The organism is Ferruginibacter sp. HRS2-29, assembly GCF_024343615.1.
GTDB lineage: Bacteria > Bacteroidota > Bacteroidia > Chitinophagales > Chitinophagaceae > Ferruginibacter.
This window is the reverse complement of the sequence record NZ_RJUB01000016.1, coordinates 1-57,671: the sequence shown is the minus strand read 5'-3', so window position 1 is coordinate 57,671 and position 57,671 is coordinate 1. Positions and strand designations below refer to the sequence as shown.

The following is a 57,671-nucleotide window of genomic DNA, read 5'->3' as shown; positions in this document are numbered from 1 at the left end:
ATGTGGCAGCATCTTGTAAAAGAAAATGCTTTCCCCGCCGAATATTACTGCCGATGGGCGCCTGTTGATCCAGGTAGCCAGTAATCCACGGAAAAAAAAGTTGATGAAGTGAAATGCTTTGTTGTCGATGTATTTATGAATATCCAATACACGAACCCCTTCAATATCGTACTTCTCCCGGAACTCGTTATTGTTCGGTTTCTTCGAAAAAACGATGAGTGGTTTTTTATCCCTGATACAATTGGTAAGATCGATATTTACCTGTGGGGAACCCCCGATATCGCCATTGGGAAAAAAAAGAAAAACATCGTGTTCCGTATTCAATCTGAAAAAATATCCGGCGATTTTTCCAAGCGCTACAAACGGCCACATAAGCACCGTTTCAATCATCAGTTTATTTTTTGCAGCGTTATAAGTCATGCTATCGGGTAATATTTATTCAGCAGCGATGGAAGGTATTCTCCCGTAAAAGTAATATTTAGTTGCCGGAATATCCTGCTGACAAAGCTGGTATCCACCATGGGGCCATTCCCTTTTTCTACAAAATTATAAATTCCTTTGCGGCCAAAATGGGTTTCCAGCGCCAGTAAAATTTCCGGAACGGAATAATTGGAAGGGTTGGCTATATTGATAATTTGCCCCGCAGTTCCTCCATCCTGCAATATTTTGTCGCAGGCACTATACATGTCGTCCAGGTCGAGGATGTTTCTTGAGGCATTTTGCCACACGGTCAGTTCCTGCTGCCCCATGATATGCCGGATGAAAAAATTCAGCATCGTATAGGGATTGCCGGTATTGCCAATGGGGTTCGATACGCGGAAGATGGTGAAATGACCGGTGAGAGAAATGATCAGTTCTTCCATTTGTTTTTTATGTATCACATAATCACTTTCAACCAACGAAGGATCGTAAATGCTACAGGTACTGAAATACACGAATTGTTTGCCGGGATTTCCGGAGATCGTTTTTTTTATGAGGCCGGCTTCCCGCTCAAAGCCGGAACTGTCTTTGTTGCCGGAATTGGAAACCCCCGATGCGAAGATAACGAACGCGTCATTCGTGCCGTAACTTTCAAACCTTGTCGCTATCATCCCGTTTCCAATGACCATTATTGTTATACTGTTTTATTTTGCAGGATGTCTGCCGCTTTTTTTGCGATAGCTCCCCAATAAAAATGACTGTAAAAACCATCCGGTGTTGATCCTGTTATATCTATCGCCATCGTCTTTTCCGCAAATGCTTTCCAGTCGTTATCTTCTGTTACCTGCATCTTCCCGCCGGTGATGCCGGAAGGTACACCAATGGCCCCACTTTTTGTGCTGATGCAAGAAAGCCCCGCCCCCAGTGCTTCTACAAGCTTAGTCTTGATACCTCCGCCATCCGTTACGGGATTGATGAAGATATCGGCGCCGTTGAAATATAGCGTGATGTCGTCTACAAAACCCGCGTAAATAATATTTTTGTCGCGGTAGTTTTCCAGCCCGTTAAAAGAGGCCGGTAAATTATTCCCGCAGATAATGATCCTGTAACTGAAATTTTCCTGCTGCAGAAGCAATGGGTTGATGAATTTCAAAATGGCCTCCAGCGCTGTTTTATTTGGCTGATAATCCAGCGTACCATTGAACAGGATTATCTTTTCGCCGGGTTGTAACTGGTGCCGGATCTGTAGTTGTCGCTTCGCATCCTGTTTTATGGAGTCAGCCACCGGCCTGCTGCTTTCGAATCCATACGTGATGGTGTGGCAGCGTCTGGCATCAAGCCTGAAATGTTCTATGGCGAATAATTTGTCTTCATCGGTAATAAAAAAATTGTGATCGGCCCTGCGATGAACAAAACGTTCGTAATGCCACAACATCCCCCACCACCATTTGCCAATACTTTTGAACCGTAATGATTCGATGTTGTGCGACCTGACGATAAGGGGTACACGCAGTGAACGCTTCAGCAATAACCCGAGCCACCCCATGTACGGATGCTCTATGAAGAGGTGTGTGATGGATTGCGAACGCATCATACGTTTTAGTTTTCCATACAAAAAAATATTGCCGTAACGTAAAACCGAATTCCCCAATACCGGTTGAAATTCTTCACTGGCGGCTCTTTCATTGTTTCCGGTAGAAAAGATGCTGACAGGGATTATATTGCCCAGGTATTGATAGAAAAGCGCAATAGCTTTTTGTCCACCCATTTTTGCAGGGTAAACTTTATAGGGGACTATCGCGGCTATTTTTGCTTCGGTGGACAATGCTACAATGATATCCGGGCATCACTGTCATGCAATGCCCGGAATGTTTTAGAAGTGATGAATTACTTTTTCTCTGCTTCCTTCCTTTTTTTTCTTACTTCTGCCAATATGCAAACTGCCAGTAACGCGATGATCAGCCAGGAGGCGATATTGCTGATATTCTTACTTAAGAAAAACAGTTTCGGTTCAAATTTGAATGCGATGGTGTGCTTGCCGGCCGGTACTTCAAGGCCACGCAAAACATAATCCGTTTTTATGATCGGAACTTTATTGCCATCGATATAAGCGTTCCAGTCTTTGTAAAAGATCTCGCTGAATACTGCGAAATGAGCCGCATTGGAATTAGACTGGTACGTGATCTCATCGTTGTCAAACTGAGTCATGCTGATGGTAGAGGTACTGTCTGCCGGACGTATGTTGTTGCTCAACGGTGCTTTCAATGCAGTCCTGTCTATCACGGCTGTGTCTTTCGGATTGAAACCTGTGAGGGCTTTCATTTCAGCCACCGGCCCGTCCACATACTGGATAGCTTTCACAAACCATACGTTGCCCAATGCTCCCGGGTTGCGGGATGCCACCACATCATTGCCCTGGCGCTGGATCACGTATTTCGTATTCAGCATGTTCAGCACTCCAAGATTAGGCTGCCCGTTGAGGTGATAACTGGTAAGATCATCATAGATACCCAGTTTGGCCGCATGATAACCGCCGATGGATTTATGGTAATAAGAGGTCTTGGAATTTTCAAATGGATTACCACCACTCAGGTCATATACCCTGAAGTTCGGATCCTTATCTGCCAGGATCTCCCTGTCGGCATTGGTTTCCGGAAATTCCTGCTGCTCGTAGGTTTCTTTGCTGTCGTAACTTTTATCATTGAGGTATTTGGAATCAAAGGTCAACAGGTCGATCAGCATCACGAACGTTACACTGACAGTGGCAATGGTAATGTTGATCTTTTTCTTGAGATAAAGCGCCAGCAAAGCCGCTGCGATCAGTACATAGATCAGCGAGCGCATGATATCCGAAAGGAAATAAGATGCCCTGTCTTTTTCCAGCGCCCGTACAAATTCCCTTGCCATCTTCTGTGCTTCCTGTGGCGGTGCGCCTTTCAGGTTGGCTACCATACCTTCATACACCTGGTTGTCGCGTTGCTGAGCATAGGCATCACCGAGGTCGTATAATTTCTGGTCTATAGCAGGATCCTGCGCAGTATTAAGTTCATTGAATTTTGCAGTACGTGTTTTATTCTCATTATTAAAACTGCTGCTGGCATAAAACCCAAGAGCCATTCCGAATACCAGGATGGTAGCGATCAATGCCGACCTGTATTTTTTCCAGGCATCTTTGATATCGTCGTCCCCGAGTTTGCTCATCAGCAATGCAGCTACGATGGGGAAGAGCATCTGTGGTATCACGAGCGCCATGGTAGGTACCCTGAACTTATTATACAGCGGAAAGTGATCGAACATAAAATAGTTGAAGCCCGCGAAGTTTTGTCCCCAGGCCAGTACAATTCCGAAAATGCTGGCGGCTAATATCCACCATTTGTGCTTGTTATCAAGCAGGAACATACCGGTAATGAACAGGAAACAAACGATGGCCCCGAGATAAACCGGGCCGTTGGTAAATGGTTGTTTACCCCAGTAAAGACTGCTGCTGGCATAAGACGCGGCCTGGTCTCCAAGGTTGAATTTTTCCTGGAGGAATTTGGTGGAGGCGGCATCTTCACCAAGTAATGGGAACTGGTATACTTCGCCATCCCTTTGTGCCGAATGATTACCGTAGCTCATCACCCCCGGAAACATCAGTGTCATGGTTTCGGCCTGGCCATAACTCCATTGAAATGCATAGTCTTTTGAGAGGCCGGTAGTTTTACCGTTTACCACTTTGTCTTTCGGATTGGTTTTGCCATCAATCACCAATTGCCCACCACGCTTGGATTCCTTGGCGTAATCGTAGGTAGGAAATAGTGTGACGGCGTTCATAGCAAAGCCTAGCACTCCTGCGAGCACCATCAGGCCAAGACTTTTTGCCAAAGCAGCTACTTGATTTTCTTTGATGGCTCTCACGATATAACCAACGCTCATGAAGAGCAGTACAAGAAATAAATAATAACTGATCTGCTGGTGGCCTTGCGCTATCTGTAACGAAGTAAACAGGGCAGCGAGCGAAAACCCCGGCAGGTATTTTTTATCGAATATCAACACGCATGCGCCTATCACCGCAGGTGCATAACCTAAAGCCAGCATCTGTGTATTGTGCCCTGCTGTGATAATGATAGGGGAGAAGCTGCAATAGGCATACGCCAGAGCGCCCAATATCGCGGCCAGCGGCCGTATTCGAAGGCAGATGCATAAAAAATAGAAACTGATACAGGCCAGGAAGAAAAAGTTCATCGGCTGAGGTAGCCAAAGCTGGCAAACTCGGTCGAGAAACAATACCGGCGACCACGCCCCTTCAATGTAGACCTGGTAAGCAGGCATTCCGCTGAACATGCTGGCAACCCATAATGGCGGATGACCATGAATTTCCTTATAGGTCATCGACTGGTGGCTCATGCCATGCCAGCCGGTTACGTCAGATTGCTTTAAAATAACGCCGCTTTCCAGTCCCGGTTTGCAAAAGATGGCCGCAACTAAAAGGAATACTGCCACTGCGATCAGGTGCGGAGCCAGTTTTTTAAAACTCATATTTTTCATCGATACCTTTTTAAGTGTGGCAAATTTATGTTTAAAATGTCAATAGTGAATAGTCAATAGTCAATGGTCAAAGCTCGGAGTTTCGTTATAAATAGGTCAGTTCATTGATTTTTGAAATTCTGATATTATAAAATTGAAAAAGTAACAGGCCTCAAAGATTTGGCTATTGACTATTCACTATTGCCTTATTGGTTTGGAAGATTTTGCAGATTGTCCAGATCACTCTTCGAATTTTTTCTCTTCAGCAGCGCCATATCGAATTTCCCGAAGCGCCAGTTGAAGTTGAGGCGGACTACCTGCGGATCGCGGCGACGGCTGTTGTTTTGCACAAAACCCAGTCCATCGGCATACGTACTGTAGAGGCGGGTGCGCAGCAGATCGGAGCATTGCAGCGTGAGGGAGGCGGCGTTGTTTTTGCCGAATTCTTTTTTGATCGCCAGGTCTGTGCCGTAATAAGGTTTGATATACCCTTGTGCGGTGGTTTGTACGCTTCCAAAGCTATATCCGCCCGAACTGCCTCCACGCGGACTTCCCGCAGGCAGGATCGTTTTGCCCTGGTAATCGCCGGAGAGCTGGATGCTGTAATTTGCCGGCAGCCTGAAATTCATGTTTAGCTTGCCAAACCAGCTGAACCTTTTGTTATTGGCAGAATTGGAAAGATTATCCGCCTTGATATTTACATGAAAGAAATTGAGGTTGGAAGTAAGGTCCCACCAGCTGTTGATCCTGTTGCGGCCGGTGATCTCCAGTCCCAGCGTAGTACTGTTGCGGGCATTGGCGTAACTGGTGTACCTCGCCGGTTTCATCGGGTTGATCGTGGCATCGATAAACTGGTAACGGGTAATGAGGTCTTCTGTCAGCTTACCATAAATGCTTACCAGCAGCGAGTTGCCTTTGCCGTATTGGTAGTTATCAGCTATTTCGGCAAGATGGGTAAATTCCGGCCTGAGATTGGGATTGCCTACCGTAAGGTTAAGCGAATCAGAAAAATCTACAAATGGTACCAGCTGGAAAAACCCCGGTCGGCTTATTTTGCGGGAGTAGTTGAACTGCAGGTCCTGGTTTTCGGTGAGTTTGTAACTTACAAAAGCACTGGGGAAAAGGCTGAAAGGGTAACTGTTGGAAAAAGATTGGTTACGGGAAATGTAATTGCCTTTGTATTCGGAACTTTCTATGCGTAACCCAACCTGGTAGCTGATCTTATTGATCTGCTGCGACCAGGATGCATAACCCGCCAATACCATGTCGGTGTAATTATAGCGTACCCCGATAGCCGGCAACAAAACATACATACTGGAATTCACATTCTGGATATAATTGTCGTTCCAGTTATTATAATCCCTGAAAGCCGCACGCAGGCCGAGTTCTATCTTTTTTGTTTCTGTAAAAGGATCTACATAATCCGTTTGCACCGTAAGCAACCTCGAATGGCCGCCACCGGTTGCACGTTGCGCCCCCTGTGCCGGCTTGGGATTGTAAACTGAATCAAACAAAAGGTTGTTATAATCCGAAGTGTTATAGTTATCACTATAATTGAAATTTCCATCAATGGTCAGTTCCCTGTCGGGTCGGGCGAAATTATGCTTGAAACCGAACGCCGTTCCGTAATTGCGGAAGCCGGCTTTTACGGCCAGCGTACGCAGTGCCCGTTCTTTAAAAATGGCGTTGGTAATAGAATCGCGGTAGATGTTGAAGATATCTCTTACCCTGAAAGTACCATCGGCAACATTCCCGCTTATCGATAAAGTGTTCCTGTTGTCTATCAGGTAATCAAGGCCGATGCGGCCAAAGCCAAACCTGGAGCGGTTTACAGGGTTATTGATCTGTGAATAATGAGCCAGCCCGTTATTGAGCGTATCAGTGCGGTCGGTGTTTACATAAGTCACCGATTTGCGGTACGCATAATTACCCCCGGCAAAAAAGTTGATCTTTTGTTGTTTGATGTTGATATCGCCACCGGCGCCGGGTTTGCCCCTGCTGTCGATATTGGCCCGCAGGTTTCCATTGTACCCGTTACGGCGGTTCTTTTTCAAAATGATATTCAATATACCGCTTCCACCGCCGCTGGCGTCAAATTTGGCCGATGGGTTGGTCATGATCTCCACCGAAGCCACCTGGTCGGCCGGTATCTGGTCGAGCGTGAGCGTAGTAGGGCGGCCATCCACAAAAATCTGTGGCGTAGAGTTGCGCATGGTCACATTTCCATCAATGTCCACATTTACCGAAGGAACATTCTTCATGATGTCGATGGCAGTACCCCCGGTGGTGCTGATATCCTTTTCAACATTGTACACTTTTTTGTCGAGGCTCATCTGCAACAGGTTCTTCGATACCAATACCGTCACATTATCAAGCTGTTGTGCATCCTGCGAAAGCTGGATATTCCCGAGATCTTTGATGACGTTCTTGCCAAAAACGACCCTGTCTTCCCGTGTTTTATATCCTACGGCGGAGATGCGCAGGCGCAATTGACCCTGGGAAGGCAGGTTTTCAATATTGAATTCCCCTTTTTTATCAGTGAGTTGGGTAGAAAGGATAACCTCCTTCTTTTTGCGGTTGCTGCTGTCGGCTAAAGCCTGGATGACCTGTACGGAGGCCCCCTCGATGGAACGGGAGGAATTTTTGTCGACCAGTTTGCCATACAATACTCCCGTATTGGCAGCTTGCTGACGGCCTGCAGGTTGCGCCAGGGCGGCAAAACCGCATAGCAGGAGCACAGTTAGTAAAATGGTCGCAACAGGTATCCTCATAATAACAGCGGAACGGCGTAATGTTCCTTTCTCTTTATTTTTTCAACAATAATATAAAAAATACCTGTAATATGCCTGTCAGCAACCCGATAGAGGCCCCTAAAAGCTTAAATTTTATCAATTGTCTGTCGGCTTTTTCCTCAAAAGCCTCCGCAAGTTTTTCAACCGGCAGCTCGTTGATCTTTTTGGCCAGCATTTTTTCGGGCTGCATTTCGCCCAGGGCGATGCCGGCATAACTTCGTATCAACACCGGAAATAACACTTCCACTTCGGTCATGAACGCCGCTTTGAACTTTTCCAACGTCTTCTCGCCCATAAATTTATACAATAGCGGAAAGGCTTCTTTTATCTTTTCCTGTAAAAAATGGTCTACATGTGCCTCAATCTCCGGTTGCAGCTTTTGCATGATCCCCGGGCTTGAAAGGCTCCTGGTAATACTTTCCTGGTTTAAAAATGATCTTGTGATGGAAGATGCTACGGCATCGGCCAGTTGTTCCCGGTGTGCGGGGATGATTCCCTGGATACGGATACCGGCTATTTTTTTTTCTTGAAGCGGGTAAAAAATGGTAGTGATCAAAATTGCTGCGATGAACCATCCACAAGCAGTGGAAAGCACTATAAGCAAGATTATTAGGGTAGCAGGCATTTGAATTTATTGGGGAGCGAAAGTAAACTTTTTTTCAATGATTTTAAATGTAATTTTGTGCGAGACAAGTTTTTATATATTTTTGCAACCCAAGAATAAAAACGGTAGTCGTAGCTCAGTTGGTTAGAGCATCAGATTGTGATTCTGAGGGTCGGGGGTTCGAGCCCCCTCGATTACCCATTTTAAAAGAAAGTCCTCCGGTTTCGGGGGACTTTTTTATTGGGGATGCTGGATGCTGGAGGTTCGATCATGAGAAATTTGATCCAGCATTGATAGTCTCCTCCAATTGTCACACGTCGGTCCTACGGAACGATATTACTTTTGGTTTAGAATGTTACCCATAAAATGTTCCTACGGAACAAGTTTATCCTTATTAGCATTACCATCGTTGTCGTTGTTATCACCGGCAACTGATAATGGTGCAAAGTATTATTAGTCTATTTTTTTATTATCTTCCTCATGCAGAAACTTTTTTATCTCATCCTGCTCATCTCATGTTTATCCTGCCATCATAGCGGGAGAGATGCTGATAATATTTCGAAAAAAACAAGCAAACACCAGCAACTACTTTTAAAGTTCAAGAGCATATCCTTTGATACTTTAAGGGTATTTTCTTTTCCGGAAAAATATGGCGAGTTTCAAGGGGAGTTGCTTGATAGTGCTGACGTGGCATTATTTGCACAAGAAAATTATGGCTACGATGCTTTTGGTCAGGACTCCGCTGTTTTTGCGATATATAAATTCCCAGTAGATAGTAACCGGATTGGACTGATCGTGAGAACTCCATCCGAATTTGAATCGTCTTCCATCAAATTTTTCATTCTGGATAAAGAAAAAGACAAACTTCTTTTTAATATCGAACTGGCAGAAAAATGGGCCGATGCCGGTGATTTCATGAGCAAGGATGCCTGGATTTTCAAAGACAGCACTCACAAACTGAAAACTTTGCTATGGGTTTATGAAGCGCATGACAATTCTGTAAATGATCAAAAAGATACTACCGTTCAACAATGGGATCATTTGTATCTCATCAATCTTTCGGGGCGTAATGCAGATACTGTGAGTAAAGACAAAGCTCTTTTAAAATGGCAGTTCAAAGGAAAGATTGAGCCGTACTGGGGAGATTGATTTCAGTCGCCGTTGTTGGTTATCCCCAACAACAGCGTAAATTTTATTTTTTTTGCGACCGTGCCATCGGTGCATTTTTTTGAGCAACGGCACGGTTATTTAGAATTTTACACCGTGCCATCTACCCGGATTTTTCACGGATGGCACGGTCGGTTTATTTTTACCGTGAACACTTCCATCTGACCCCTTCTCTCACTACTCCTTTTATGAAAGCAAAAAAACTGCGATCTCAGGAATGTGGCCGTTACAGTTGTTACACATAAAATCGTTTGTCACCGTTGTTGGTGTTATCACCAATAACGGTGACAAACGAGAACTTGTTGGTGATACACCAACAACGGCGACAAAATCCAGCATCCGGCATCCCTTTCTCCTATAAAATACCCCCTTCTCATTGAAATCCTGTTAATAAAATACCATTTATCCCTATAATTTCTGTTTAACAAAACATTATTGCGCCGGTTACGTTGTTATCAACTGAAAAGGCCTTTTTTCCGTTATTTTTACAGTATGCAAAAAATTGCAGGTTTTATTATGAGTAAAAAATTCATCCCCGTAATACTGGTGCTAACCGGTGCAAGTTTTTTCATTGCGTTCAAGTCGCAGGGAAAGAACGACAGAGAAGACAACCCCAAGGTACGTTACTCGAAGATCTTGCGCAACGTAGGTGTATTGTTGGAAGAAGGGCATTTCAGTCCGAAGAAGATCGATGATGCTTTCAGCAAGACTGTTTTCGACGAATTCATCAAAGACCTTGATGGCGATAAAAAAGTGTTGCTGCAGAGTGATATCGATGAGTTGAAAAAATACCAGTATAAGATCGATGATGAGATACATGGCGCGCCATTGGAATCTTTTTACGCGATCAATGAAATATACCAGAAACGTCAGAACGAGTCTTCCCAGTTTTATAAAGACATCCTTTCTCGTCCATTCGATTTCAATGCAGATGAAACCCTGGTGCTTGACCCGGATAAAACTGTTTTCCCGGATTCAGATGCCGCCAGGAAAGAAGTTTGGAGAAAATACCTGAAATACCTGGTATTGGATAAATATGTTTCCATGCAGGCTGACAGGGACAAAAACAAAAGCAAAACTGATTTCAAAGTAAAAGCTGATTCCACGCTCGAAAGAGAAGCCCGGGAATCGGTTCGCAAACAGATGGAGCGTTCATTTACCACCATTCGCAACAGGGAAACCAACGATTATAACTTCAGCACATTCGTGAACGCCATTACGGGCACGATGGATCCGCATACCAACTATTTTCCGCCGATCGATCTTCGTTCTTTCAACGAATCGATGAAAGGTAGTTTCTTCGGTATCGGTGCGGTGATCAAGGAAGAAGATGGAAAGATCAAGATCGGCGCTTTACAGACAGGGATGCCTGCCTGGAAAAGTGGCGAGATAAAGGAAAATGATGAACTGTTGAAAGTGGCGCAGGGCGATCAGGAACCTGTAGATGTGACTGGTTATGCGGTACAGGATGCTGTGAAACTGATCCGTGGTGCGGAAAAAGGTTCTATAGTGAAACTTACGCTTCGCAAAATTGATGGCAGCATCAAAGTGGTGGCGCTGAAAAGGGACGACATCAGGCTGGACGAAACCTTCGCCAAATCTGTTATCATCAAGGGCGAACATAAGATCGGGTATATTTATCTGCCTGAATTCTATGCGGATTTTGAAAAACCGGGAGGTGCCCGTTGCGCAGAAGACGTGAAGAAAGAAATCGAAAAACTGAAAGCGGAAAAAGTGGAAGGTATCATGCTAGATCTTCGCGGAAACGGCGGTGGTTCTTTATATGATGTGGTGCAGATGGCTGGCCTGTTCATCGAAGATGGTCCTATCTGCCAGGTAAAAGGCAGGGATGAAAGGGCACAGGTGCTTCGCGATAAGGATAAGAATGTATTGTATGATGGGCCGTTTGCTGTAATGGTGGATGAAACCAGCGCTTCCGCTTCTGAAATTTTTGCGGCAGCGATACAGGATTATAAACGCGGTGTGATCATCGGCAGCACGTCTACTTATGGCAAAGGAACTGTTCAACGCAATATTCCTTTGAACCCGAGCAGCAACAACAATCCTTTTGCAAGCTCAAAGGAAGAAGATCTCGGTACGGTAAAGCTGACCCTGCAGAAATTCTACAGGATCAACGGCGATGCCACCCAGCAGCGTGGGGTAGTACCGGATATCATCCTCCCGGACAAACTGGAGTTCTTCAAGATCAGGGAAAAAGATAATCCGAATGCATTGAAATATGATGAGATCGAAAAAACGGATTACAAAACCTGGACAAGCACTTACAGCGAACAGAACATTGTAAGTACTGCCAACAGCGAAGCCAATACCAGCAGCACTTTCGGTAAGATCAGGAGCAATATGGAATGGCTGGATAAAAATGCAGACAGGGAATATTCATTGAACATCACCAGGTATAAAGCTGATCAGAAAGCGGTAAGGGATGTGTACAAACAAGTAGACGAATTGTACAAATTGCCTAAACCATTGACTGTAGCGAACCTGGTGGCAGATACGATGGCTATCAATAAAACAAAAGAAAAGATCGAACGCAATAAGGATTTTGTGAAGAAAGTAAGCGGTGATATCTACGTGGACGAAACGGTGAAAGTGTTGAACAAAATGATCGTTCAGACCAACATCGCAAAAGCTAACGGAACCGAAGTGGCGCCGGCAAACTAAGAGTTAATCAGAATCATATTATAACCGGGAAGCCTCATCATTTGATGGGGCTTTTTTTGTTTGATGAAGAAACAGGATCACAGATTTCAGATTGATCAGGGGATTGCACAGATTGTTTTTACTTCGTAAAAACCGAAATGCAGTTTGTAAAAATTTGTATTTTTTTAAGTGGTAAAAATTTTTACAAGCTGCATTTTCATTTCCTGCCTGCAGGAAATAATCTGTGTAATCCTCTCATCCTGTTGTAATCTGTGATCCCTATCCGCTTCAGTCTTCGCTCTAATTCTTAATTCTTAATTGATCATGTATCGTTCTTCAATAATGTTCTTATGATGATTCAGATGCCCCACCATTACAAATCCCATTGCGTTGGCGGTACATGGTTTGCCATTTCCGGTGCCCGGAGAATTGAGCATTTCGCTGGTGAAACTTTCGAATAAAAGTATCGAAGCGTTTCTTACTGCTTTCAATTCATCGCACAGGCTTTTCCAGGTGCGGTTGTTGGCTTTGGAGTTTTGTGCATAATCATCTTCTTCAAATCCGGGAACGGAATGTGGTTCTTTTCTGGCGAATGCCAATGCCCTGAAGCAGAATATTCTTTCCGCATCGATGATATGTTGCAGCATTTCTTTCAGCGTCCATTTTCCTTCGGCATATGCATACATGGAACCTTCTTCACTGATGGTATCGAAATAACGGTCGATGACAGGTTGCTGGGCTTTTATAGCAGCTATGAGGTCTTCTTCGGGTACGAGTTTGATGTAGTTGTCGAAATGAGGGGCATAGGTGGCGGGCAATGGTTTTGGCATGGTGAAATGTTTTGGCAAAAATAGGCAGTTTCTCTCTTTGAGTGGTCAACTGCCATGAGTCGACAACTCCTATGAGTCGTCAACTCCCCTGAGTCGACAACTCCTATGAGTCGTCAACTCCCCTGAGTCGACAACTCCCATGAGTCGACAACTCCCATGAGTCGTCAACTCCCATGAGTCGACAACTCCTATGAGTCGTCAACTCCCCTGAGTCGACAACTCCTATGAGTCGTCAACTCCCCTGAGTCGACAACTCCTATGAGTCGACAACTCCTATGAGTCGTCAACTCCCCTGAGTCGACAACTCCTATGAGTCGACAACTCCTATGAGTCGTCAACTCCTATGAGTCGACAACTCCCCTGAGTCGACAACTCCCATGAGTCGTCAACTCCCATGAGTCGACAACTCATGGGAGCTGTAAACTCCCTTATGCGCAAAGCCCCGGAGGATACCCCGGGGCTTTGCGCATTATTTTATCTTGATGCTTAAGCTGCTTTCGCTTTCTTAAACGTAGGCTTCGGAAGCACTGTTTTCTTAACAGGAGCTTTCACCAGTGTGCTGGCATATTTCACTGCTTCATAAGCATTGATGATACCGCCTGTCCTGGCGAGTTCGCTGAACTCTACCATATCTTTAGTACCAGGCTGCGAAACCTTGTCCTGCGGTACCTGGGCCGATTTTTCAATTGCCTGCTTCAACTGCTGAGGTGTAAGGGTAGGGAAGTATTCCAGCAGCAATGCAGCTACACCTGCTACTACCGGACAAGCCATGCTGGTACCATTCGCGTTACCGTAATTGGACACCCCGGGGATGGTGGAATAGATCCCTACACCCGGGGCAAAAATATCCACTTCATTTTTTCCGTAGTTGCTGAACTTAGCTGCGAGGCCACCATTTTTCGGATCTCCGCTTGCGCCCACGTTGATCACATTCGTTGCACGTCCTTTGCCGTCGGCATACACCGGGTTAGGATAGCTGGGTTCCACATCCACATTTTTATTATCATTTCCGGCCGCTTTTACCAACAGCACACCTTTGGAATCGGCATACCTGAATGCTTCATCTACCCATTTCTTTTGGGGCGAAAAATCCTTACCAAAGCTCATGCTGATGATCCTTGCGCCATTGTCTACGGCATAACGGATCGCGTTCGCCACATCCTTATCGTGTTCATCTCCATCCGGAACAGCACGCACCATCATAATGCGAACGTTGTCGGCTACACCATCCACGCCCTTGTTATTGTTCCTGATAGCACCGATGATACCGGCGCAATGCGTTCCGTGAAACGGGGTACCCGTCATCACATCATTATTGCCATAAAAACGGTCTTTGATGTCGTTTTCGTCATCCTTTACAATTTCTTTCCTGAACTCCTGCGGAGGTGTGGTGGCAGCTTCTCCTTTACGAAGTTCACCATTCATTTCACTGATCAGCTGCGTGTTGGTGATATCATAACTGTCATTGGCTTTGGAAATGCCTATCATCATTGATTTCACAAAGATGGCTTCCATTTTTTTGGGAGAATAATTCTTGAGATCATTGCCGTTGTATTCCGCCTTGCCGAGGTCTTTCTGTACGATAGAATCGCCGGTGATAAAACGAGGCAGCATCTGCTTCATCATATAAATTTCCTGCTCATTCACATCACCAGTCACAGCTTTGCGGGCACGCTGATACATTTCGAATTCGGCTTTTTCATCACCGGTCAGGCCTGTACCATCCTTGCCTTCATACTTCGATTTGAGCGCATAGTATACCCTTGCGCCTTCAAAACTATCTTCTTTTACATTCCGGCCATCTTTTCCACCAAGGAAATTCCAGCCATATACATCATCGACGTAACCGTTCTTGTCGTCATCGATGCCATTGCCCGGGATCTCTTTGGGATTTTTCCAGAGGATCGCTTTCAGGTCTTCCTGGGTAGTATCGATCCCGCCATCTATTACCGCAACCGTAATAGTCTTGCTTTTTATATTTTTTGCTTTCAGGAATTCATATGCCTTATCGAGGCTGATACCATAATAACCCGTAGAGGCCTGGTCCATTAAATGCCAGCCATTGGGCACGGTTTCTTTCTTAACGTTTGGTTGTGCAAATGCCATTGAATGGCAAACAAGTGCACCGAGCAAAACAGCCGAAAATTTAATCATCATGCTTTTTATTAGTAGAGAGCGAAAATAGCTCCACATCCGCGAAAGGGGGCTACCAACGGTCATTATTAGGATTTTTTTTACAAATCAAACCTGATTCCCTGTGCCAGCGGCAGTTTGTCGGTATAATTGATGGTATTGGTCTGGCGGCGCATATACACTTTCCAGGCATCGCTTCCGCTTTCCCTGCCGCCGCCGGTTTCCTTTTCCCCACCAAATGCCCCGCCGATCTCTGCGCCACTTGTACCGATATTAACATTAGCGATACCACAATCGCTGCCGCTGGCAGATAAGAATGCTTCTGCTTCGCGAAGGTTGTTGGTGATCACTGATGATGAAAGACCCTGGGGAACGCCATTCTGCATCGCCAATGCTTCCTCCATCGTTTTATATTTCATGATATATAGGATGGGGGCAAATGTTTCGTGCTGCACGATCTCGTAGCTGTTTTTTGCTTCCGCGATGCATGGTTTTACATAACAACCGCTTTCGTATCCTTTGCCTTTCAGCACGCCACCTTCCACGATGAAATTACCGCCTTCGGCCTTACATTTTTCAATCGCTGCCAGATACATGGCCACCGCATCTTTATCGATCAACGGGCCTACGTGATTTTTTTCCAGCAACGGGTTACCTATCTTCAACTGGCCGTAAGCGTGCACCAGCAGGTCTTTGAATTTATTGTATATCTTTTCGTGAATGATCAGCCTGCGGGTAGTGGTACAACGCTGTCCGGCCGTACCTACGGCACCAAATGCTGCCGCGGTGATAGCGATCCCGAGATCCGCTTCTTTGGAAATGATGATGGCATTGTTGCCACCCAGCTCAAGCAGGCTGCGGCCAAGCCTTTCAGCCACAGTTGACGCCACTGCTTTACCCATACGTGTGCTGCCTGTGGCAGAAACCAATGGGATGCGTGTATCGGCACTCATCCATTCGCCCACTTCGCGGCCGCCGATGATGAGCCCGCTCACACCTTCCGGAACATTATTCTTTTTGAAAACCTGTTGAATTATTTTCTGGCAGGCGATGCCGCACAAAGGAGTTTTTTCGCTTGGCTTCCAGATCGCTACATCCCCGCAAACCCATGCCAGCATACTGTTCCAGCTCCATACCGCTACCGGGAAATTGAATGCAGAAATTATTCCCACGATCCCCAGAGGGTGGTATTGCTCATACATCCTGTGGCCGGGCCTTTCGCTGTGCATGGTAAGTCCGTGCAATTGCCTCGAAAGTCCTACTGCAAAATCGCATATATCGATCATTTCCTGTACTTCTCCCAAACCTTCCTGCAGGCTTTTGCCCATTTCATAACTCACGAGTTTGCCGAGCGCTGCTTTATTTTTCCTCAATTCATCACCTACCTGGCGTACGATCTCGCCACGTTTTGGCGCCGGCCACGAACGCCATTCAACAAATGCTTCCTGCGCTTTTGTTACTACTGTATCATAGGCAGCCCTGTTGGTGCCTTTTACCGTTCCGATGATCTCGCCATCGACAGGGGAATAAGAAGTTATTTTTTCACCGGTTGTCTTCAGCCAGTTGCTGCCGGTAGATGCTCCCTGTGAAGAAGCCTGGATGCCTAATACTTTGAGAATATCTTTCATATAGAAGTCTTTTATTTTCGGGGTGCAAGGTAAGGATTTTGGGTTTAACAGGTAGTCAACCTTCGGTAGTCAACCTTCGGTAGTCAACCCGCGGTAGTCAACCCGCGGTAGTCAACCTCCGGTAGTCAACCCGAATAAAACGTATTTTTGATCATCTCAAAAACGATTATGAAATATTCATTACTACTATTCATCTTTTTATTGAATGTTACCGGCATTTTTGCGCAGCAAAATCTAACGGCTAAACAATTAAGCAGAAATGCCGACAGCCTTTACCAGGCAAAAGATTATAAAACCGCAGCGGATATCTATGGACAGGCTGCTGAAGCTGCAGATTTCAAATCGCAGAAAGCTTCCAATATGTATAATATGGCCTGTTGCTTTGCCCTGGCAGGCGATACGGCCAATGCCTTTCGCGTATTACAAACAGCCATTATGGAAGGGTATGATAATAAATCGCAGATATTACAGGATGACGACCTGAAATCTTTGCGTGGCCTGCCTTTATGGGAGTTAACAATGGCATCTTTGAAAGATAGGCCGGCACCAAATTCGGACCCGGCAAAAGCAAAATTTGTAACAGAGGATATCCACCGGTTCTGGAATGCATACGATCTGGCACTGAAATACCCGGCAGGTGATGCAAAAGGCATTTTTAAAACTTATTATTTCACGCCTGCAAGTGTGGGCATGGACGATTACATGTCACTCAAAGTAAACAGCATCGATGCTTTTGTGACGCATATCCTCTCCCAACCTAAGTTCTATGCGGCCATTCGTACAAACACTTATAAAGTTGATGGCTTCAAAAAGGATTTCAAAAAGTCTTTCCGGGCTTTCAAAAAGATCTATCCTGCGGCTGTTTTTCCGGATGTATATTTTGTGATTGGTGCACTGACGAGTGGCGGAACCGTATCGGAGGCAGGGTTGCTGATCGGTGTGAACCAGATCGCCCAATCGGATGATACCCCCATGGAAGAATTGAGTTTCAGCCAACGTACCAGGATGAATAAGATCAGTTATATGCCTGCTATCATTGCGCATGAGCTCATCCATTTTCAGCAGAACGGAATGAAAAGCGATACCACCACGTTGTATTATTGCATAAAAGAAGGCATGGCGGATTTCATCGGCGAACTGATCAGTGGAAGTAATGCCAATCCGAATTTATACGCCTGGGCAAAAGGAAAAGAAAAGCTCATCTGGCAAAGGTTCCAGGTAGATATGTTTGAAAACCGTTATGCTAACTGGATCGCGAATGGCAACCAGGCTACACCCGATAACCTTCCCGACCAGGGTTACTGGATCGGGTACCAGATCTGCAAAGCATACTATGCGCAGGCGGCGGACAAAAAGAAAGCTATCAATGATATGTTGCACATAAAGGATTACAAACAATTCCTTCAGCAAAGTGGTTGGGAGAAGAAGTTGCAGGATTTTCGATAAACAATCGCTTACATTTACTTTTGAAAAAATACTTACATCATGAACATGAAAGCAACCTGGTTACGCATACACGAACGTTCACTTACCCGCGGGCAACGGCTGGCCGATCAGATCGCCAGTGTGATGGGGTCGTGGAATTTTATCATCTGGCAATCCGTTTTTGTGTTATGCTGGATGACGTTCAACGTGATCGGGTTCGTGCGGCACTGGGATGCATATCCGTTCATACTCCTTAATCTTATTTTCAGCACACAGGCTGCTTATGCGGCGCCCATCATCATGATGGCGCAAAACCGCCAGGCCGACCGCGACCGTGTACAGGCGCAGGCAGACTACGACACCAATACCGAAGCGAAAAAAGAAATTGAAGCATTGCAACTGCATCTGAGTTACCTCGAAACAGAGAAGCTTGATAAGATACTGAAGATGTTGGAAGAGATGAAGAGTAATGGATAATGGATAATGGGTAATGGATAATGGGTAATCGATAATGGGTAATGGTATAACTGATAATAGAAATTATTTTGAGTTGAAAGTATAATTATCCATTATCCATTATGAAATTATCCATTATGAAATTATCCATTATAAAACAGCATACTTAAAAATTCACTCCCAATCCAACGGTGATCCAGCTGCCGGGCATGCGGCTTCCCAGCAGGTCTACATATTTTACATTCCCGATGTTGTTTATGCTAATGAAGGCGTTCGCAATTTTGTACGTGTAAGTAAGTTTGGTATTTACCACCCAATATTGTCTCGTTACCACCGATCCGATACCCGTCGCGGATTGCGGCCCGCGTTCCTTGAAAATACTGTTCATTGCGATGCCTATGCGTTTGTATCGGTATGTAAACGTTTGCTGAAGCAATTTTTTCGCATGCGAAATGATATAAAATGAACCCGTTGCACCCGGCGCTTTTGAATGCAAAAAAGTAGCCGTGGCGTTTATGGTAAGATTACTTTCTGTTGAAAAATTGCAGGCATAGTATGCTTCCATTTCCACACCGCTTGTGCGGACGGATCTGATATTTCTTGCCAGGGCAAAAGTCCCTGTCGGACTGAGGTTATCTTTCCGTGGCATTTCACTGTACGGGGTGGTTACAAAATCGATCACATCATTTTGATCACGGTAAAAGTATGCCGCTGAAAAACGGAAGTTCTTCAGCAACAGGTCTGCACCCGCTTCATAGCTCAAGGAGCGTTCGGCCGTAAGATCAGGATTGCCCACACTTCCACCGGTTACCAATGTTTTGTTGTAATTGTTGTAACGTTCCGTGAAATCGGCGCTGCGGATAGCTCTTCCGGCATTCGCTTTGAGGTTTATCTTACCGATGCGGTAAGCGATATTCGCCTGTGGCAAAATTTCGGTACCATAGTTATCATCATGTACAAGGCGTATTCCCGGGCTCAATGTCAATTGGTTTTGTTTGTAAACCAATGATGAAAATGCCGCCAGGTTATTATTGCTGTGGTCGCCACGGTCGTTGGAAGTGATCTTTTTTATCTCGGATAATATCCCGGCATTGTAACTGAATGTTTCCGACACTTTATGCTGGTGAATAAACTGCATGGTCAACAGGTCACTGTTGTTTTTATTGGCGGTGGATACTTTATTAAAAAGGTATTCATCCGAACTTTTTTTATAAGCCACATCGAGTTCGTTTGTTCCTTTGCCCTTACTGTAACGCAGTTTCAGGTGGTTCCACCAGCTGTTTACTTTTTCCGTAGCGGTATCGCTGGCGAATGTGGTGTAAAAATTCTGCGCAGCAAAATCACGGGTGTCGTAACTGCTGTGCAGCATCAGTTTCCATTGTTCGTTCAGGTTGATGGCAACATTGGCGGAGTATGTATTGTTGTGAAAATACCCGCGATTATTGCCCCGCAATAATTGTCCATCCGCATTATTACTCAGTATCCCCAGTGAATAATGAACATCTTTATTGTTGTGTTCAAAACCTGCATGGGCGCTGATATACCCATATTCACCCGCGGTAAATGATGCATTTGTTTTGCTGTATTTGTCCTTGCTTGCAGAAGCAAAGGTCTTGCTGATGATATTGATCACACCACCTACCGCTTCTGAGCCGTATGTGGCTGCAGCAGGGCCTTTCAGTATTTCTATGCGATCGATCTGCGAAGGAACGATGGGCATGTATGCCGAAAAATGCCCCGTGATGGGATCGTTGATCTTGATGCCATCCAGCAATACCAATACCTGCTGAAAGGTACCGCCACGGATCACGATATCAGCCTGGGCGCCCGCCGGGCCCCGCTGCTGCACTTCCACAGCACCGGCATATTTAAGCAGTTCATCCAGGGAACCGACCGGCAATTTTTCAATGGTGCTGCCCGGAATGATCGTAATGTTCCGGCCGGTTTCGGATATCCTCTGTAAGGTACGCGAACTGGTGATGCTTACGGGATCGAGGTCGATGGTGGATTGAGCGTAAGAGATGCTAAAGGAAACAGATAAAATTATAAGCAGTAAAAATTTCATTGGAAAAGTTGTTAGTTGTCGGATGTCAGTTGTCAGCATTTCTTTCATCAGGCACTTTATTACCGGGCAGAATTCTGATGAAGGTTGAGAGTTCAGTTGCACAATGAAATTCAAGCTTTAGGCATGCTTACAACTGCCAACTCACATCTGAAAAAGGCCGCCTAATATTGTTCAGATTCGTTGGGGAAATCGTTGCTCTTCACATCCTTCACATATTGTTGTACCGCACCGGTGACCTGTTCGTACATATTGAGGTATTGGCGCAAAAATCTTGGTTTGAATTCTACGTTTATTCCGAGCATATCATGCATCACCAGCACCTGTCCGTCGCAGGCGCCCCCTGCACCGATACCGATGGTAGGTATGGAAAGCGATCTGGAAACTTCCCCCGCCAATGTTGCAGGAATTTTTTCCAGTACGATACCAAAACATCCGGCTTCCTGCAAAAGCAACGCATCTTTTTTTAATTTTTCAGCTTCTGCCTCTTCTTTTGCCCGAACTGCATATGTACCGAATTTATAAATACTTTGCGGGGTGAGCCCGAGATGCCCCATCACCGGGATACCCGTATCCACGATACGTTTGATGGATTCCACCACTTCCTGTCCGCCTTCGAGCTTGATGGAATGCCCCCCCGTTTCTTTCATGATGCGGATAGCCGAATGCAGCGCTTCCTTTGAATTTCCCTGGTAGGAGCCAAAAGGGAGATCGACCACCACAAAACATCGATCGATGCCCCTCACCACCGAAGCGGCATGATAGATCATCTGGTCGAGTGTGATAGGAAGGGTTGTTTCGTGGCCGGCCATCACATTGCTGGCACTATCGCCTACAAGGATGATGTCGATGCCGGCAGCATCAAATATTTTTGCGAAGGAATAATCGTAGGCTGTGATCATGGAGATCTTTTCACCGGCTGCTTTCATCTTCTGAAGCGTATTGGTGGTGATCTTTTTTACTTCGGTGTGGATGGACATGGTATTGTTTTATATTGGTTAAATGGACCGAAATGGAGATGGCTCTGCATTAGAATAAAACAAATCCCGGCGATTGCGGGTGTAAAAGTAAAGAATAATTGATAATGGATAATTGATAATTAGAAATTTTTGATCCCGGGATAGTACTTTATTGAAATGTGGGATTTGTGCCATTCTAATGCCTGAATATTATCCGCAGAACAGGAGTTGACTCACTGTTATTATTTTTTACCGCATACAGGATCACTTCCTTGATATCATTGAATACTACCTCTTTAGAAGCATTGTAATACCATTCCTGAATCAACATTATTTTGGTGAATGTTGACGGAGTTAAAGGAGCCAGAACTGGTTTGGAATTAATTAGATATCCGGCATCATCGTACACCGGAACGTCAATTGAGTAGCCTAAAAGATTTCCATTGATCTCACCTATCTCAATTTTTTTTGAAGAGTCTATGCGATAAATGTCAATATTATCAGCAGCCAATGCAGGCCATAATGCTGTTGCAAAATTTTCGTTGTACCATTGCTTGGTCATGTCAGATTGTAACGATGAATCGGTTAAGATCCTGTTAGTTGTTCCCAGCGATATAGCTTTTTTTCTGGTGCGTTTACTGATAGATTCGGTAGTGTTATAATAAGCATTAAAAACAAGCGTATTTCCAAGATAAGTACCACCCGCAGTAACAACCTTTTTCTTAGGAGATATCCATGAAACATGCGACAACAGCTTATTCTTTTTTATATAAAGGAATTGTTCAACAAATACCTGGTCGTTCATGACAGAATCAAATGCTATGTTATCAAAAAGCAGACTTTTCACTACAGGAATATCATTAACTATATTGCCCAGGCTATCGAATATAGGAACACTCAATACGCAAGCGGCACCACCAGCTTGTAATTGCTCTTTATTTTGATAATATTTTTGATAAACATGATTATCAAAGGTCGGATGAGCTACTTTGATCTTACCTGCATCCGCTTGTTGCCTTACAAGGAGGCTCAGGTTGGGAGAGCTGAAATGAATGGTATCCGATATATAGGCGGCCCACCTGTATTCTTTTTTCTGTAAGAATTTTGTTTCAGGAGTTTGCGCATAAGCGCTTGCAGCAAAAAAAATAAAATATGCGAGGAAGCTATTTTTCATACTTATTTATTGATTTCACAAAGCTGCAAAGAAATCGCTAAGAGTTGATCCAGAATAATTATTAATTATTAATTTTCAATTCCTTCCACAGGTGCTGTATCAATCCATCCGCCAAGCCTATCTTCGGGACATAAATTTCCGCCGCATTTGCCCAGCGCATCACGTTGATGTAAATGGAGAGCGCGGGCACGATCACATCCGCACGATCCGCACGCAGGTTGAATTTCACGATCCTTTCTTCTAAAGGTACGGCGCCCAGCTCGCGGTAAAAATCGCGGAGCAGTTCGAAGGGCAGGGGGCGCCCGTCTTTCTTTTTACTGAGGGACAAAATTTTGTTGATGTTTCCGCCACTACCGATGGCTACCACTTCCTTATGGCCTTTGGTAACGGCTTTGATGGTGTTCTTCAATTCTTCCCATTCCACTTCGGTCACCATATTTTTGAGCAGGCGGATGGTGCCGATGTTGAAAGATTTTTTGAAGACGAGGATACCATTGCTGAAAAAAGAGATCTCGGTGCTGCCACCACCCACATCGATGTACATATAACTGTGATCGCGGTCCATATTTTCGGCTACATGGTTTTCGTAGATGAGGTTGGCTTCCATATCGCCGGTGATGATCTCAATATGTATGCCGGTAGAGGCTTTCACCTTATCGATTATTTCCTTTGAATTTCCTGCATCCCGCATGGCGCTGGTAGCGTAGGCTTTCACAGCTTCCACCTTATATGCATTCATCATGTGCTTGAAGCCCTGCATGGTTTCGAGGAACATGCTCATTCTCTCTGGCGAAATATTTTTTTGTTCAAATACATCAAACCCCAGCCGTAGCGGTATCCTGAAAAGGTTGAGCTTGTTGAATACCGCTTTTCCCTGCGGATCCTTCTGCACATCTGTTATCAATAATCTTGCGGCGTTGCTGCCTATGTCGATTGCTGCGAGTATCAAGTTGAATGTATGATGGATGATGTAAGATGTATGATTTCTTTCATATTGAAATCCTTTTAGCTGGCTCAAAGGATATTCAAATGTAAGAAATTTGAAGAATGTATGATGTCAGAGTTATTCGTATGATTTCTGCAATTGAAATAATGTCTATACATTCCACTAAATTTTATTGGATATACATCACATATCATACATCATACATCATACATCACATATCATACATCATACATCTCACATCATACATTTTACGAAGTAGCCTTCCTGTACAAATAATTGTACAACTCCACCTGGGAGCGGATCTTCGGGCTGTTGCGTGGGTTCACCATATGATTGGAGAGATTGTTGTCGAGTATCCTCGCTTTTACATTGTCGCTTAATTGAATGTTGATGATATCGATCATTTCCTGTTTCATATCCTTCTCAAGAATAGGGCAGGCGGCTTCTATGCGATGGTCGATATTGCGGATCATCCAGTCGGCGGAGGAAATGAAAACTTTCTGGTTGCCGCCATTGTGAAAGATCATCACCCTTGCATGCTCCAGGTATTCGTCTACGATACTGATGGCCTGGATATGCTTTTTGAATTTTTTGCTTTCGGTAAACATGCAGCAGATGCCGCGTATGATCAGCTTGATCTTTACACCGGCCCGGCCCGCTTCATTCAGTTTTTCTATCAACGCTTTGTCGCTGAGAGAATTCACTTTCAAAATTATGGCGCCATGTTTTTTGGTGGATGCGTTCCTGATCTCGCGATCGATCAACGAATTCAGTTGCCTGCGCATGCCTGTCGGGCAAACCATCAGGGTGTTGCAGGATTTGAGGATGTCGATGCGGGTTTTCGGGTGCTCAAGAAAAGTGAAGATCCTGTTCACATCCGCCATGATCTGCCTGTTGGAAGTAAGCAGGCAATGATCGCCATATACCTGCGCCGTTTTTTCGTTGAGGTTGCCCGTGCTTACAAAACCATAATGTGTGGTGATGTTGTTGACCCGCCTTTTGATGAGGCAAAGTTTTGCATGCACTTTCAGGTTAGGCACACCCAATAAAACTTTTACACCGGCTTCTTCCAGCTGCGATTTCCATTCGAGGTTGGCTTCTTCATCAAACCTTGCACGGAGTTCCAGCATAACGGTCACGTGTTTACCATTGCGCACAGCATTCGTCAGCGCATTGATGATCTTGGATCGGGAAGCGAGGCGGTAGCAGGTGACTTTTATATTCACCACATGCGGATCAATGGCGGCTTCCCGCAAAAGATCGATCATGCTGTTGAAAGAGTGGTAAGGGAAATTGAGCAGCACATCTTTTTCGAGGACTACTGATGTGACGCTGCTGGCATTGGCCAGCAATGGATGTGTAAAGGATTTTTTTCGTTGATTTTTTTGTCCTGTAAATACATCCGGGAAGTTCATGAAATCCTTGAAATTATGGATACGCCCGCCGGGCACGATATTCTCATTGTTGGAAAGCCCCAGTCTTTTCAGCAGGTACGCCAGCAGCGAAATATCGATCTCCTTATCAAAAACAAACCTGACCGGTTTTCCTTTTTTCCTGTTCTTGAGCCCTTTTTCCAATTTTTGTATCAGTGAAGTGGATACATCATTATCGATATCGATCTCTGCATCGCGGGTCACTTTGATGACATGGGAGGAAAAACTATCGTAACCGAAAAAGGAGAAGATGTTGGGGAGGCAAAAACGGATCACATCTTCCAGCAGGATGAGGTTGTGTTCCTCGGGCCTGGAGGGCAGTTTCACAAACCTTGGGAGATGTCTGACGGGAACGGATACCAGCGCAAACCTTTCGGCGATGCTGTTATCTTTTTTAGAAAGTTTGCAGGCCAGGTAGATCGATTTATCATTCAGTACCGGGAAGGCCTGCAGGCTTTCGATCATCAGCGGCACGATATAACTCCTTACTTCTTCATTGAAATAATCGAGTACGAACTTTTGTTGTACAGCCGTCAGTTTTTTCTCATTGATCAGCAGGATATTCTGCTTTTTCATTTCGCGGAGGATGTCTTTCCATGTTTCCTCAAACTCCGACTGCTGCTGCATTACGATCTCCTGGATATTCTTGAGGATGTTGGCGGGATCGTCTTCGAGGTGCATCTTGGCTTTGCTGCCCAGTTCGATCATTTTCCGCAAAGCGGCTACACGTACCCGAAAGAATTCATCGAGATTATTGGAAAATATACCAAGGAATTTGATGCGCTCTTTGAGCGGAACAGTGGTATCTGCTGCTTCCTGTAATACACGGTGGTTGAAGGAGAGCCAGCTTATATCCCTGACAATTGTTTTTTTCTTAAGCAAAACGGGTAATTATTTTTAATAAAATTAGCTGTTATGATAGCAGCCGGGAAAATTTGAATATTAAGTTACTATTAATAAGTCAATAGGGAATAGTCAATAGTCAAACGGTCAAAGTTTATACTATTTCCCGAAAGTGCTTTTTCAGGATAGAGATTTCATTTAAATAACACACTTCAGAGATTTGACTATTGACTATTTTCTATTGACTACTCACTTCCTCATTTTCTCAATGATCCCTGTAGTTGAAATCCCCTCAACAATCTGTGCCCGCTTCACTTCGCCACCGGCGGCCATCACTTCTTTGGCGCCAACGATCTGCTCCAGCGTGTAATCTCCGCCTTTTACCAGCACATCGGGCAGGATGGCGGTAATGAGTTCGTAGGGTGTATCGGTGTCAAAAACTATGACCGCGTCTGTCATCACCAGGCTGGCGAGCAGCAAAGCCCGTGCGGCTTCCGGGTTCACGGGCCTGCTATCGCCTTTGAGCCTTTTTACCGAAGCATCGGAATTGACGCCGACTATCAGCACATCGCCATAAGAAGCCGCTTCGGAAAGGGAAGCAATGTGCCCTTCGTGTAATATATCGAAGACACCGTTGGTGAAAACGATCTTTTTATTTTTCAGTCTCCAGCGTTTCAGTTCCCGCTGCAGCTCCTCCATCGTGAATATCTTTTCCGGTATCGCTTTTGTGGATTTCATGGATAGTATTTTTTTGTGTTGACAATAAAATGATCAGTGCAGTGAGGCCTACCACCAGGATGATGCCTGTGCTCACACCCCATATCAGCCAGCCAAATGCCTTACCCATCGGTTCGGAGATCTCGTACAGCGCCAGTGTTTTCATAACGAAAAAAGGAAAGGAGCCGATACCGCCGGGAGTGGCTATCATGGCTAGTGTAGCCAGCGCCAGTACCGAGCAGGCAGCATTGAGCCCCAGGTGAGCTGTGCCGCCGATAGCATAGAATCCAACATAGATCTGCAGCAGGTACATGCTCCAGATGAAAACGGTATGCACCAGGAACATGGTGCGGTGCTTCAGGTTCCTGATCGTGCTGAACCCGTCGCCGATCCCTTTGAAAAAATTATTGATGGAAAGGATGATCTTGTTATCGGGATGTTGTTTCAGTAAATATTTCACGCAGTAAATGATGAGGAAAACGCCGAGGATGAAAATGCTGATTTTGGCCCAGATAGGAAATACGCTCCCTGAGCTGAGCTTCTTCAATTCGTTGCTGGCAAAATTACCGACCACTTTCATTTGAATGAGCACCGTTACCACGATAAAAATGATATAACAGATGAAATCGAAAGTGCGTTCTACGAGGATGGTGCCCACGAGTTTGTCCGTTTTCAGCTGCTCGCGTTTTGCCAGCATCGTGCATTTCAATATTTCGCCGAGCCTTGGTACGGCAGAATTGGCGAGGTAACCTACCATGGTAACACCGAAAACGTTGGCCAGTTTTGGCGTATAACCCAATGGCTCCATCAGCAGTTTCCAACGCATAGATCGGCTGACATGGCTCATAAGGCTCATGGCGATCACGGGAATTATCAGCCAGTAATTGGCGGAAGTAAGTGCCTGTCGGAATTCGTGGGCTTCCCTGGCCGTCATCGAATTCAACTGCCAGACTACAAGCGCAAGCCCGCCACCGAGAAAAATGATGTATTGGAGAATGGAGAAAATACGTTTGCGCATAAATGCAAATTACGAATTAAAGCAGGAAGAGTGACCACCGACGACCGACGACCGACCACGGTTTAGTATTAACTGGCCATTTCTTTTGAAGGCGCGAAGGTTTCACTATTCACTATTGACCATTCACTATTCACCACCATATTGTCGATCAATCTCACTTCATTCAAGAATGCGGCCACCAGTGCCACCATCTGTTGCTTTGCATCCCGGTTTTCGACAGGCTGCAGGGTAGCGGCATCGGCTATCGCTACATAATCCACTTTATAACCAGCATTTGTAAGCAGTTGTTCGGCATGCTGCCTGATCGCTTCGAGGGAGCCCGTACAGGCATTTTCTTTTATATAAAATAATGCCTTACTGATGGCGAGTGCGGTGATACGTTCCTGTTCATTCAGGCGGAGGTTGCGGCTGCTCATGGCCAGGCCGTCTTTTTCGCGGATGGTGGGGCAGATGATGGGGGTCGTTTTGTGCCCTTTAAGTTCGATCATTTTGGTAATTACCATACATTGCTGGTAATCTTTTTGCCCCAGGAAAAGATGGTCCGGGGTTACGGCCGCCAGCAATTTATCGACGATCTGGCATACGCCCTGAAAATGCCCGGGGCGATATTTTCCTTCCAGGATGGTCTCGAGATAACCGAGGTTGTAGTGTTCTTTTACATCATCCGGGGGATACATTTCGGCCACGGCCGGAAGAAATAAGATATCGCAGTCGGCAGCTTCCAGCAGATCAATGTCTTTTTCAATGGTGATGGGATATTTTTCAAAATCCGCCGGGTTATTGAACTGTGTGGGATTTACAAAAATGCTGCAGACGCAGACCGCATTGGTCTCTTTGCACTTGTTTATCAATGATATATGTCCCTGGTGAAGGGCGCCCATGGTAGGCACAAAGCCTATGGAAGAACGTTTTCCGCGGAAGCGGGCAAGCTGTTCCTGTAATTGCGGAATGGTTTTTATCAGTATCATTTATTGGTTATAAAGGGTTTAAGATGCTGTCAGCCTGAGCTTGTCGAAGGCATTGCGTAGTATTGAACCAGCCTTCGACAAGCTCAGGCTGACAGACATTTGAACATCGGCAACAGATGGGCTCTTTACCCCAAATGCCTGCCTGTTCTCTATTTCAATAAAAATCAGTACTTTTGCACACCTTTGTAAAAAAAAGGTACAATTCAGCATCTAACTTAGTACAAATGTCTACAAAGAAAAGAATTTTATTTATTGCCAATGAAATGTCGCCTTATTTGGAACTCACGGAGTTTGCCGAAGTTGTAAATAAACTGGCCGTTTTATCCAACGACAATAATATGGAAGTTAGGTGCATAATGCCTCGTTTTGGTGTGATCAACGAAAGAAGGCACCGCCTTCACGAAGTGGTTCGCCTTTCTGGTATCAATGTATCCATCGACAACGATGATTACCCGCTGGTGATCAAAGTAGCTTCTCTGCCAAATGCAAGACTGCAGGTTTACTTCCTCGACAATGAAGATTATTTCAAACGTAAATCCATTTTTACGGATGAAGCAGACAACTGGTTTGATGACAATGGCCTCAGAACTGTATTGTTTTGCAAAGGTGCACTGGAAACAGTGAAAAAATTCGGCTGGCCGCCGGATATCATTCATTGCAGCGGCTGGATGACAGGGCTCATCCCCATGTTCATCAAGACGGCTTATAAAAAAGAACCGGTATTCAGCCACAGCAAAGTGGTATTCACCATCGGGCAGAATACTTTCAAGGAAAAACTGGGCGCCGATTTCCTCCAATTGGCCACCATCAATGATTCGGTAACCAAGAAGGAACATGATGTATTGAAAGATAATAATAATACCGCTATGTTCAGGGCTGGCGCCACATACGCCGATGCCATCACATTTGGCGCAGATAAGATCGATAAGAAACTGGTAGAGGAATTTTCTAAGGTGAAAGGTAAGAAGGTGCTGAAGTTCGATGCGGAAAGTGATTTAACAGACTATTTACAATTATATACCGACCTTGCCAAATAGATAATTATCACTACTATTCTTATAAAAATTCTACCTGTGCGTAAAAGACTTTTACCAATTGCTTTTGTTGGAGCTTGCTTTGTTTTCGTTTTCAGTTGTACCAAATTAGATACCACAACACTCGGACAGGATTTGATACCTGAAGTGGATAATATCAACACTTTCGCAGACACTTTAGACATTACTACCACACAAGGTTATTTTTTACCTGATACCACCAAAGTGCTTTACAACGAAGCGCATGCGGTAGGCCACCTGGAAACTGATCCGCTTTTTGGTAAGTCAGACGCCTCCATTTATTTTCAATTGAAACCATCCTTTTATCCTTTTTATTTCGGCGCTGCCGGCGATACTACCCGCAACCCGGGAGGTGGCCCCGGCCCTACACTTCCGGTGGACAGTGTAGGTGTGGATTCCGTATTCATGTGCCTCGCTTATACAGGATATTATGGCGATACGCTTACTCCGCTAGAGTTGGAAGTAAGGCAATTGTATGATAATGTATTTAAGGACTCGGTAGGGCAGGAGCAGAATGTAAATTATCAGCCAACCTCTCTCGGAAACGTATTGGGAAGTGTGACCCTTGATATTCCTTCCATAAAAAAACAGGTGAAATTTGCGCACGATAAAGATTCGGCTACCAACCAGATCAGGATCAAGATCACAGATCCGACATTTATTTACAACCTCTACAATAGCGATTCTGCAGGTATTGGCGCATTCAAAAGTGATTCTCTTTTCAGGGCTGCATACAATGGTTTTGCTATCAAGCAAAAGACAGGTGGAAGCGGCAACGCCTTCGTTTATATCAGCCTGACAGATGCCAAGACCAGGCTGGAAATACACTACCGTAAAAAGAAAACCGGTCGTCCGGATACTACTTACGCAAGTTTTGCCCTGTATCCTACCATCACTACCTACGGGCAACCTTCTTCCACCGGCAATGGTATCGTTCGCGATCGTACAGGTACGCCATCTGCAACAGGTTTATCTGATTATCTCTTTATTCAAACATCAGGGCCGGGTACTTACGCCAGCCTTTCGATACCGGCTTTGGCCAACCGTCCTAACCAGATCATTCACAGGGCAGCGATCCTGATCGAAAGTGTTCCGGACGCGGTGAGCCCTGCAACGGACGCATTGTTCCCGCCGCCGGATTACCTGTACCTCGACCTGAAAGATACTTCCGCCTCAGCGGGCAACAAATGGAAGCCGGTCTACCATGACCTGAACCCATCGAGCCCTTACGATCCGGATTATAAATCGGGGTATCCGTTCTTCCCGCTATCGGGCGTGGACCCTACGAATTACGGGGGTAATCTCAAATACAAACCGGATGGTTTAGGCAACAAGATCGGTTATTACAATATTAACGTAACGAGGTATGTACAGCAGATCGTGACCAAGCAGACACCGAATTACCCGATGCGGATGTGGGCCCCTTACAGCCTGATATACCCGCAATATTCACCTGAAATAATTCCGTATTACAATCTCATCGCAAACGGAAGGGTAAGGCTCGCAAGTGGCACACACCCGGACAAGGCGAAGAAGATGCGGATGGTCATCATCTATTCCAAGATACCTTAAGTGATGAAAATAGTTTACAAAGTCCCTTAATATCTTTTAAGGGGCTTTGTTGTTTAAATGCTACACCCTTATCTTTGCAATCTCAAAAAAATAATAATATTATGCCCTACTTATTTACATCAGAGTCGGTTAGTGAAGGCCACCCGGATAAAGTTGCGGATCAAATCAGTGATGCGCTCATCGATAATTTTTTAGCTTTTGATCCAACCAGTAAAGTGGCGTGTGAAACACTCGTTACAACCGGACAGGTGGTTTTAGCTGGCGAAGTAAAAAGTAAAGCTTACCTCGACGTTCAGGAAATAGCAAGGGGCGTAATCCGCAAGATCGGTTATACCAAGAGTGAATACATGTTTGAAGCAAACTCCTGCGGTATCCTTTCTGCCATCCACGAACAGAGCAGCGATATCAACCAGGGTGTTGACCGTAAGAAAAAAGAAGAACAGGGAGCAGGTGATCAGGGCATGATGTTCGGTTACGCTACCAGCGAAACTGAAAACCACATGCCATTGGCGTTGGCGCTTTCTCATGATATCCTGATCGAACTGGCCGCGGTACGCAGGGAGAACAAACAGATAAAATATCTTCGCCCGGATGCGAAAAGCCAGGTAACGTTGGAATACAACGACAACAACCAACCGATCAGGATTGATGCGATCGTGGTATCTACACAACACGATGATTTCGGTAAGGATGATGTGATGCTGGCGAAGATCAGGAAAGATATCATCAACATCGTTATACCAAGGGTGAAAGCGAAATACCCTCAGTATGCACATTTATTCAACAGCAAGATCGTTTATCATATCAACCCAACCGGTAAGTTCGTGATCGGCGGCCCGCACGGCGATACCGGCCTGACCGGTCGTAAGATCATCGTAGATACGTATGGTGGTAAAGGTGCTCACGGTGGTGGCGCGTTCAGCGGTAAAGATCCGAGCAAAGTGGATCGTTCTGCAGCTTACGCAACACGCCACATCGCTAAGAACCTTGTTGCTGCCGGCCTTGCAGACGAAGTACTGGTACAGGTTTCTTACGCGATAGGTGTGGCAAAACCAACCAGCATCAACGTAGTTACTTATGGTACTGCAAAAGTTGACCTGACCGACGGACAGATCGCTGAAAAGATCATGAAAATGCCTTGCTTCGATATGCGCCCTTACTTCATCGAACAGCGCCTTAAACTGCGTAACCCGATGTACAGCGAAACCGCAGCTTACGGGCACATGGGCCGCAAGAACGAAGTGGTGGAAAAATCATTCGTTTCGCCGGATGGTAAAGTGATAAAGAAAAAAGTAGAACTGTTTACCTGGGAAAAACTGGATGCAGTGAAAGAAGTGAAGAAAGCTTTCGGTTTGAAATAAGCTGAAAAAGAAATAATAAAAATCCCGCTCTCGTAGCGGGATTTTTATGTCAATAGTGAATAGTGAATAGTCAATAGTGAATAGTCAATAGGGAATTGTCAAACCTTCGGCGTTCATTTTCTACAAGTAATTCCAGGTAGAAATCACTTTCTGTTTCAGTTATAAACTTCAAAGGATTGACTATTGACTATTCACTATTCACTACAATGTCCCGCACTTCCATCAGCTTCCTCTTATCCGGCAACGATACACAATTTATCATCGCCCGCCCGATCTCTTCCAGCCTGCAATAGCTATATCGGTTTACTTTTTTGAGGATGAAAAACAACCAGCCGAAAAGTGCATAAAACTTATGGGCATTCTTCAAACCCTTCATCGGTTGTATGATGCCCGGCCTGAAAGCGAACACCTGCCGGAACGGAAGCGCAGCAAGGTCGTTTTCCGTTTTGCCTTTTACCCGTGCCCACATCAGCCGTCCTTTTTCAGTGCTATCGGTGCCCGCACCGGAAACATAACAAAAAGTCATATCCGGGCTGATCTCTGCAAGTATGCCGGCCATATACATCGTGAGCTGGTAGGTAAAACGGGTATAATCTGCTTCGTTTTTCCCCACAGAAGTCACGCCCAGGCAAAAATAACAGGCATTGTATCCTGCAAGCTGATCCTTCACCGGCGACAGGTCAAAAAAATCGCTGTGGATGATCTCTTTCAGCTTCGGATGGCTCACACCACAGGGCCTGCGGTTGATGACCAATACAGCACCCACATCCGGATGCTGAAGACAGATATGAAGAACACCTTCGCCTACCATGCCGGTGGCGCCTGTGATGATAGGATTAATAGAAGGCTGTAGGTTCATGGTTGAAGGTTGAAGGTTGAAGGTTGAAGGTTGAAAAAACAGGCTGCTGCAAGTTATTTTAAATCGGGAAGACTTCAACTTTGAACTTTCAACATTCAACTTTCAACTATCTTTGCTCCGTGAAAAATTTCAGACATCAACATCACCGCCCGAAAAAGAATACACTCATTGTTGGCCGTGCCGCCGTCATCAAAGCGATGCAGGAAGGCAAGCAGCTCGAACGCATTTACCTGCAGGCAACTGTACATGGAGAAGTGATCGACGAGTTAAAAAAACTGGCCGCCGAGCATTTGGTGCCGATCAATAAAGTGCCGGTAGAAAAACTCAATAACTTCAATGTGAGCAACCACGAAGGTTGTATCGCACAGATATCCAAAATACAATACCAGGATCTTCAATCGGTCATCTCATTCATCGTGGATGAAGGAAAAACGCCGCTGTTGCTGATCCTGGATGGCATTACCGATATCCGAAACATCGGCGGTATTGCCCGGAGCGCTTATGCCATGGGCGTTCACGCACTGATCATTCCGGATAAGGGCGTAGGGGCACTTAATGAAGATGCCATACTGACGTCAGCCGGTGCGTTGGAACAACTGGCAGTTTGCCGCGTAGGCAGCCTCATGAAAGCCGTGGATGACCTGCACCTGAATGGCATCGTGGTATACGCCAGCGAAATGAAAGCGACTAAAAAATGCCAGGATATAGATTTTACCGTGCCTGCCGCCATCGTGATGGGAGGGGAAGAACACGGTATTTATCCAACCTTGCTGAAGATCTGCGATGAACAGTTCCAGATCCCCATGCCGGGCGATTTTGAAAGCCTCAATGTTTCGGTAGCCACGGGAATGATATTGTATGAAGCGGTTCGTCAAAGAGGAGAATAGTTGCGGGTGACGGGTTGCCAGTTATTTTATCGTTCCCGGAGATAGCAGCGATACTTTTAACGCAGGGAGACGTAGAAAGCAGATTTTACGCAGCACTGTCCGCAAACGATCATCAACCCGCAAAAAATACTGTCAAATGAACAAGACTCCACTCAAACTGATAGAATGCCCACGCGATGCCATGCAGGGTTGGGCTCATTTGATCCCTACGGAAAAAAAGATCGCTTATATCAATCAGTTGCTGAAAGTTGGTTTCGATACGCTGGATGCCGGCAGTTTCGTTTCACCGAAAGCCATACCGCAAATGGCCGATACCAAAGAAGTCATCAGCAAACTAACGCTTACGGGTAGCAGCACAAAACTGCTCACCATAGTTGCCAATGAAAGAGGGGCGCAGGATGCGGTGATGTTTGATGAGATCAGTTACCTTGGTTTTCCTTTTTCAGTTTCCGAAACATTTCAACGCAGGAACACCAATTCCACGATAGAGGAATCGATGGCGAGGGTGGAAGATATTCAGACACTTTGTATCAAGAATAAAAAAGAACTCGTCGTCTATATTTCAATGGGGTTCGGAAATCCTTATGGCGACCGCTTTGATGAAGAAGTAGTATTCGAATGGGTAAATAAAATGACAGCGATTGATGTGAAGATCATCTCGCTGGCAGATACCGTTGGCGTAGCTACTCCGGGGCAGGTAAAAAAAATGACGGGTTATCTTGTAAATGCTTTGCCTGATATTGAAATTGGTGTACACCTTCATTCCACTGCCGAAAACTGGAAAGAAAAGCTGGATGCTGCTGTGGAAGCGGGCTGCCGGAGGTTTGATGGCGCCTTGAAAGGTATCGGTGGTTGCCCGATGGCAGATGATGTGCTGGTTGGTAATATGGATACGGAACTGATGATACCTTATTTTGAACAATTAAAATTACTTCCTGCACTGGATATAGAAGCGCTGAAAGAAAGCAGCAGGATGGCTTCTTCGATATTTATTTAATTGATTACACGAATTCAGGCGAATTACACGAATTACACGGATTAGCTAAACCCATGTTTTATAGTACCGTTTCTTTGTTAATTTGTGTAATTCGTGTAATTCGTTCTAATTAGTGTAATAAAAAATATGGAGTTTCATTTAGAATTTTCCCCGAAACCGTTGATCACCAGGATCAGCCACCATCAGCAGCTCATGTTGATCGGCAGTTGTTTTACCGAAAACATCGGGGAGAAATTGCTGGCGCATAAATTCAACGTGATGCAGAATCCCAACGGGATATTGTTCAATCCGGTGAGCGTTGCAGAAGCGATTGATAATTATATCAGCAATAAGAAAATATCCGAAAAAGAACTGTTTTATCTCAATGAAGGTTTTCACAGCTGGCAGCACCACAGCAGGTTTTCTTCGCCGGTGAAGGAAACATCGGTAGAGAAGATCAATACCAGTACGGAAGCGGCGCATGATTATTTGAAGACAGCAGAGGTATTGCTGATCACCCTCGGCTCCGCATGGGTATACGAGCTTACAGAAGAAGCCCAAAATGCAAAACCCGGTGCTGTGGCTGCCAACAACCACAAAGCGCCATCGGCATGGTTTCACAGGCGTTTACTGGCATCGGAAGAACTGGATGGGATACTTTCAGGGATGATGTCGAAGCTGCATAATTTTAACCCCGGGTTGAAAGTGATCTTCACCATCAGCCCGGTTCGCCATCTCCGTGAGGGCTTTGTAGAAAATAACCGCAGTAAGGCCACCTTGATCAACTCGGTGCACAAACTGGCAGACAGCAACGGGCAGGTCGATTATTTTCCCGCTTATGAGCTGGTGATAGACGACCTGAGGGATTATCGTTTTTATGCAGAAGATATGGTGCACCCGAATTATGCAGCCACCAATTATGTGTGGGAAAAATTTGTAACTGCCTGCATCGATGAACCAACACAACAGTTGATGAAGGTCATCAACGAGATCAACGCTGCCCGAAGCCATAAACCGTTCAATGCAGCCTCAGAAGCGCATCGCAACTTCCTGCAAAAAAATCTCGAAAAAGTAAATTCACTCAAAGAAAAATATCCCTACATCAACTTCGATCCGGAGAAAGCATACTTTTCGTATACACTTCAACATTGAGTATTCTTAATTCTTAATCTTTAATTCTTAATTGCTTAGTGTATCCGGTCGCCCCGCACTTCCTCACTCGTCATCAGCTCCTTTTCATATTGCAACCATTGCGCCCAGCGTTTGCGCACGATCTTTTTATCGATATAATGTTCAGCCATTGTAATGAATAAGGTATAATGGCCGGCCTCACTTTCCATGAACCGGCGGTAGAATTTTCGCATATACTCGTCTTCCATCCCTTCGCTCAACCGCTTGAAACGCTCGCAGCTACGGGCTTCTATCAAAGCCATGATGAGCATGGAATCGAGAAAACGTTCATCCGGCCCGCCATCTTTTTTCTGAAAAGCGATCAGTTTGTTTACATAAATATCCTTCCGCGGTTTCCCCAGCGATAATCCTCTTTTGTACAACTCGGCCAGTACCTGCCGAAAATGGCCCCATTCTTCTGTAACGATCGGCATCAGTTCCTGCACCAGCAGGTGTTTGTCGTGATTTTTCTGGATCAACGAAATGCAGGTGAGTGCCGCTTTCTGCTCACACCAGGCATAATCGGTGAGTATTTCGTTCAGCTGTATTTCAGCAAGATTCACCCAACGCGGGTCTGTGGGGAGCTGAAGGCCAAGGATGTTGCGGGCGTGTTCGGAAAGAGAGTTGTGCATTTTGGTTAGTTAGCCAATTGGTCATTAGATAAATGTATAATTGAAACAGGCTTATTTAATAATTCCTATAGTATTATGCTAACACCATTTTTCTATGACTTTTGAGTTTTTGATTTAAAAATTCTTTCAAAAACCCTTTTAAACTTAAGTCCTCATCTAAATCTGGCCAGTGAATTCCAACTCCATCACTGATGAGGCGATAATTCTTTAAGCGTTTAACACTCGCATTTTTTAGCCCTTTATAATTTTTGGTAGGAGCTACTAATGTCATATTAGTGTTTAAATAAATGAGTAATTTATCATGCTCAGGGTTAAGTTCTAAAGAGGTGATCCTTAAACCTTGTTTAAAAATAATATTTTCAATTGTATCATATTTATTATGCAAAATATTCATTCCACTTATTTGTAATTATTAAAAATTTAGTTTCCACTATCCCCATTATTATTTTTTGTTCCTTAGGAGTAAAATTATGCATATATGCAATCTTAATCTCAGGCTCGAGCCAGATTTTCCCATCGGCTCCTCCCTTTTCAACATGAATATGCATCGGTTCATCACCTTCATTACTCCAAAAAAAGAATCGAAACCCCTGAAGCGTAAAAACTGTTGGCATCACCTGCAATTTAATATTTTTTTTGCAGTAGTTAAAAGTAAAAATCCTGATGTTATCCAACATTCATTGATAAATATCATGTTGATTTAGAATCGTCCTAATAATCTGTCGTCCAGTATCATAAATACATTAATTTCGGCTTATCAAACTATTGCTATGCGACTGATCCCTTTCATAATTTCACTGCTGATCACCTGCCTGCTCATTGGCGCATTAAGTAAACAATGGACGATCGGCGGTAAAAAAGCTCCGGCATTCGGTTCCTTTTTTTCTCCCCAGCATGGTTTCTGGCAAAATGCGGAAGCTACCGATCATGATTTTTCAGCCGACCTGAAATTTCCGCAATTGGGTGGAAAAGTGGAAGTGTATTTTGATGACCGGCTTGTTCCGCATGTGTTTGCAGAAAAAACAAATGATGCCTATTTTGTACAGGGATACATACATGCGAAGTTCAGGTTATGGCAGATGGAACTGCAGACTTTTGCCGCAGGCGGAAGGGTGAGCGAAGTGATTGGCGAAAAAGGACTGGAGCATGACCGCGAATTCAGAAGGCTGGGGATGGTGTATGCTGCAGAGATCGCCCAGAAGGAAATGGAAAAAGACCCTGAAATAAAAGCGGAATGTGATGCTTACACTGCCGGTGTAAATGCATACATCAATTCTCTTACCGAAAGTACGTTGCCACTCGAATACAAACTCATCGGTTACAAACCGGAGTTATGGTCTAACCTGAAAACCTCGCTCTTCCTGAAATACATGAGTTACGACCTTGCTTCGCATGAGAATGATATCGAGATGACGAATGCGAAAAGTTATTTTTCGGCGGAAGATTTTGCTAAACTTTTTCCTGCGGTGCAGGATTCCCTGGATCCTATCATCCCCAAGGGCACGCCGTTTGAAAAACAAAAGGTATTTCCTGTTGCGCCAGCTGGCGTGGATTCCATTTATTTTAATTCAAAAGATGTAGCCATCAATGAAACCCAGAAAGCCGACCCCGAAAACGGAAGCAATAACTGGGCGGTAAGCGGATCAAAAACGGTGAGTGGTGCACCCATCCTTTGCAATGATCCACATCTTGGCCTCAACCTGCCTTCACTCTGGTTTGAAATGCAATTGTCTACACCGGATTTCAATGCTTATGGAGCTACTTTTCCCGGTGCACCAAGTGTCATCATAGGCTTTAATGATAACGCCGCATTCGGTTTTACCAATGGTGGCCGCGATGTACGTGATTATTATGAAATAAAATTCAAAGACGACAGCCGTAAGGAATACTGGTTCGATAGCAGCTGGCGCGCCACCACTTTCCGTGTGGATACCATCGGCATCAGCGGCAGGGAACCGTTTATCGATAGCGTTGCCTATACAGTGTTCGGGCCGGTAATGTTTGATAAAAGCTACAGTGGCAAAAGAAGCCTTAATGATAAATATTATGCCGTTCGCTGGACAGCGCATGATCCGAGCAACGAGTTGAAGATCTTCACGCTGCTGAATAAGGCTAAAAATTATGCTGATTATTCTGCAGCCGTTACCAACCTGCACACACCGGGGCAGAACTGCGTTTTTGCCTGTAAAGATGGCGACATCGCGATCCGTACACAGGGCGATTGGCCGGCGAAATGGAAAGGGCAGGGCGATTTCATCATGCCGGGTACCGACAGCAGTTATATGTGGCAGGGAATGATCCCGCAGGACGAAGTACCTTTTCAATACAATCCTGAGAGAGGCTTTGTAAGCAGCGCCAATCAGAAACCTGTGGATGAAACTTACCCGTATTACATTGGCAGGGATTATCCGCCTTACCGGGGCATCACGATCAATAAACGCCTGGGCGATACCACGAAATTCTCGCCGGAATCGATGATGAAATTGCAGACGGATAATTTCGATGGGTTTGCCGCAACGGTGATGCCGTTGATATTGAAAAATATGCAGACAGGTAGCTTCAATGCGGATGAAAGTAAATATTTTGACTTACTGAAAAACTGGAACCTGAGGGATGATATCGGCGCAAAAGGTGCGACCGTATTTGAAGTGGTGTGGCAGCATTTTGAAGATACTGTTTTCAACGATGAATATGCAAAAGCGCCAAAAGTGATCATGCGGCCGCACGAGAGCACGTTGGCAGAAGCTTTGCTGAAAGATTCGGCTTTTAAATTTTTAGATGATATCAACACTTCACAGGTGGAAACACTGGCGGATAATATTACTGCCGCTTTCAAACAGGCAGCGCTGGATCTGAAAACCATCGAAGCCGATGGCCGCCTGGATTGGGAAAAGTATAATGGGGTAGGGATCCGTCATCTCGGATTTATCCCGCAGTTCAGCCGCCTGAACCTCAAGACAGCCGGCGGTTCTCACGCCATCAATGCCAACCGCAGCAATCACGGACCCAGCTGGCGCATGGTGGTAAGCCTTACGGCAAAAACCGAAGCCTATGGTGTGTATCCCGGCGGACAAAGTGGAAATCCGGGTAGCCGGTTCTACGATAATTTTGTAGATCAATGGGCCGAAGGAAAATATTACCCGCTCTGGATGATGACGAAAGCGGAAGTGAAGAACAAGAGTGTGAAATGGAAAATAACTTTTACTAATTAAGAATGAAGAATTAAGAATGAAGAATTAAGAATGAGAAGACGCAATTCTCTAAACCATTTAAACTTCTAAACTCCTAAACCTAAACCTAAACTCTAATCCCTAATCTCTAAACTATATGAAGTTTCTCCTCTCCATACTGCTGATCGCTTTACTTAGCTTCGCGGCAGCCCTTTACATGCCCTGGTGGACAATAGCGGTGGCGGCCTTTATAGTGGCCCTGGTGTTCAACATGAGCGGGGGCAAATCCTTTTTGGCAGGCTTTTTGGCTATTTTTCTGCTGTGGTCGGTGATGAGCTTCCTGATCAGCAGTAACAACGGCCATCTTCTGGCGCATAAAGTATCGTTGCTGATCCTGAGCGTAGACAATCCGTATTATTTGATACTTGCCACAGGTTTGATAGGTGGCTTAGTGGCAGGTTTTGCAGCGCTGACGGGATCTTTTCTACGAACCAAACAATCCTGAAAAGTGTGCAGTTTTAAAAAATAATGATATAAAATGAAAAACTACACAATTATAAATTGTGCAGTTTTAAAAAATAGTAATATAAAATGAAGAACTACACAATTATAAATTGTGCAGTTTTTTTGTTTTTTCTTTAAAAAAATAATTCTGCACAAAAATATTTGTGCAGTTGGATTGTGCAGGAGTATAACTGCACATTTTTTTTGTGCAGTCCGGTTTGAAAAAAAAAGCTGATTTTTAGTGTTTTTAGTAACTATTTCATCCTGTATTCGTTTTAACCTAAAGATATATGAGAATATTAGTAGCGTTATTTTTAATAACCTTTTTGAGTAGCACCGCATTTTCCCAAAAAATAACCGGAACGGTCTTCAACGATAAAGGCGATCTCCTTGCCTTTTCATCCGTTATCATCAAGGGTGGGTCTGTAGGCGCCAGCGCCAATGATAAAGGTAAATTTTCTTTTTCCGTTCCCGAAGGCACTTACACCATCGTTTGCCAGCATATCGGGTATGCCAGCCAGGAAAAAAAGATCACTGTAAATAAAGAAGATAACGAGATCACGTTCATTCTTTCCGAACAGAAACTTACGCTGCAGGATGTAACTGTAAAAAGCGGCGGAGAAGATCCGGCCTATGAGATCATTCGCAACGCGATCAAAAAAAGGACCTATTACCAAAACCAGGTAAAAGCTTTTACACTCGATCTGTACAGCAAAGACATCATCAAGCTGCGTACGCTTCCTAAAAAAATATTCGGTCAACGCATACCTGATGAAGACCGTAAAGACATCGGGCTCGATTCTACCGGTAAGGGCATCATGTATTTATCGGAATCTGTATCGAAAGTATATTCCCAGCAGCCCGACAAATTCAAGATGGAAGTGACGAGCAGCCGGGTGAGTGGCAGTGGCAGCTTCGGTTTCACATTCCCTACCTTCATCAGTTTGTACAATAATAATGTAACGGTTTTTTCTACCGCATTCAATCCCCGCGGGTTCGTTTCGCCGATAGCGGATGGCGCACTCGGATTTTATAAATACAAATTCCTGGGTAATTTCTGGGAAAATGGCAAGGCGGTAAATGTGATACGGGTGACCCCACGAAGATCTTATGAGCCGCTTTTTTCAGGCATCATCAACATTACCGACAACGACTGGAGGATACATAGCTTCGATCTGTTGCTCACAAAATCATCGCAGCTGGAGATCATGGATTCATTACAGATAACTCAGTTACACGTTCCCGTTAGTAACGATACCTGGAGGGTGAAAAATCAGCTGATCCATTTTAATTTCAAACAATTCGGCATCGATGCGATAGGTAACTTCCTCACTGTTTATTCCAACTACAACATCAATCCGAAATTTGATAAAAAATTCTTCGATCGTGTAGTGATCAAATACGATACTGCCGTAAACAAACGTCCGAAAGAATATTGGGACAGCATACGCCCGGTTCCGCTGGAGCGGGAAGAGTCGAAGGATTATGCGTTAAAGGACAGCATTTACCAGAACACGAAAGATTCGATATTGACTCAGCGTTCTGTGGATTCATTGAATAAAAAGCAGGGCAAAGTGAAGCTGCTGGATCCCTTCTGGAAAGGCATTAACCGCCGGCATTACAGCAAAACCAACAGTTATAGTTACGGCCTTGAGCCACTCATCAAGACCCTGGAATATAATTTCGCGGAAGGGCTGGTGGTGAACGTAAACCCTTATTTCCAAAAGAATATTTCCAAATGGAAAAGTAACCTGAGCATCGAACCTACGTTCCGGTATGGATTCAGCAATACACATTTTAATCCATCGGCACGCATTACGCTCCGCACAAGAGATTACGATGCAGATCAGAAGATCAGGCAATACAGCTGGACGATTGCCGGGGGAAAACGCGTGAGCAATTTCTTTAAGGAAAGCAGCTACTCGGTACTGTCCAATTCAATCTCGTCTTTGTTGTGGGGGAATAATTTCCTGAAGACCTACGAAAATTATTTTGGTACGATTGGCTATAGCAGGCGTTACGAGAGCGGGCTCCGTTTCAGTATTAATGCACTGTATGAAGACAGGATACCGTTAAACAACACGACCGATTTTACCATTTCGAAAAAAGATTCTAACCATATCGAACCCAATTACCCGATCCTGCGACTGCCGGCACAATTCGCCCGTCACCAGGCTGTGGTAGTAGGTTTCGACATCAGCTTCAAACCGGGGCAACGCTACATCCAGTTCCCTCATAGCAAAGTCTCCATCGGGTCAAAATACCCCACATTCAGTTTCGGGTATCGCAAGGGCATCAAAGATGTTTTGGGAAGTGATGTGGATTTCGATCAGTGGAAATTCGCGATCAATGATGATAAGAACTTCAAGCTTTTCGGAACGCTTAAATACAAGATCGGAACAGGCGGCTTCCTCAATACGGGCAGCATGTTCTTCCAGGATTTCCAGCATTTCAATACCGCCTTCTCCCGCAGTGATTTTGGCAGGAACGCGGAATATGTGAACGGCTTCCAGCTTGCCCGCCATTATGGCCTGAGCACCAATACTTCGTTTTACAGTTATGCTTTCCTCGAGCATCATTTCAATGGATTGCTTACCAATAAGATTCCGTTGTTCAAGCGCCTCAACTGGAACCTGGTGGCGGGTACCAATGCATTGTATGTAGACAAAGGCAATAATTACATCGAGGTTTTTGCCGGCCTTGAGAACATTCTTAAAATTTTCCGCCTGGATTATATCATTGGTTATGAGCCTGGCAAAGAACCTGTAATGGGCTTCAGGCTTGGCACCGGAGGGCTGATTGGCGGGGCAATAAAAGGTGGTGGAAGAGCGGGTAGAAGTACTTTGGAGATCAGCTTTTAGAAATTACGAATTGTCAATTACGAATTACGGATTGACTGTCCTCTCATTCGTAATTCGTAATTGACAATTCATAATTGTTTTGTAGCTTTGCGCCGTAAAAATTTGGTTTGCCCTGCAAGCATCCAATCTTAAATAAGGTTTCCCGCCCTGCGGGATCAAATTAACCATCATGGCCGCATTGTACAACAAGCTTTCCCAGGCGGAGCTGAAAAAACGCCTGTACGAAGAAACCGAACCACGCATCACGGTTTCATTTTACCAGTATTTTTTTATTGAAGATCCTGTAGCATTCAGGGATGAACTGTATCGTGGATTCAGCGCTGTCAATGTTTTTGGCAGGGTTTACATCGCTTCCGAAGGCATCAATGCGCAGGTGAGTGTACCGGAAACCAATTTTGAAGCCTTCAGGTCGTTTTTGTATTCTTATGCTCCGCTCAACGGATTAAGGTTGAACATCGCGGTGGATGATGACGGTAAATCATTCTGGGTATTGAAAATAAAAGTGAGGCCGAAGATCGTTGCAGATGGTATCACCGATCCGGATTTTGATATGGCCAACAAAGGCCGTTATGTGAATGCCGATGAATTCAACCGGCTGACGGACGATAAGGAAACCATCGTGGTGGATATGCGCAACCATTACGAATTTGAAGTGGGACATTTTGAGAATGCCATCGAAATACCGAGTGATACTTTCAGGGAACAATTGCCCATGGCGGCGGAGATGCTGGGCGATCAGAAGGAAAAGAATATCATCATGTACTGCACCGGCGGCATACGCTGCGAAAAAGCAAGTGCGTATATGCTTCACCGTGGGTTCAAAAATGTTTTTCACCTGGAAGGTGGGATCATCAATTACGCTAATAAAGTAAAAACGGAAGAGTTATCCAATAAATTTCACGGAAAGAATTTTGTCTTCGACGACAGGCTGGGAGAGCGCATCACGGATGAGATCATCGCAAAATGCCATCAATGCGGCAAGCCTGCCGATACACACACCAATTGCGTTAACGAAGGATGCCACCTGCTTTTCATACAATGTGATGAATGCAAAGAATCGTTCAAAGGTTGTTGCAGCACGGAATGCATGGAAGTGATAGCATTGCCGGAAGAAACACAAAAGGAATTGAGAAAAGGCATCGATAAAGGGAATATGATCTTCAATAAAAGTAAACAGCGTTTAAACGCCACCGTCAGAGGGACTAAAAAGTAATTTTTATCGTTAAAGAACCTTGTATGAAGTAATCTCGTTTATGGGGTGCACCTGATCCTCACCTCCTGCATAAGAAATTATCTTATCGGTTATCAACTATGACAACAAGCATGAATGCTGGGTAATGGTAAAATAACTATATATGTTTCTTATTAAGGGGATCAAAAAAATACGCAGCCGTATCATGCATATCGGTGTGCATCACGGCCTGGACGTACTTACGATCCGTAAATTATACATCTTCAACCAGCTGAACTTTCTTGGCTTTTTGACCGGAATCATAATACCATTGGCGGCATTATCCGGCGATGGTTACCTGCCGGTGCTGGCATGGTTTGTAGCCTCTTCCCCCGCAGCTATCAGCCTTGCGGTGCTGATCAGCAACCACTACCGCAGGTATGAGCAGGCGATGCTGATCTATTTTATTTTTTACCCGCTTACCACAGCATTGGTTTATGTGGGCAATATCGATGTTGGTATAGAGCTGTTTTTTATCCTGTATGGAGTTTTGTCTGTATTCTTTCTGCAAAAGATACGTTCGGTATTCATCGCTTTTTTCCTTTCAGCGGCTTGTTATTTTATGACTTACATCGTGGTCAAAGATTACCACTACCGGATGGCGGATATCAATTTCGCCTTTTATTTTTTTAATCATCTCCTTGCCATCATTTTTATTTTTACAGGATTATTCATGATCAAAAGAGAGAATTCGAGCTATGAAAAAAGGATTTTGTGGCGGAATAAAAAATTAAAAGAGAGTCATCTTAAAAATGCACAGCAAAAAGAACTGATACAGCAGAAAGCTATACAACTGGAAAATAAGACCGCTGAACTGACAGAGCTCAATTCATTGAAAGACCGGCTTTTTTCGATCATATCTCATGACCTTAAAACTCCTATTTACAGTTTGCGAAACCTCTTCAGTAGCATCGCCACCTACGATCTTCCCGGGGAGGAAATTAAAGTGCTGGTGCCCGATATCATTTCCGATCTTAATTACACCACCGGTTTGATGGAAAACCTGTTGCAGTGGGCCAAAAGCCAGATGACCGGGTATAGCGTAAATATGGAATTATTAGAAGTGGAACCAATGATCGAAGAGGTGAAGCAACTGCTCCGGCTGCAGGCAGAAACCAAAAACATTTATGTAACAAGTAAGATGGACGATACCGTATACATCTATGCTGATAAGGATATGATGAAGCTGGTATTGCGCAACCTGGTTTCCAATGCGATAAAATTCACACCCGAAAAAGGGGAAGTGTGCATTGGTGCAACACAGCATTCATCGGGAGTTGAGTTATTTGTGAAAGATACCGGTATGGGTATCAGCAGTGATGCTGTCAGTAAATTATTCGGGGGCGATTTTTACTCTACAAAAGGAACTGCCAATGAATCGGGAACAGGGTTGGGATTATTTCTGTGCAAAGAATTTGTGGTTAAGAACGGAGGAAGTATCAGGGTAGAATCGAAACCAGGGAAGGGAAGTAAATTTATATGCGATTTGCCTACACCATGAACACGTGAAAGGAAAATTGAAAAAGATAACTGATAATGATATCAAACAGAAAAATGGCAATAAACAAAGTTCTTCCGGGGCGAAAGTCCTGTTGTTTATTGCCAATTTTGCATTGTGAATTATAAATAAATTCCTGTTTCAGAAAACGCCCTCAATTCATTGGGGTCATCTTCATAATCATCATAAGAGGTGATCCTCCGGTCGTCGGAACTTTCACGCCCATCTGACCGTTTTCTTTTTGAAAGCAGCACCACGGCAGTAGTGATCAATCCGATGCCGATCACTGCCAGCAATGCATTTTCTACCGCTTTTTTCTTTTCCATTCTAAAGTGTTTTTTATTAAACTGGCCGGTTGCCGGATATCACTCTCAGTAACACAGCTATGACAGCGATTACAAGTAATATATGAATGATCCCGCCGGTATAATATCCACCGAAATATGAAATTGCCCAGATGATAACCAGTATCACAGCAATGGTGTAGAGCAGACTTGACATAGTATTTAAATTAAAGGTTAAAAATATTTTAACCATAAAATCCAAAAGCTATGCCAACGGCAAAACACTCTCAAAAACCTGTTGTTATCTCCGAATCAAATAATAGTTGGGAACTTAATTCTACATTAATCCTTCAATTCATCCAGCGATGCCACAATCCTTGCATACGTATCATCGTCTGATAAACTTTCCGGCTGGAATTTTTCGCCGATGATATTTTCGTACAATTCAATATAACGGTTGCTGATGGTCTGTATCCATTCGGCGGACATTTCAGGAACGCTTTGTCCTTCCTTGCCCATAAAATTATTTTGTATCAGCCATTCGCGAACGAATTCCTTGCTCAGTTGTTTTTGTTTTTCGCCTTTGGCCTGGCGTTCATCAAAACCTTCGGCGTAAAAATACCGCGAAGAATCGGGGGTATGTATTTCATCCATCAGTACGATCTCGTTGCCGAGTGTACCAAATTCGTATTTCGTATCTACGAGGATCAGGCCTTGTTTTGCCGCGATGGATCTTCCTCTTTCAAATAATTGCAGCGCATACTTTTCCAGCACAGCCCATTCTTCGGTAGTAGCAATTCCCTGCGCAATAATTTCTTCCTTACTGATATCCTCATCATGTCCTTCGGAGGCTTTGGTGGAGGGTGTAATGAGCGGCACAGGAAAATAATCATTTTCTTTCAGCCCTTCGGGTAATGGTACACCGCAGAGTGTGCGGCCCCCGGATTGATAAGTGCGCCATGCGTGGCCGGTAAGATTTCCCCTCACTACCATTTCTATCCTGAAGGGGTTACATCTTTTGCCCACGCTCACGTTGGGGGCAGGGGAGCGGAGCAGCCAGTTGGGGCAGATATCTTCGCAGGCTTTTAGCATGTATGCCGCAATCTGGTTGAGTACCTGTCCTTTGTAAGGGATCGGCTTTGGTAAGATCACATCAAAAGCTGATATCCGGTCGCTTGCCACCATCACCAGCAGATCATCGCCGATACTGTATACGTCCCTTACTTTTCCACTATAAAAACCAGTTTGTCCGGGGAATTCAAAAGTTGCCATACGCTAAAGTAGCACCTTGTTTTGAGATAATATTTTATGGGGCGGCAAAACTTTCAACAACTGGTTCAAAAATAAAATTTTAAAACATGAGAACTATGCTTATTTTGCTGCTAATTTACAAACCAAAACAAAGCTATATGAAAAGAATTACGAGCTATTTGGTTGCATTTGTACTGGCGAACATTCTTGCAGTGTCGGCATACGCACAAAATGTAACCATCAGCGGTAATGTGCAGAACAGCGCTACCTCAGAAAAATCCGCAGCTGTATCAGTAACTATTAAAGGGTCGGAGACAGGGACTTACACGGATGACAGGGGTAATTTCAGCATCACCACCAAGAGCCTGCCTGTAACGTTGATTTTTTCATCTATTGGCTATGAGCAACAGGAAGTCAGTGTAACAAGCGCTGCAATTCCCATATCGGTAAAATTTGTGCCTTCCAATTCATTGGGTCAGGAAGTAGTGGTATCGGCATCCCGCGTTCCACAGAAAATACTGGAATCGCCTGTTTCCATCGAAAGGGTAAGTGCCGCAGCGATCAGGAATGCGCCGGCTGCCAACTTTTATGATGTGATCTCAACACTGAAAGGTGTGGATGTGACCACTTCCTCACTTACATTTAAAGCACCGACTACCCGTGGTTTTGGCGGTAGCGGTAATACCAGGTTCAACCAGCTGGTAGATGGTATGGATAACCAGGCTCCAGGGCTGAACTTCTCCGTGGGTTCCATCATCGGCCTCAACGAACTGGATATCGATAACCTTGAATTGCTGTCCGGCGCGTCTTCTGCATTGTATGGCCCGGGCGGTATGAACGGTACTTTGCTCATGACCAGCAAGAACCCTTTCAAATACCAGGGGCTGTCTTATGTGGTAAAAACCGGTATCATGCATACCGACAGAAAAGAAAGGGCTGCATCTCCTTACTACAACCTTGCACTCAGGTGGGGTAAAAAAATATCTGAAAAATTCGCTTTCAAGCTGACCACAGAACTGGTTCAGGCGAAAGACTGGATAGGTACTGATTACAGGAACTACGACAGGTCCGGCGGTGTATTGAAACCAGGTGACAGGGTGAATGATCCGGCTTACGATGGTGTGAACGTATATGGTGATGAAACCAACGCGGATATCCGCCAGGTATTGAATGGTGCAGCAGCAGCGGCCCCTTTCCTTGCACCATTTATCGCTACGCTTACTACAAAGCCGATCGTTGTATCCCGTACAGGTTACACCGAACAGGAGCTGATCAATCCAAACACAGTTAACTTCAAACTGGGTGGATCTTTCCATTATAAACTTTCTCCGGGAACCGAAGCTATCCTTGCAGGTTACTGGGGAACTGGTAACACCATCTACACCGGTGCTTCCAGGTATTCCATCAAGGATTTCAAGATGGGACAATATAAGTTTGAATTGTTGAACAAGGACTGGATGTTTCGTGCATACACTACCCAGGAAAATGCCGGTGGAACATACAATCTTGCTGCAACTACTCAAAACTTCAACGAAGCATGGAAACCAAGTGCCGGTTCTACCGGTTGGTTTGCACAATACGGCCAGGCATTCCTTGGCGCAAAACTTGGTGGCGCATCTGATTTTGATGCACATCAGCTGGCAAGAGGCGTAGCGGATCAGGGCAGGCCAAAAGTCGGAACTCCCCAGTTCCGTGCTTTGTATGATAATGTAGCGAAGATCCCGGTACCAAAAGGCGGGGCATTGCTTGACAGGACGGATCTTTACAGCGTGGAAGGCAACTACAACTTCTCAAGATTTACCAAAGCATTTGCGGATATCCTTGTGGGTGCCAACTACAGGAACTATGTATTGAATTCTCAGGGTACCTTGTTTGCAGATACTGCAGGTACCATTGGTATCCGTGAAGTAGGCGCTTTCATCCAGGCTTCAAGGGATCTGGGTATCGTGAAGCTGACTGCTTCAGGAAGGTATGACAAGAATGAAAACTTCGAAGGCCGTTTCACCCCAAGGGTAACTGCGGTAGTGAAAGTTGCTGAAAACAACAATATCAGGTTGTCTTACCAGACAGCTTACCGTTTTCCATCTACACAGCAGCAATGGATCAACCTTGATCTGTTGTCTTACAAACTCATCGGTGGTAACGACGCTTTCAACACTATTTACAATTTCGGCGGCAATCCTCTCTACGACAGGGATTCACTGCGTGCAGGCAAAGTTGTTGCGGCACCATTCGTGAAACTGAAACCGGAATCTCTTTCTTCATTTGAAGTTGGTTACAAAGGTTTGTTGATGGATTCAAAATTGCTGGTGGATGTATATGGTTACTTCGGCCGTTTCACGGATTTCCTTGCACGTAAGAATGTGGTGCAATCAAAAACCGGATCGCCGATCAGCCTGGCAGATACTGCCAATGGCCAGATCTACTCAGTTCCGATCAATGCCGATGGTAAACTGAAAACATATGGTTTCGGTATCGGCTTCGATTACAGGTTGCCACGCAACTTCACACTTAGTGTGAATGCTGCTTCCGATAACCTGGATGACGTGCCTACTAATATCATCGCTAACTTCAACTCACCAAAATACAAAGTGAATGCTTCTATCAGCAACAGCGGTTTTGGTAAAGAAAAACGCCTTGGCTTTACAGTGGCTTACAGGTGGCAGGATGAATTTTACTACCAGGGTGACCTTGCAAATGGCACTGTTCCTTCGGTACAGACACTGGATGCGCAATTCAGCTACAAACTGCCTACCACCAAATCAGTGTTGAAAGTAGGTGCCAACAACCTGCTGAACCAATACTATTACAATGCCATCGGTAACTCACGGGTTGGAGGTTTATATTATGTAAGCTTCGGTTACAACATCTACTAGTAAAGCAATTAAAAAATTAAAACATTGATCATGAAACATATTATCAATAATATAAAAACAGGTTCGCTGATCGCGTTGGCAGCAATGGCAGTGCTTACGGCTTGTAACAAGGATATGCCTGAAATTACAGGCACCCCTGCTACTTCACCAGTTACTCCTCCCAGCGGGTTAGGCCTGGCGGATGCGGTGAAAGCAAACCCCAATGACAGTCTTTTCTATAAAATAATGTTGAGGGGTGGAACAGGCAACCTTACATTACTGAACAACAAAACTGCCACCTATACACTTTTTGTTCCTACCAATGCGGCGATCAGGTCGGCCATCACTGCCTTATCCGGCGGGTTGGTGCCTGCAGGTTCACCGGATCCGGTTTATGTCGGATTTATCAACACAGCGTTAAGGGCCGGGCAAGCTGATACGATCGTTCGTTATCACATCATCCCGCAGAAAGTATTGGCAGTGAACATTCCTGCTACTTTCCCTAACTTTCAATACCCGACCATCCTGAACCCTGCGCCACAGATCAGCGCATTGCTCAGGCTCACCACTTTCCCTTCTACAAGGAATGGTGCATGGTTGAACAATATTCCGATCGTTTCTACTGACAATGCTGCCGCGAATGGCGTTTACCACGAGATTGCAGCACTTTCTGTTCCGCCCAGCCAATACCTCTGGGACAGGATCAATACAGATGCAGGCCTCACTTACCTGAAAGCAGCTATCCTTCGTGCAGACAGTGGAGTAGCGGTAACAGCATCAGGATCTTTGCAGGGAGCGTTGCTTAACATCGGTGCCAACCTTACCGTGTATGCCCCTACAGATGCGGCTTTCCAGGCTACCCTCACCGGTGCTATCTACCAGGCATTGGTGCCGGTAGTGACTGCACAGCTGATCCCGGTTATTACCGCACAACTGATCTCCGGCGGAGCCACACCTGAAGAAGCTGCCGCACAGGCGCCTGCCCTGGCCGCTGCACAGGCACCTGCCATTGCATTGGCACAGGCTACTACATTGGCTTCTTCTCCTACAGTATTCAGCAATCCTGCATTGTACGGGGCTTTATCAGCTACCACAGTAAAAGGGCTGGTGGTATATCACCTGTTGGGTGTAAGGGCGTTCAACAACAACCTGCCAACAACAGCGGCTAATTTCCCTACGTTGTTGAATGGCGCCGTTCCAACCCATCCTGGTATCGGGTTACAGGCTACTTTTACCGGTGGTTTTGTAACATCAGCTACCGCAAAAGGTATTGCTAATACAACCGCATCTAATATCCTTATCAATCCTACGCCGGCACCGGGTGGTACCAGCGATCAATTCTACCTCAATGGTGTATTGCATAAGATCGATCAGGTTATGCGTCCGCAATAAGAATGAACTTTATAAAATAAAAAAGAGCTCCGGGAATGGGGCTCTTTTTTTGCTTGATTGGAAATTTTAGTTGCAAGATATTAGTTTTAGTAGTATAGAAATAGCTATAACTAAATTTACTATAAAATTGAATGAAAGTTTATTCTGAGCTACAGGTATCTGATAACTTTTAGAAGTTATTACCTAGCAGAAATTCTTGCTAATTTGGTTATAATGATACTTAATTTAAAATAGCGAGCTAATGCTGATTTCTTTTAAATTAATACCAGTCCGCAGCAAGTTCAGTGTTTTACATTAACCCATAAGCCAGACTTTTGTAACGAAATTTAATTTTGCATCATTCTATCACAGCAGGATGTGGAAACTTATCTTTAATTCTGTCTAAATCTTTCTTGATTAAAGGAAGTAATTCTTCTCCAAGTTCCCATAATTGAGTGCTACCAGGATTAGGAAAATAACCTGTTGCTTGATATGTGTTTTTTGAATTCGTTATTGCGACTTCAATTGCTATTGGATGAAAATCCGCATTAAAACCACCTTGTATTATTGTTGGCAAATGAGGCTTCCAATTGTTACATTGCGAAATATTTGGTAATGCGGGTAATTGACCTTTCGCATGAAAATAAAGCCATACTTCGAAACAGGGATTACTTTGTGCTACTTTCCAATGGGGATGTTGCTCGCACTCTTCTCTAATTTCATGCAATTGCTCTCTCCACCTGTCCGTATCTATTACAAACCATAATCTATCCCTTTCATCACTGGCCTCTAACTCTTGTTCTTTTGCAATTGCTACGTTTATTAGTAAACGTGGAGCACTGCCGATTTGACTCACCACCGGAACAATTTTTACTCTTGATGACATCCCATCAAAAAAACGAAAATAGTCAGGTTCCCGATTCGTACCTTCACAAACGATTATAAATAAAAAAGCATCTCTAAAAGGAGCCTTCTTCTCATAAGTAAATATCTTAGGCTTCGGCATATTTCTCCCAGTTTAAGTCTTTTAAATTTCCTAAAAAAGGAATACCACCGTAACGACCATTTAGATAACCCTTTCTGATATCGAGTGTATGATGTTCTTTAAACTCACTTAAAGCATACACTTCTGTCGCACCCGCTTTATTTTTTTCAGCAAACCAAATTTCATCAGGACGGAAAATTTCCTGATCTAACAAATTGGATTCATGTGTTGAAAATATTAACTGACCATGTGTTGTTTGATCATGAGAAAATTTACTGATTAATTCTTTTATCAATAACGGATGAATACTTCTTTCAATTTCATCGATGATATAAACACGTTTGGCTTTAATGGCTGCATAAAATGCGGGTAAGTAATCAAGTAAGCGTCTTGTTCCATCCGATTCTTCGGCAGAAGTAAACTTAACAATACCACCATCTGTATCATGTAAAAAAAACAAACGTTTGGCTACCACTTTATTTTGCCTCAATACAAATAAGATTTCTTCATGGGCAGTTAAAAATGGCCTTATTTTATCGGGGTTTGCTTTCAATTCTGCAGTAATACGTTCTGCTTGTTGTTTATCGTCTTCCCCAAAAAAATCTTCTATAGGTATTGTATCTACATTAATGCTTTTAATTCCTGTACTAAATGCCTGCATTACATCGGAAGCAAATTTATAAAATTCTGCATCTTCCTCTAGGTGTATAGTTAAACCGCTAGGTCTAGCATTAGGCATTACCGGGACTAAATCATGGGTAAACCATTGCAATGCTTTTTTGAAGGGGTCAAATACTTTGTTCTTCCGACTGGCCATATGAAACAACACTGGTTCATTTCTTTCTAAAATTTCATTTTTTAAGAAGAAGGGAAAAACAGTAGCTTCTTTGTCTTCCATAACTTCTTTACTAAAGGTAAGGTCTAAATTTTTTTCACCTGGCTTATCAGTACGTCGAAACAGTGTATAGTCTTCTTTTTTACCTATACCACTAATTTGCAACTCTTCTTCAACGACAATACCTTGATTAATAGTTATACCGTAGTAATATGGTATTTCTTCTTTGATAAATTCAACACCAATATAAACGTCTTTCTTTCGGCTTTCCTTATCAAATTTGAAAGTTTCAATTAAAAATTCAATTGGCAAATTACCGCTCTCAACAAATTGGCTAAGAAGCGATAAGGATTTAATCAAATTGCTTTTGCCTGCACCATTAGCACCATACATAGCATTTAGTTTAAGCAATTCTATATCGTTAGATTCATATACATGATAGGGCATACGACTAAATCTCCCTGGTAACATGTTAAATTCTGTGAGTTCTTTAAAGGAGAATAAATTTTTGACAATAAATCTTATTAGCATTGTGTGATAATTTCACGCAAAAATAGGCTTTTGGTGGGATAGTAGGATTAAAAATTAAATAAAAATTACTTATTGGTGAAAAATTAACGGGTTTCGATTATTTTATAATTTAAAGTATTCCTCAAATTTTCTTAAGTTTTAAATTTAATCACATACAAATATCTTCTCGTAAATAACCTTCCTCTCTGCTAAATAGGCCAGTATATACTTAAAACACTTTTCATCCTTACCCACCAACTCCGGCGGGAACACCCCTTTTTCGGTAAACAATCCTTCTGCCAGCATATTCACCGCCGCCGTGCAGGTATAGCCGGTAGTGCGGCTCATGGAAGCCGTTTTGGTGGTGGGGTCATATTCATCGTACAGGAAATATCGTACAGTCGTTTCTTTACCGCCCATGATCCCTTTTACCACAATATTCATCAGCGTGAATTCAGGTTCTTCAGCCCCAAGTTTCCATTGATCGAATAAGATCGCCGATGTCATATCGATGGGCCTTATCTCTTTTCCTTTGACCAGCATGGCTTCTTCACTGAAAAAACCTGCTTTCTGCAACGCGATCATGAGGTCGATATGGCCGGGATAACGCAGGGTCTTTTCTTTCATATCGGGGATATGTTTCATGGTGAATAATATGCTGCGCAACCCGTCCGTATTGAAACTTTCGAGCGTGCCGGCATATTCAAAATCGATGAGCTCGGCATCACTCAACGCGGGTTTGGTTACCACATGGCCATTTTCAACATACCTTGCCGGCCTGGTATATTCCTCTATCACATCCACCGGCGAAAAAGGGGCTTTATATTCGAAAGGTTTTATCCGTTGCTTGGGCAATCCGCCTACCATGCATTCAAAACTTTTTACCTCCATCAGTTCGTTGTAACGGCCCAGTACAAGATTGCTCATACCCGGCGCCACGCCGCAATCCACGATGGCAGTCACCCCATTGTCTGCCGCCAGTTGATGTAATTGCAGCGCATCTTCCGGGAAAAAGGAGATGTCCACCACATTCTTTTTTGTGCGGATGATGGCTTCCAGCGCTTTGTACCCCATGAAACCCGGTACAGCGCATACTACAAGATCAGCACCCTCCAGCAATTGCGCATATTGATCATACGCCATGAGGTCGGCAGCCCGGGTAGTGATCCGGTCGATCCCATGCAGCAGGGCAAGATTGTTTTCGCTGATATCAAAAGAAGTGACGTCGTTTTTTGTGGCAAGATCTTTTGCGATGGTACGGCCGACCATTCCGGCGCCGAGTACTGCTATTTTCATCTGTTTAAATTAATAATGAATAATGAATAATTAATAATTACCGTGCAGATACTTAACATATTAACTGCAATAATTTCGGGTTGAACAATTATTCATTATTCATTATTAACTATTAATTGCCCAATACTACTAAATTTCCCCAATATATTTTAACCGTACCTTAGCATAACAGGCGGTAAATTTGTTGCACACTTATCTCTGGATTTGATATGAAAAAATTTACATTCTTATTGCTGGTAGTTTTTGCTGCTGCAACAACCAATGCGCAAGGCATACTTGGCAAACTTAAAAAAGCGACTTCCAAAGACACTTCCTCTGCCAGTTCCGGAAGCGGAAGTTCCATCCTGGGAAGTATCAAAGGACTGGGGTCGGGTAATGGGTTATCGAATGATGAGATCATCAGTGGTCTTAAGGAAGCGTTGACTATCGGCACCGACAGTGCGGCCAAAAGGTTGAGCAAACCGGATGGGTTTTTCAAAGATGCCGCATTGAAGATCCTGATGCCGGAAGAAGCAAAAAAAGCAGAAGCCACTTTGCGCAAAGTAGGGATGGGGGCATTGGTAGATAAAGCGATACTTTCCATGAACCGTGCAGCAGAAGACGCGGCCGGCGGGGTTTCCGCGATCTTCATCAACGCGGTAAAAGGAATGACCGTTACCGACGGTTTGAAGATATTAAGAGGCGGAGATTTTGCTGCAACAGATTACCTGAAAGCAAGCACTACTTCCCAGCTTACTGAAAAGATGCGTCCTGTAATTGAAGCTTCTCTTGCAAAAGTAAACGCTACCACTTACTGGAAAGATGTTTTCACGGCCTACAATAAATTGGCCTTCGGCTCAAAACCAGTGAATACAGATCTGTCCTCGTACGTTACCGAACGGGCCATGACAGGCATTTTCTATTCCATCGGACAAGAAGAACAAAAGATCCGCAAAGACCCCGCAGCACAGGTAACTGGATTATTGAAAAAAGTATTCGGAAAATAGAAGCGGGCAGGATCACGGATTTCAGAAGGATTAGGGGATTACACAGATTATTTCCTGCAAGCAGGAAATGAAAATGCAGTCAGTTAAAACTTGTACTATTTTAAAGGTTGCAAGTTTTCACCGACTGCATTTTCATTTTTACGAAGTAAAATAATCTGTGTAATCCCCTAATCCATTTTAAATCTGTGATCCCTTCTATGCTTCAATCTTCGCTCAAATTCGTAATTCGTAATTCGTAATTCGTAATTCGTAATTCGTAATTCGTAATTCGTAATTCGTAATTCGTAATTCGTAATTGATCAAATGTATTTCAACCACCACTGCCCATGTTCCATCTTATATTTATTGAACCACTTGCACGGAAGATACAAAACCCCCACTACGGATATCCAGATGAGGTATACTACCGGTAACCCATAGCCGAAATTACGTGGCCTGAAAAGGAATGGCGGATCGCTGGCAATCTGCGACATACCATAACCGCTGGCGAAAAAGACAATGACCAGCAGGAAATGAAGCAGGTAAATATGCAGGATGTAGTAGAAGAACGGCACGCGGCCATAAATGCTGACAACATCCGTCCAGCGGGCTTTTATGTTTTCAAGAAGCGCCAGTAATATCATTCCCGGGCCAAGAGTCATGCAGGTGTATTGCAGCGAAGGTGGGTATTTGCTGGTATCGAGGAACGAAAGTAAACTATGTTCCCCATTGACCCATCTGCCCGGATCGCCATAACCTTGGAGCAAACGGCTTACAATAAATAGCACGATCATGGCGGAA

The 57,671-nt window shown here is 44.4% G+C and carries 45 protein-coding genes, 1 tRNA gene and 1 pseudogene (1 of these 47 running past the window's edge); 19 read left to right on the top strand and 28 right to left on the bottom strand.

Annotated features, from left to right (window positions below; genetic code table 11):
• The 6 genes from EGI32_RS07940 to EGI32_RS07915 form a co-directional block, all read right to left on the bottom strand.
• Nucleotides 1-420 carry the 5' end (the start) of a glycosyltransferase family 4 protein gene (locus EGI32_RS07940; RefSeq protein ID WP_255154854.1) on the bottom strand. 756 nt of this gene lie to the left of the window's left edge, so the window shows 420 of its 1,176 coding nt (coding positions 1-420); its start codon is at nt 418-420; the stop codon falls past the left edge of the window.
• Complete coding sequence (locus EGI32_RS07935) at nt 417-1,109, bottom strand: NAD(P)-dependent oxidoreductase (protein ID WP_255154853.1); 693 nt, start codon at nt 1,107-1,109, stop codon at nt 417-419. The genes EGI32_RS07940 and EGI32_RS07935 overlap by 4 nt, the downstream gene beginning before the upstream one ends.
• Nucleotides 1,110-1,114: 5 nt before the next feature.
• Nucleotides 1,115-2,245: a glycosyltransferase family 4 protein gene (locus tag EGI32_RS07930; protein ID WP_255154852.1), complete on the bottom strand. Its 1,131-nt coding sequence runs from the start codon at nt 2,243-2,245 to the stop codon at nt 1,115-1,117.
• 62 nt (nt 2,246-2,307) lie between these two features.
• The gene (locus EGI32_RS07925; protein WP_255154851.1) at nt 2,308-4,947 is read right to left on the bottom strand and encodes a hypothetical protein; all 2,640 of its coding nucleotides are present in this window, start codon (nt 4,945-4,947) and stop codon (nt 2,308-2,310) included.
• A 185-nt stretch (nt 4,948-5,132) separates the two neighbouring features.
• Entirely contained in the window at nt 5,133-7,697 is a 2,565-nt protein-coding gene (locus EGI32_RS07920) for an outer membrane beta-barrel family protein (protein ID WP_255154850.1), read from the bottom strand.
• A 34-nt stretch (nt 7,698-7,731) separates the two neighbouring features.
• Complete coding sequence (locus EGI32_RS07915) at nt 7,732-8,322, bottom strand: DUF445 domain-containing protein (protein ID WP_255154849.1); 591 nt, start codon at nt 8,320-8,322, stop codon at nt 7,732-7,734.
• Nucleotides 8,323-8,447: 125 nt separating this feature from the next.
• Here EGI32_RS07915 and EGI32_RS07910 point away from each other — a divergent pair.
• The 3 genes from EGI32_RS07910 to EGI32_RS07900 all read left to right on the top strand — a co-directional run bounded on the left by EGI32_RS07910 (nt 8,448) and on the right by EGI32_RS07900 (nt 12,171).
• A tRNA-His gene (locus EGI32_RS07910) sits at nt 8,448-8,521 on the top strand.
• A 281-nt stretch (nt 8,522-8,802) separates the two neighbouring features.
• Entirely contained in the window at nt 8,803-9,471 is a 669-nt protein-coding gene (locus EGI32_RS07905) for a hypothetical protein (protein WP_255154848.1), read from the top strand.
• Between the two features lie 534 nt (nt 9,472-10,005).
• A complete protein-coding gene (locus tag EGI32_RS07900) occupies nt 10,006-12,171 on the top strand; it encodes a carboxy terminal-processing peptidase (protein WP_255154847.1) in 2,166 nt (721 codons plus the stop codon).
• Between the two features lie 293 nt (nt 12,172-12,464).
• Here EGI32_RS07900 and EGI32_RS07895 read toward each other — a convergent pair whose 3' ends face one another.
• The 3 genes from EGI32_RS07895 to EGI32_RS07885 form a co-directional block, all read right to left on the bottom strand.
• Complete coding sequence (locus EGI32_RS07895; RefSeq protein WP_255154846.1) at nt 12,465-12,980, bottom strand: DinB family protein; 516 nt, start codon at nt 12,978-12,980, stop codon at nt 12,465-12,467.
• Between the two features lie 486 nt (nt 12,981-13,466).
• Nucleotides 13,467-15,137, bottom strand: a complete 1,671-nt coding sequence (locus EGI32_RS07890) for a S8 family peptidase (protein ID WP_255154845.1) — start codon at nt 15,135-15,137, stop codon at nt 13,467-13,469.
• 77 nt (nt 15,138-15,214) lie between these two features.
• Nucleotides 15,215-16,741: an aldehyde dehydrogenase family protein gene (locus EGI32_RS07885; protein WP_255154844.1), complete on the bottom strand. Its 1,527-nt coding sequence runs from the start codon at nt 16,739-16,741 to the stop codon at nt 15,215-15,217.
• A 168-nt stretch (nt 16,742-16,909) separates the two neighbouring features.
• Here EGI32_RS07885 and EGI32_RS07880 point away from each other — a divergent pair, with 168 nt between their 5' ends.
• A complete protein-coding gene (locus EGI32_RS07880; RefSeq protein ID WP_255154843.1) occupies nt 16,910-18,187 on the top strand; it encodes a DUF2268 domain-containing putative Zn-dependent protease in 1,278 nt (425 codons plus the stop codon).
• A 39-nt stretch (nt 18,188-18,226) separates the two neighbouring features.
• Nucleotides 18,227-18,643 (top strand): DUF1003 domain-containing protein, encoded by a 417-nt coding sequence (locus tag EGI32_RS07875; RefSeq protein ID WP_255154842.1) that lies wholly within the window; start codon nt 18,227-18,229, stop codon nt 18,641-18,643.
• 145 nt (nt 18,644-18,788) lie between these two features.
• Here the strand turns inward: EGI32_RS07875 and EGI32_RS07870 are convergent, their stop codons facing one another.
• From EGI32_RS07870 to panC, 8 genes are all read right to left on the bottom strand, one after another.
• Nucleotides 18,789-20,687, bottom strand: a complete 1,899-nt coding sequence (locus EGI32_RS07870; RefSeq protein WP_255154841.1) for a TonB-dependent siderophore receptor — start codon at nt 20,685-20,687, stop codon at nt 18,789-18,791.
• A gap of 161 nt (nt 20,688-20,848) precedes the next feature.
• Nucleotides 20,849-21,664 carry a 3-methyl-2-oxobutanoate hydroxymethyltransferase gene (panB, locus tag EGI32_RS07865; protein WP_255154840.1) on the bottom strand — a complete coding sequence of 272 codons (816 nt, stop codon included), beginning with the start codon at nt 21,662-21,664 and terminating at the stop codon, nt 20,849-20,851.
• A gap of 175 nt (nt 21,665-21,839) precedes the next feature.
• Entirely contained in the window at nt 21,840-22,817 is a 978-nt protein-coding gene (locus tag EGI32_RS07860; RefSeq protein WP_255154839.1) for a hypothetical protein, read from the bottom strand.
• Between the two features lie 61 nt (nt 22,818-22,878).
• Nucleotides 22,879-23,766: an exopolyphosphatase gene (locus EGI32_RS07855; RefSeq protein WP_255154838.1), complete on the bottom strand. Its 888-nt coding sequence runs from the start codon at nt 23,764-23,766 to the stop codon at nt 22,879-22,881.
• A 245-nt stretch (nt 23,767-24,011) separates the two neighbouring features.
• A complete protein-coding gene (gene ppk1 / locus EGI32_RS07850; protein ID WP_255154837.1) occupies nt 24,012-26,078 on the bottom strand; it encodes a polyphosphate kinase 1 in 2,067 nt (688 codons plus the stop codon).
• A 210-nt stretch (nt 26,079-26,288) separates the two neighbouring features.
• Entirely contained in the window at nt 26,289-26,777 is a 489-nt protein-coding gene (gene rfaE2 / locus EGI32_RS07845) for a D-glycero-beta-D-manno-heptose 1-phosphate adenylyltransferase (protein WP_255154836.1), read from the bottom strand.
• A complete protein-coding gene (locus EGI32_RS07840; protein ID WP_255154835.1) occupies nt 26,692-27,774 on the bottom strand; it encodes a lysylphosphatidylglycerol synthase transmembrane domain-containing protein in 1,083 nt (360 codons plus the stop codon). The genes rfaE2 and EGI32_RS07840 overlap by 86 nt, the downstream gene beginning before the upstream one ends.
• Before the next feature lie 68 nt (nt 27,775-27,842).
• Nucleotides 27,843-28,742 (bottom strand): pantoate--beta-alanine ligase, encoded by a 900-nt coding sequence (gene panC / locus EGI32_RS07835; protein WP_255154834.1) that lies wholly within the window; start codon nt 28,740-28,742, stop codon nt 27,843-27,845.
• 224 nt (nt 28,743-28,966) lie between these two features.
• On the opposite strand from panC, the gene EGI32_RS07830 reads away from it, so the two are divergent.
• The 3 genes from EGI32_RS07830 (at nt 28,967) to metK (ending at nt 32,730) form a co-directional block, all read left to right on the top strand.
• Entirely contained in the window at nt 28,967-29,779 is an 813-nt protein-coding gene (locus tag EGI32_RS07830) for a glycogen/starch synthase (RefSeq protein ID WP_255154833.1), read from the top strand.
• Between the two features lie 36 nt (nt 29,780-29,815).
• Entirely contained in the window at nt 29,816-31,369 is a 1,554-nt protein-coding gene (locus tag EGI32_RS07825) for a DUF4270 family protein (protein ID WP_255154832.1), read from the top strand.
• Between the two features lie 98 nt (nt 31,370-31,467).
• Nucleotides 31,468-32,730 (top strand): methionine adenosyltransferase, encoded by a 1,263-nt coding sequence (gene metK / locus EGI32_RS07820; RefSeq protein WP_369681640.1) that lies wholly within the window; start codon nt 31,468-31,470, stop codon nt 32,728-32,730.
• A 187-nt stretch (nt 32,731-32,917) separates the two neighbouring features.
• Here metK and EGI32_RS07815 read toward each other — a convergent pair whose 3' ends face one another.
• Entirely contained in the window at nt 32,918-33,589 is a 672-nt protein-coding gene (locus EGI32_RS07815) for an NAD-dependent epimerase/dehydratase family protein (RefSeq protein ID WP_255154830.1), read from the bottom strand.
• A 119-nt stretch (nt 33,590-33,708) separates the two neighbouring features.
• Here EGI32_RS07815 and rlmB point away from each other — a divergent pair, with 119 nt between their 5' ends.
• The 3 genes from rlmB to EGI32_RS07800 all read left to right on the top strand — a co-directional run bounded on the left by rlmB (nt 33,709) and on the right by EGI32_RS07800 (nt 36,604).
• A complete protein-coding gene (rlmB, locus tag EGI32_RS07810) occupies nt 33,709-34,476 on the top strand; it encodes a 23S rRNA (guanosine(2251)-2'-O)-methyltransferase RlmB (RefSeq protein ID WP_255154829.1) in 768 nt (255 codons plus the stop codon).
• A gap of 136 nt (nt 34,477-34,612) precedes the next feature.
• The gene (locus EGI32_RS07805) at nt 34,613-35,473 is read left to right on the top strand and encodes a hydroxymethylglutaryl-CoA lyase (RefSeq protein WP_255154828.1); all 861 of its coding nucleotides are present in this window, start codon (nt 34,613-34,615) and stop codon (nt 35,471-35,473) included.
• A 126-nt stretch (nt 35,474-35,599) separates the two neighbouring features.
• The gene (locus EGI32_RS07800; RefSeq protein WP_255154827.1) at nt 35,600-36,604 is read left to right on the top strand and encodes a GSCFA domain-containing protein; all 1,005 of its coding nucleotides are present in this window, start codon (nt 35,600-35,602) and stop codon (nt 36,602-36,604) included.
• A gap of 35 nt (nt 36,605-36,639) precedes the next feature.
• Here the strand turns inward: EGI32_RS07800 and EGI32_RS07795 are convergent, their stop codons facing one another.
• From EGI32_RS07795 to EGI32_RS07785, 3 genes are all read right to left on the bottom strand, one after another.
• Complete coding sequence (locus EGI32_RS07795; RefSeq protein ID WP_255154826.1) at nt 36,640-37,254, bottom strand: tRNA-(ms[2]io[6]A)-hydroxylase; 615 nt, start codon at nt 37,252-37,254, stop codon at nt 36,640-36,642.
• A 73-nt stretch (nt 37,255-37,327) separates the two neighbouring features.
• Nucleotides 37,328-37,648, bottom strand: coding sequence for a DUF2442 domain-containing protein (locus EGI32_RS07790; RefSeq protein ID WP_255154825.1), 321 nt, complete (start codon nt 37,646-37,648; stop codon nt 37,328-37,330).
• On the bottom strand, nt 37,632-37,868 hold the full coding sequence (locus tag EGI32_RS07785) for a DUF4160 domain-containing protein (RefSeq protein ID WP_255154824.1): 237 nt from the start codon (nt 37,866-37,868) through the stop codon (nt 37,632-37,634). The genes EGI32_RS07790 and EGI32_RS07785 overlap by 17 nt, the downstream gene beginning before the upstream one ends.
• A gap of 156 nt (nt 37,869-38,024) precedes the next feature.
• On the opposite strand from EGI32_RS07785, the gene EGI32_RS07780 reads away from it, so the two are divergent.
• The 5 genes from EGI32_RS07780 (at nt 38,025) to EGI32_RS07760 (ending at nt 46,521) form a co-directional block, all read left to right on the top strand.
• A complete protein-coding gene (locus EGI32_RS07780; protein WP_255154823.1) occupies nt 38,025-40,466 on the top strand; it encodes a penicillin acylase family protein in 2,442 nt (813 codons plus the stop codon).
• Nucleotides 40,467-40,581: 115 nt separating this feature from the next.
• Nucleotides 40,582-40,929, top strand: a complete 348-nt coding sequence (locus EGI32_RS07775; RefSeq protein ID WP_255154822.1) for a hypothetical protein — start codon at nt 40,582-40,584, stop codon at nt 40,927-40,929.
• Between the two features lie 325 nt (nt 40,930-41,254).
• A complete protein-coding gene (locus tag EGI32_RS07770; protein WP_255154821.1) occupies nt 41,255-43,789 on the top strand; it encodes a DUF5686 and carboxypeptidase regulatory-like domain-containing protein in 2,535 nt (844 codons plus the stop codon).
• Nucleotides 43,790-43,958: 169 nt separating this feature from the next.
• Nucleotides 43,959-45,002, top strand: a complete 1,044-nt coding sequence (locus EGI32_RS07765) for a rhodanese-related sulfurtransferase (RefSeq protein ID WP_255154820.1) — start codon at nt 43,959-43,961, stop codon at nt 45,000-45,002.
• A gap of 142 nt (nt 45,003-45,144) precedes the next feature.
• A complete protein-coding gene (locus tag EGI32_RS07760) occupies nt 45,145-46,521 on the top strand; it encodes a sensor histidine kinase KdpD (protein ID WP_255154819.1) in 1,377 nt (458 codons plus the stop codon).
• A gap of 119 nt (nt 46,522-46,640) precedes the next feature.
• Here the strand turns inward: EGI32_RS07760 and EGI32_RS07755 are convergent, their stop codons facing one another.
• The 3 genes from EGI32_RS07755 to EGI32_RS07745 all read right to left on the bottom strand — a co-directional run bounded on the left by EGI32_RS07755 (nt 46,641) and on the right by EGI32_RS07745 (nt 48,074).
• On the bottom strand, nt 46,641-46,844 hold the full coding sequence (locus EGI32_RS07755) for an LPXTG cell wall anchor domain-containing protein (protein WP_255154818.1): 204 nt from the start codon (nt 46,842-46,844) through the stop codon (nt 46,641-46,643).
• A 16-nt stretch (nt 46,845-46,860) separates the two neighbouring features.
• Nucleotides 46,861-47,019, bottom strand: a complete 159-nt coding sequence (locus tag EGI32_RS07750; protein WP_255154817.1) for a lmo0937 family membrane protein — start codon at nt 47,017-47,019, stop codon at nt 46,861-46,863.
• A 125-nt stretch (nt 47,020-47,144) separates the two neighbouring features.
• On the bottom strand, nt 47,145-48,074 hold the full coding sequence (locus EGI32_RS07745; protein ID WP_255154816.1) for a phosphoribosylaminoimidazolesuccinocarboxamide synthase: 930 nt from the start codon (nt 48,072-48,074) through the stop codon (nt 47,145-47,147).
• Between the two features lie 137 nt (nt 48,075-48,211).
• On the opposite strand from EGI32_RS07745, the gene EGI32_RS07740 reads away from it, so the two are divergent.
• Together EGI32_RS07740 and EGI32_RS07735 are read left to right on the top strand one after the other, a co-directional pair.
• Nucleotides 48,212-50,929: a TonB-dependent receptor gene (locus EGI32_RS07740; protein ID WP_255154815.1), complete on the top strand. Its 2,718-nt coding sequence runs from the start codon at nt 48,212-48,214 to the stop codon at nt 50,927-50,929.
• 30 nt (nt 50,930-50,959) lie between these two features.
• Nucleotides 50,960-52,300, top strand: a complete 1,341-nt coding sequence (locus tag EGI32_RS07735) for a fasciclin domain-containing protein (RefSeq protein WP_255154814.1) — start codon at nt 50,960-50,962, stop codon at nt 52,298-52,300.
• Nucleotides 52,301-52,637: 337 nt separating this feature from the next.
• On the opposite strand, the gene EGI32_RS07730 is transcribed toward EGI32_RS07735, so the two are convergent.
• The 3 genes from EGI32_RS07730 to EGI32_RS07720 form a co-directional block, all read right to left on the bottom strand.
• Nucleotides 52,638-53,285 (bottom strand): RloB family protein, encoded by a 648-nt coding sequence (locus tag EGI32_RS07730; protein WP_255154813.1) that lies wholly within the window; start codon nt 53,283-53,285, stop codon nt 52,638-52,640.
• On the bottom strand, nt 53,272-54,630 hold the full coding sequence (locus tag EGI32_RS07725; RefSeq protein WP_255154812.1) for an ATP/GTP-binding protein: 1,359 nt from the start codon (nt 54,628-54,630) through the stop codon (nt 53,272-53,274). Before EGI32_RS07725 ends, EGI32_RS07730 begins: the two co-directional genes overlap by 14 nt.
• A 144-nt stretch (nt 54,631-54,774) precedes the next feature.
• On the bottom strand, nt 54,775-55,905 hold the full coding sequence (locus EGI32_RS07720) for a saccharopine dehydrogenase family protein (protein WP_255154811.1): 1,131 nt from the start codon (nt 55,903-55,905) through the stop codon (nt 54,775-54,777).
• A gap of 209 nt (nt 55,906-56,114) precedes the next feature.
• On the opposite strand from EGI32_RS07720, the gene EGI32_RS07715 reads away from it, so the two are divergent.
• Nucleotides 56,115-56,891 (top strand): DUF4197 domain-containing protein, encoded by a 777-nt coding sequence (locus EGI32_RS07715; RefSeq protein ID WP_255154810.1) that lies wholly within the window; start codon nt 56,115-56,117, stop codon nt 56,889-56,891.
• Nucleotides 56,892-57,190: 299 nt separating this feature from the next.
• Here EGI32_RS07715 and EGI32_RS07710 read toward each other — a convergent pair.
• Nucleotides 57,191-57,671, bottom strand: a pseudogene (locus tag EGI32_RS07710) (hypothetical protein); the annotation flags it as partial.

Excerpts from the sequence above, each read along its gene's own strand:
- EGI32_RS07785 (WP_255154824.1), bottom strand. The coding sequence starts at position 37,868 with ATGCCAACAGTTTTTACGCTTCAGGGGTTTCGATTCTTTTTTTGGAGT.
- EGI32_RS07780 (WP_255154823.1), top strand. The coding sequence starts at position 38,025 with ATGCGACTGATCCCTTTCATAATTTCACTGCTGATCACCTGCCTGCTC.
- EGI32_RS07840 (WP_255154835.1), bottom strand. The coding sequence starts at position 27,774 with ATGCGCAAACGTATTTTCTCCATTCTCCAATACATCATTTTTCTCGGT.
- EGI32_RS07925 (WP_255154851.1), bottom strand. The coding sequence starts at position 4,947 with ATGAAAAATATGAGTTTTAAAAAACTGGCTCCGCACCTGATCGCAGTG.
- EGI32_RS07765 (WP_255154820.1), top strand. The coding sequence starts at position 43,959 with ATGGCCGCATTGTACAACAAGCTTTCCCAGGCGGAGCTGAAAAAACGC.
- rfaE2 (WP_255154836.1), bottom strand. The coding sequence starts at position 26,777 with ATGAAATCCACAAAAGCGATACCGGAAAAGATATTCACGATGGAGGAG.
- EGI32_RS07875 (WP_255154842.1), top strand. The coding sequence starts at position 18,227 with ATGAACATGAAAGCAACCTGGTTACGCATACACGAACGTTCACTTACC.
- EGI32_RS07720 (WP_255154811.1), bottom strand. The coding sequence starts at position 55,905 with ATGAAAATAGCAGTACTCGGCGCCGGAATGGTCGGCCGTACCATCGCA.
- EGI32_RS07715 (WP_255154810.1), top strand. The coding sequence starts at position 56,115 with ATGAAAAAATTTACATTCTTATTGCTGGTAGTTTTTGCTGCTGCAACA.
- EGI32_RS07890 (WP_255154845.1), bottom strand. The coding sequence starts at position 15,137 with ATGATGATTAAATTTTCGGCTGTTTTGCTCGGTGCACTTGTTTGCCAT.
- EGI32_RS07895 (WP_255154846.1), bottom strand. The coding sequence starts at position 12,980 with ATGCCAAAACCATTGCCCGCCACCTATGCCCCTCATTTCGACAACTAC.
- EGI32_RS07790 (WP_255154825.1), bottom strand. The coding sequence starts at position 37,648 with ATGAATATTTTGCATAATAAATATGATACAATTGAAAATATTATTTTT.
- EGI32_RS07740 (WP_255154815.1), top strand. The coding sequence starts at position 48,212 with ATGAAAAGAATTACGAGCTATTTGGTTGCATTTGTACTGGCGAACATT.
- EGI32_RS07860 (WP_255154839.1), bottom strand. The coding sequence starts at position 22,817 with ATGAAAAATAGCTTCCTCGCATATTTTATTTTTTTTGCTGCAAGCGCT.
- EGI32_RS07885 (WP_255154844.1), bottom strand. The coding sequence starts at position 16,741 with ATGAAAGATATTCTCAAAGTATTAGGCATCCAGGCTTCTTCACAGGGA.
- EGI32_RS07935 (WP_255154853.1), bottom strand. The coding sequence starts at position 1,109 with ATGGTCATTGGAAACGGGATGATAGCGACAAGGTTTGAAAGTTACGGC.
- EGI32_RS07750 (WP_255154817.1), bottom strand. The coding sequence starts at position 47,019 with ATGTCAAGTCTGCTCTACACCATTGCTGTGATACTGGTTATCATCTGG.
- EGI32_RS07730 (WP_255154813.1), bottom strand. The coding sequence starts at position 53,285 with ATGCCGAAGCCTAAGATATTTACTTATGAGAAGAAGGCTCCTTTTAGA.
- panB (WP_255154840.1), bottom strand. The coding sequence starts at position 21,664 with ATGTCCATCCACACCGAAGTAAAAAAGATCACCACCAATACGCTTCAG.
- EGI32_RS07800 (WP_255154827.1), top strand. The coding sequence starts at position 35,600 with ATGGAGTTTCATTTAGAATTTTCCCCGAAACCGTTGATCACCAGGATC.
- EGI32_RS07805 (WP_255154828.1), top strand. The coding sequence starts at position 34,613 with ATGAACAAGACTCCACTCAAACTGATAGAATGCCCACGCGATGCCATG.
- EGI32_RS07760 (WP_255154819.1), top strand. The coding sequence starts at position 45,145 with ATGTTTCTTATTAAGGGGATCAAAAAAATACGCAGCCGTATCATGCAT.
- EGI32_RS07795 (WP_255154826.1), bottom strand. The coding sequence starts at position 37,254 with ATGCACAACTCTCTTTCCGAACACGCCCGCAACATCCTTGGCCTTCAG.
- EGI32_RS07920 (WP_255154850.1), bottom strand. The coding sequence starts at position 7,697 with ATGAGGATACCTGTTGCGACCATTTTACTAACTGTGCTCCTGCTATGC.
- EGI32_RS07775 (WP_255154822.1), top strand. The coding sequence starts at position 40,582 with ATGAAGTTTCTCCTCTCCATACTGCTGATCGCTTTACTTAGCTTCGCG.
- EGI32_RS07815 (WP_255154830.1), bottom strand. The coding sequence starts at position 33,589 with ATGAACCTACAGCCTTCTATTAATCCTATCATCACAGGCGCCACCGGC.
- EGI32_RS07905 (WP_255154848.1), top strand. The coding sequence starts at position 8,803 with ATGCAGAAACTTTTTTATCTCATCCTGCTCATCTCATGTTTATCCTGC.
- EGI32_RS07870 (WP_255154841.1), bottom strand. The coding sequence starts at position 20,687 with ATGAAATTTTTACTGCTTATAATTTTATCTGTTTCCTTTAGCATCTCT.
- EGI32_RS07735 (WP_255154814.1), top strand. The coding sequence starts at position 50,960 with ATGAAACATATTATCAATAATATAAAAACAGGTTCGCTGATCGCGTTG.
- EGI32_RS07725 (WP_255154812.1), bottom strand. The coding sequence starts at position 54,630 with ATGCTAATAAGATTTATTGTCAAAAATTTATTCTCCTTTAAAGAACTC.
- EGI32_RS07830 (WP_255154833.1), top strand. The coding sequence starts at position 28,967 with ATGTCTACAAAGAAAAGAATTTTATTTATTGCCAATGAAATGTCGCCT.
- EGI32_RS07745 (WP_255154816.1), bottom strand. The coding sequence starts at position 48,074 with ATGGCAACTTTTGAATTCCCCGGACAAACTGGTTTTTATAGTGGAAAA.
- panC (WP_255154834.1), bottom strand. The coding sequence starts at position 28,742 with ATGATACTGATAAAAACCATTCCGCAATTACAGGAACAGCTTGCCCGC.
- EGI32_RS07880 (WP_255154843.1), top strand. The coding sequence starts at position 16,910 with ATGAAATATTCATTACTACTATTCATCTTTTTATTGAATGTTACCGGC.
- EGI32_RS07755 (WP_255154818.1), bottom strand. The coding sequence starts at position 46,844 with ATGGAAAAGAAAAAAGCGGTAGAAAATGCATTGCTGGCAGTGATCGGC.
- EGI32_RS07900 (WP_255154847.1), top strand. The coding sequence starts at position 10,006 with ATGAGTAAAAAATTCATCCCCGTAATACTGGTGCTAACCGGTGCAAGT.